The 52,770-nt window shown below is 61.0% G+C and carries 46 protein-coding genes; 31 read left to right on the forward strand and 15 right to left on the reverse strand.

Translation table 11 applies throughout. The features are described from left to right. A partial coding sequence (locus M1B35_RS25250) for a glycosyl transferase family protein (protein ID WP_268263412.1) occupies positions 1-856 on the forward strand: 856 nt, incomplete at its 5' end. An 89-nt stretch (positions 857-945) separates the two neighbouring features. Next, a complete protein-coding gene (locus M1B35_RS25255) occupies positions 946-1,944 on the forward strand; it encodes a glutathione S-transferase family protein (RefSeq protein WP_268263413.1) in 999 nt (332 codons plus the stop codon). Positions 1,945-2,010: 66 nt separating this feature from the next. Here the strand turns inward: M1B35_RS25255 and cysG are convergent, their stop codons facing one another. From cysG to ftsK, 6 genes are all read right to left on the reverse strand, one after another. Next, on the reverse strand, positions 2,011-3,405 hold the full coding sequence (cysG, locus tag M1B35_RS25260) for a siroheme synthase CysG (protein ID WP_123335559.1): 1,395 nt from the start codon (positions 3,403-3,405) through the stop codon (positions 2,011-2,013). Continuing rightward, positions 3,406-4,686: a serine--tRNA ligase gene (gene serS / locus M1B35_RS25265; protein ID WP_123335557.1), complete on the reverse strand. Its 1,281-nt coding sequence runs from the start codon at positions 4,684-4,686 to the stop codon at positions 3,406-3,408. It lies immediately after the preceding gene. 16 nt (positions 4,687-4,702) lie between these two features. Further along, positions 4,703-5,077, reverse strand: a complete 375-nt coding sequence (gene crcB, locus M1B35_RS25270; RefSeq protein WP_123335555.1) for a fluoride efflux transporter CrcB — start codon at positions 5,075-5,077, stop codon at positions 4,703-4,705. Further along, positions 5,074-6,399 carry a replication-associated recombination protein A gene (locus M1B35_RS25275; RefSeq protein WP_268263414.1) on the reverse strand — a complete coding sequence of 442 codons (1,326 nt, stop codon included), beginning with the start codon at positions 6,397-6,399 and terminating at the stop codon, positions 5,074-5,076. Before M1B35_RS25275 ends, crcB begins: the two co-directional genes overlap by 4 nt. A gap of 34 nt (positions 6,400-6,433) precedes the next feature. Next, positions 6,434-7,057 (reverse strand): outer membrane lipoprotein periplasmic chaperone LolA, encoded by a 624-nt coding sequence (gene lolA / locus M1B35_RS25280; protein WP_123335551.1) that lies wholly within the window; start codon positions 7,055-7,057, stop codon positions 6,434-6,436. A 68-nt stretch (positions 7,058-7,125) separates the two neighbouring features. Beyond that, positions 7,126-9,534, reverse strand: coding sequence for a DNA translocase FtsK (ftsK, locus tag M1B35_RS25285; RefSeq protein ID WP_268263415.1), 2,409 nt, complete (start codon positions 9,532-9,534; stop codon positions 7,126-7,128). 297 nt (positions 9,535-9,831) lie between these two features. On the opposite strand from ftsK, the gene trxB reads away from it, so the two are divergent. The 4 genes from trxB to infA all read left to right on the forward strand — a co-directional run bounded on the left by trxB (position 9,832) and on the right by infA (position 12,618). Then, positions 9,832-10,782 carry a thioredoxin-disulfide reductase gene (gene trxB, locus M1B35_RS25290; protein WP_268263416.1) on the forward strand — a complete coding sequence of 317 codons (951 nt, stop codon included), beginning with the start codon at positions 9,832-9,834 and terminating at the stop codon, positions 10,780-10,782. A 71-nt stretch (positions 10,783-10,853) separates the two neighbouring features. Next, complete coding sequence (aat, locus tag M1B35_RS25295; protein WP_123335545.1) at positions 10,854-11,534, forward strand: leucyl/phenylalanyl-tRNA--protein transferase; 681 nt, start codon at positions 10,854-10,856, stop codon at positions 11,532-11,534. A 57-nt stretch (positions 11,535-11,591) separates the two neighbouring features. Continuing rightward, positions 11,592-12,299: an arginyltransferase gene (locus M1B35_RS25300; protein WP_123335543.1), complete on the forward strand. Its 708-nt coding sequence runs from the start codon at positions 11,592-11,594 to the stop codon at positions 12,297-12,299. 100 nt (positions 12,300-12,399) lie between these two features. After that, positions 12,400-12,618, forward strand: a complete 219-nt coding sequence (infA, locus tag M1B35_RS25305) for a translation initiation factor IF-1 (protein WP_002553999.1) — start codon at positions 12,400-12,402, stop codon at positions 12,616-12,618. 120 nt (positions 12,619-12,738) lie between these two features. Here infA and clpA read toward each other — a convergent pair whose 3' ends face one another. Further along, positions 12,739-15,009: an ATP-dependent Clp protease ATP-binding subunit ClpA gene (gene clpA / locus M1B35_RS25310; protein ID WP_123335541.1), complete on the reverse strand. Its 2,271-nt coding sequence runs from the start codon at positions 15,007-15,009 to the stop codon at positions 12,739-12,741. Between the two features lie 29 nt (positions 15,010-15,038). Continuing rightward, positions 15,039-15,401, reverse strand: a complete 363-nt coding sequence (clpS, locus tag M1B35_RS25315; RefSeq protein ID WP_011062173.1) for an ATP-dependent Clp protease adapter ClpS — start codon at positions 15,399-15,401, stop codon at positions 15,039-15,041. A 225-nt stretch (positions 15,402-15,626) separates the two neighbouring features. On the opposite strand from clpS, the gene cspD reads away from it, so the two are divergent. After that, positions 15,627-15,884 carry a cold shock domain-containing protein CspD gene (gene cspD, locus M1B35_RS25320; protein WP_123335539.1) on the forward strand — a complete coding sequence of 86 codons (258 nt, stop codon included), beginning with the start codon at positions 15,627-15,629 and terminating at the stop codon, positions 15,882-15,884. A gap of 78 nt (positions 15,885-15,962) precedes the next feature. Here the strand turns inward: cspD and icd are convergent, their stop codons facing one another. Next, positions 15,963-17,219, reverse strand: a complete 1,257-nt coding sequence (icd, locus tag M1B35_RS25325; RefSeq protein WP_011062175.1) for an NADP-dependent isocitrate dehydrogenase — start codon at positions 17,217-17,219, stop codon at positions 15,963-15,965. 493 nt (positions 17,220-17,712) lie between these two features. On the opposite strand from icd, the gene M1B35_RS25330 reads away from it, so the two are divergent. The 23 genes from M1B35_RS25330 to M1B35_RS25440 all read left to right on the forward strand — a co-directional run bounded on the left by M1B35_RS25330 (position 17,713) and on the right by M1B35_RS25440 (position 44,410). Beyond that, on the forward strand, positions 17,713-19,938 hold the full coding sequence (locus M1B35_RS25330) for an NADP-dependent isocitrate dehydrogenase (RefSeq protein WP_123335537.1): 2,226 nt from the start codon (positions 17,713-17,715) through the stop codon (positions 19,936-19,938). Between the two features lie 140 nt (positions 19,939-20,078). Further along, positions 20,079-20,525 (forward strand): NUDIX hydrolase, encoded by a 447-nt coding sequence (locus M1B35_RS25335; protein ID WP_123335535.1) that lies wholly within the window; start codon positions 20,079-20,081, stop codon positions 20,523-20,525. Between the two features lie 71 nt (positions 20,526-20,596). Continuing rightward, on the forward strand, positions 20,597-21,718 hold the full coding sequence (gene mnmA, locus M1B35_RS25340) for a tRNA 2-thiouridine(34) synthase MnmA (protein ID WP_268263417.1): 1,122 nt from the start codon (positions 20,597-20,599) through the stop codon (positions 21,716-21,718). After that, on the forward strand, positions 21,715-22,338 hold the full coding sequence (gene hflD, locus M1B35_RS25345) for a high frequency lysogenization protein HflD (protein WP_123335531.1): 624 nt from the start codon (positions 21,715-21,717) through the stop codon (positions 22,336-22,338). Before mnmA ends, hflD begins: the two co-directional genes overlap by 4 nt. A 126-nt stretch (positions 22,339-22,464) precedes the next feature. Beyond that, entirely contained in the window at positions 22,465-23,835 is a 1,371-nt protein-coding gene (gene purB / locus M1B35_RS25350) for an adenylosuccinate lyase (RefSeq protein ID WP_123335529.1), read from the forward strand. Positions 23,836-23,918: 83 nt separating this feature from the next. Further along, on the forward strand, positions 23,919-25,085 hold the full coding sequence (locus M1B35_RS25355; RefSeq protein WP_123335527.1) for a ribosomal protein uL16 3-hydroxylase: 1,167 nt from the start codon (positions 23,919-23,921) through the stop codon (positions 25,083-25,085). Continuing rightward, positions 25,078-25,503, forward strand: a complete 426-nt coding sequence (locus M1B35_RS25360) for a GNAT family N-acetyltransferase (protein ID WP_123335525.1) — start codon at positions 25,078-25,080, stop codon at positions 25,501-25,503. Before M1B35_RS25355 ends, M1B35_RS25360 begins: the two co-directional genes overlap by 8 nt. A gap of 220 nt (positions 25,504-25,723) precedes the next feature. Further along, positions 25,724-26,479, forward strand: a complete 756-nt coding sequence (locus M1B35_RS25365; RefSeq protein WP_268263418.1) for a secretin N-terminal domain-containing protein — start codon at positions 25,724-25,726, stop codon at positions 26,477-26,479. Positions 26,480-26,993: 514 nt separating this feature from the next. After that, positions 26,994-28,319, forward strand: a complete 1,326-nt coding sequence (gene aceA / locus M1B35_RS25370) for an isocitrate lyase (RefSeq protein ID WP_123335521.1) — start codon at positions 26,994-26,996, stop codon at positions 28,317-28,319. 585 nt (positions 28,320-28,904) lie between these two features. Continuing rightward, the gene (locus tag M1B35_RS25375; protein WP_011062185.1) at positions 28,905-29,318 is read left to right on the forward strand and encodes an NADH-quinone oxidoreductase subunit A; all 414 of its coding nucleotides are present in this window, start codon (positions 28,905-28,907) and stop codon (positions 29,316-29,318) included. Between the two features lie 10 nt (positions 29,319-29,328). Further along, positions 29,329-30,003, forward strand: a complete 675-nt coding sequence (locus tag M1B35_RS25380) for a NuoB/complex I 20 kDa subunit family protein (protein ID WP_123335519.1) — start codon at positions 29,329-29,331, stop codon at positions 30,001-30,003. 73 nt (positions 30,004-30,076) lie between these two features. Next, positions 30,077-31,861 carry an NADH-quinone oxidoreductase subunit C/D gene (nuoC, locus tag M1B35_RS25385; RefSeq protein WP_123335517.1) on the forward strand — a complete coding sequence of 595 codons (1,785 nt, stop codon included), beginning with the start codon at positions 30,077-30,079 and terminating at the stop codon, positions 31,859-31,861. Positions 31,862-31,863: 2 nt separating this feature from the next. Beyond that, entirely contained in the window at positions 31,864-32,361 is a 498-nt protein-coding gene (nuoE, locus tag M1B35_RS25390) for an NADH-quinone oxidoreductase subunit NuoE (protein WP_268263419.1), read from the forward strand. Then, positions 32,358-33,713, forward strand: a complete 1,356-nt coding sequence (gene nuoF / locus M1B35_RS25395; protein WP_123335513.1) for an NADH-quinone oxidoreductase subunit NuoF — start codon at positions 32,358-32,360, stop codon at positions 33,711-33,713. The genes nuoE and nuoF overlap by 4 nt, the downstream gene beginning before the upstream one ends. Positions 33,714-33,848: 135 nt before the next feature. Beyond that, positions 33,849-36,563, forward strand: coding sequence for an NADH-quinone oxidoreductase subunit NuoG (gene nuoG, locus M1B35_RS25400; protein ID WP_123335511.1), 2,715 nt, complete (start codon positions 33,849-33,851; stop codon positions 36,561-36,563). Further along, complete coding sequence (nuoH, locus tag M1B35_RS25405; protein ID WP_123335509.1) at positions 36,560-37,567, forward strand: NADH-quinone oxidoreductase subunit NuoH; 1,008 nt, start codon at positions 36,560-36,562, stop codon at positions 37,565-37,567. The genes nuoG and nuoH overlap by 4 nt, the downstream gene beginning before the upstream one ends. An 11-nt stretch (positions 37,568-37,578) precedes the next feature. Beyond that, entirely contained in the window at positions 37,579-38,127 is a 549-nt protein-coding gene (nuoI, locus tag M1B35_RS25410) for an NADH-quinone oxidoreductase subunit NuoI (protein ID WP_007920177.1), read from the forward strand. A 9-nt stretch (positions 38,128-38,136) separates the two neighbouring features. After that, entirely contained in the window at positions 38,137-38,637 is a 501-nt protein-coding gene (nuoJ, locus tag M1B35_RS25415) for an NADH-quinone oxidoreductase subunit J (protein ID WP_123335507.1), read from the forward strand. Between the two features lie 4 nt (positions 38,638-38,641). Next, positions 38,642-38,950 (forward strand): NADH-quinone oxidoreductase subunit NuoK, encoded by a 309-nt coding sequence (gene nuoK, locus M1B35_RS25420; protein WP_044463936.1) that lies wholly within the window; start codon positions 38,642-38,644, stop codon positions 38,948-38,950. Beyond that, positions 38,947-40,800 (forward strand): NADH-quinone oxidoreductase subunit L, encoded by a 1,854-nt coding sequence (gene nuoL, locus M1B35_RS25425; protein ID WP_268263420.1) that lies wholly within the window; start codon positions 38,947-38,949, stop codon positions 40,798-40,800. The genes nuoK and nuoL overlap by 4 nt, the downstream gene beginning before the upstream one ends. Before the next feature lie 39 nt (positions 40,801-40,839). Continuing rightward, positions 40,840-42,372, forward strand: coding sequence for an NADH-quinone oxidoreductase subunit M (gene nuoM, locus M1B35_RS25430; RefSeq protein ID WP_123335504.1), 1,533 nt, complete (start codon positions 40,840-40,842; stop codon positions 42,370-42,372). A gap of 7 nt (positions 42,373-42,379) precedes the next feature. Further along, a complete protein-coding gene (gene nuoN, locus M1B35_RS25435) occupies positions 42,380-43,843 on the forward strand; it encodes an NADH-quinone oxidoreductase subunit NuoN (RefSeq protein WP_123335502.1) in 1,464 nt (487 codons plus the stop codon). A 252-nt stretch (positions 43,844-44,095) separates the two neighbouring features. After that, positions 44,096-44,410, forward strand: a complete 315-nt coding sequence (locus M1B35_RS25440) for a helix-turn-helix domain-containing protein (RefSeq protein ID WP_268263421.1) — start codon at positions 44,096-44,098, stop codon at positions 44,408-44,410. 72 nt (positions 44,411-44,482) lie between these two features. Here the strand turns inward: M1B35_RS25440 and M1B35_RS25445 are convergent, their stop codons facing one another. Genes M1B35_RS25445 through M1B35_RS25470 form a run of 6 tightly spaced genes read right to left on the reverse strand, consistent with a single transcriptional unit; the run spans position 44,483 to position 50,423 of the window. Beyond that, entirely contained in the window at positions 44,483-46,225 is a 1,743-nt protein-coding gene (locus tag M1B35_RS25445) for an ABC transporter substrate-binding protein (RefSeq protein ID WP_123335498.1), read from the reverse strand. Positions 46,226-46,277: 52 nt separating this feature from the next. Next, entirely contained in the window at positions 46,278-46,550 is a 273-nt protein-coding gene (locus tag M1B35_RS25450; protein ID WP_123335496.1) for a DUF2160 domain-containing protein, read from the reverse strand. Positions 46,551-46,560: 10 nt separating this feature from the next. Further along, positions 46,561-47,361, reverse strand: a complete 801-nt coding sequence (locus tag M1B35_RS25455; RefSeq protein WP_123335494.1) for a carbohydrate ABC transporter permease — start codon at positions 47,359-47,361, stop codon at positions 46,561-46,563. A 7-nt stretch (positions 47,362-47,368) separates the two neighbouring features. Then, positions 47,369-48,235 carry a carbohydrate ABC transporter permease gene (locus M1B35_RS25460; protein ID WP_123335492.1) on the reverse strand — a complete coding sequence of 289 codons (867 nt, stop codon included), beginning with the start codon at positions 48,233-48,235 and terminating at the stop codon, positions 47,369-47,371. Next, positions 48,232-49,329: an ABC transporter ATP-binding protein gene (locus M1B35_RS25465; RefSeq protein WP_268263422.1), complete on the reverse strand. Its 1,098-nt coding sequence runs from the start codon at positions 49,327-49,329 to the stop codon at positions 48,232-48,234. The genes M1B35_RS25460 and M1B35_RS25465 overlap by 4 nt, the downstream gene beginning before the upstream one ends. Next, on the reverse strand, positions 49,329-50,423 hold the full coding sequence (locus M1B35_RS25470) for an ABC transporter ATP-binding protein (protein ID WP_123335489.1): 1,095 nt from the start codon (positions 50,421-50,423) through the stop codon (positions 49,329-49,331). Before M1B35_RS25470 ends, M1B35_RS25465 begins: the two co-directional genes overlap by 1 nt. A 287-nt stretch (positions 50,424-50,710) precedes the next feature. Between M1B35_RS25470 and M1B35_RS25475 the strand changes: the two genes are divergently transcribed. After that, the gene (locus M1B35_RS25475) at positions 50,711-52,561 is read left to right on the forward strand and encodes a sigma-54-dependent Fis family transcriptional regulator (RefSeq protein ID WP_268263423.1); all 1,851 of its coding nucleotides are present in this window, start codon (positions 50,711-50,713) and stop codon (positions 52,559-52,561) included. Positions 52,562-52,770 lie beyond the last annotated feature (209 nt).

Below are 52,770 nucleotides of genomic sequence, written 5' to 3' on the forward strand. Positions count from 1 at the left end.
AAAAGTCGAGGACACCCAACTCGGCGCTTTCCTTATGTTGTTGCGGCACAAGGAAGAAAGCCCGGAGGAACTGGCCGGTTTCACCGAAGCCTTGCGCGAGCGCCTGCACGCCCCGGCGATTGCCCTGGACCTGGACTGGCCAACCTACGCCGGCAAGAAACGCCACCTGCCCTGGTACCTGCTGGCGGCCAAATGCCTGGCGCAAAACGGCGTACGCATCCTGCTGCACGGCGGCGGCGCCCACACCGCCGGGCGTTTGTACACCGAGCAACTGTTGGAACCCCTGGGGATTCCCTTGTGCCACAACTGGGCTTCGGTGAGCCAGGCCCTGGATCAGGGCAACCTGGCCTTTATTCCCCTCGGCGCCTGGGCCCCGCAGTTGCAGCGCATGATCGACCTGCGCAACACCTTGGGCCTGCGTTCGCCGATTCACTCCCTGGCGCGAATTCTCAACCCGCTGGGCGCGCGCTGCGGTCTGCAAAGCATCTTCCACCCCGGCTACCAGGGCGTGCACCGCGATGCCAGCGGCCTGCTGGGGGACAACGTGATCGTGATCAAAGGCGACGGCGGCGAAATCGAAATCAACCCGGACAGCCTCAGCCATCTGTACGGCAGCACCGGCGGCGTCAGTTGGGATGAAGAGTGGCCGGCCCTGTCGGCGCAGCGCCATGTGAAGCCAGCCAGCCTCGACCCAGCCCAACTGATTGCGGTCTGGCGTGGCGAGGTGGTGGACAGCTACCCGCAACTGGCGCTGATCGCCACCATGGCCCTAGCCTTGCGCGGCTTGGGCACGCCCCGGGAGCAAGCGTTCGAGTTGGCCCAGCAATATTGGGACAGCCGAAACCGATCGATTTAATCGATCATAAAGCCCCAGGCTTTGCGCTTTTTGTTCGAACTCATCGGAATAGACTGCACTCCAACGCAAAATAGCTGAGGAGTTTTCCCATGGGTCTGCTGATCGAAGGGCGCTGGCATGACCAGTGGTATGAAAGCAAAGATGGCTCGTTCCAACGTGAGCAAGCGCAGCGCCGCCACTGGGTCACCGCCGACGGTGCGCCAGGGCCCAGCGGCACTGGCGGCTTTGCAGCCGAAGCCGGTCGTTACCACCTCTACGTCTCCCTGGCCTGCCCCTGGGCCCATCGCACCCTGATCCTGCGCAAGCTCAAAGGCCTTGAAGGCCTGATCGACGTGTCCGTGGTCAGTTGGCTGATGCTGGAAAACGGCTGGACCTTCGATCGCGACTTCGGCTCCAGCGGCGATGCCCTCGACCACCTGAACTTTATGCACCAGCGCTACACCGCCGATACCGCCGACTACACCGGCCGCGTCACCGTGCCAGTGCTCTGGGACAAACAGCAGCAACGGATTGTCAGCAACGAATCGGCGGAGATCATCCGCATGTTCAACAGCGCCTTCGACGGCCTGACCGGCAATACCCTGGACTTCTACCCGCCAGCCTTGCGCAGCCAGATCGACGCCCTCAACGAGCGCATCTACCCGGCCGTCAACAATGGCGTGTACCGCGCCGGTTTCGCCACGTCACAGCAGGCCTATGAAACGGCGTTTGACGATGTGTTCGCAGAGCTGGATTGGCTGGAGCAGCGCTTGGGAGAAAACCGCTACCTGGCGGGCGACTACCTGACCGAGGCGGATATCCGCCTGTTCACCACCCTGATTCGGTTCGACGCGGTGTATTACAGCCACTTCAAGTGCAACCTGCGGCGCATTGCCGACTACCCGAACCTGTCGAACTGGCTGCGGGAGCTGTACCAATGGCCGGGAATCGCCGAGACCGTGGACTTCACCCATATCAAGGGGCACTACTACGCCAGCCATCGCACCATCAACCCCACCGGGATTGTGCCGAAGGGGCCGCAGCAGGATTTCAACGCAGCCCATGACCGGCAGCGCTTGAGTGGCCGTGGGGTGTGGCAGGGGAAATAAGGACGCTTTCGCCAGCGAGCCGGCACCTACACAGATCGTGTGGGGGCTGGCTCGCTGGCGAAGCTTTCAGACGCTGGACTGGGCGCCTTCGAACCAGGCCAACTTCTCGCGAAGCTGCACCACTTCACCGACGATCACCAGGGTCGGCGCATGCACTTCATGCTCCGCCACCAGTTGCGGCAGGTTCGCCAAGGTGCCAGTGAACACCCGCTGATTGGCGGTGGTGCCTTGCTGGATCAGGGCCGCCGGGGTATCGGCCGAGCGACCGTGCTGGATCAACGACTCACAGATGGTCGGCAAACCCACCAACCCCATGTAGAACACCAGGGTTTGCGAAGGCGCGACTAGGTCGCTCCACGGCAGGTTGGTGCTGCCATCCTTGAGGTGGCCGGTGACAAAACGCACGGACTGGGCGTAATCCCGGTGGGTCAACGGAATGCCGGCATACGCCGAGCAGCCGCTGGCCGCGGTAATGCCCGGCACCACCTGGAAAGGAATGCCGTGGGCCGCCAGTTCTTCGATCTCTTCCCCGCCCCGCCCAAAGATAAACGGATCGCCGCCCTTGAGGCGCACCACCCGCTTGCCTTGCTTGGCCAGGGTCACCAATTGCTGGTTGATCTGGTCCTGGGGCACGGCGTGGTCGGCGCGACGCTTGCCGACGTAGACCCGCTCGGCATCGCGGCGGCACAGCTCAAGAATCGCCGGTGCGACCAAACGGTCGTACAACACCACGTCCGCTTGCTGCATCAGGCGCAAGGCGCGGAAGGTCAGCAGGTCCGGATCACCCGGGCCCGCCCCCACCAGATAAACCTCGCCCGGTGCGTGGGACGCCTTGCCTTCGATCTTGGCGATCAGCAGGCGCTCGGCCTCGGAACCCTGACCGGCCAGTTGGCGGTCGGCAATCGGCCCCTGGAACACGTCCTCCCAAAACGCCCGGCGCTGCTGGACATCCGGAAACAGCCCTTTGACCTGCGCCCGAAAACGCGCGGCCAAACCGGCCAGTTGGCCGTAGGTGGACGGAATCCAGGTTTCCAGCTTGGCCCGGATCAGGCGCGCCAGCACCGGCGCATCGCCGCCGCTGGAGACCGCAATGACCAGCGGTGAGCGGTCGACAATGGCTGGGAAGATCACGCTGCACAGGGCGGGCGCGTCCACCACATTGACCGGCACGCAACGCCGATGGGCATCGGCAGACACTTGAGCATTGAGCGGCTCATCGTCGGTGGCGGCGATGATCAGGGTGCAGCCGTCCAGGTCCGACTCAAGATAGCCGCGCAGCAGGGATTCGCCGCCACTGGCGACGATCAGTTCCTGCAATTGCACTTCGATCTCGGGCGCAACGACCCGCAGTTGCGCACCGGCGTCGGCCAGCAGGCGGGATTTGCGCAAGGCAATCTCCCCCCCACCAACCACCAACACACGGCTGCCGCGGAGGTTGTGAAACAGCGGCAGAAATTCCATTTAGCCGATGACCTCGATGCCGCCCATGTAAGGCTTGAGCACGTCCGGCACACGGATCGAACCGTCGGCCTGCTGGTAGTTTTCCAGCACCGCGACCAGGGTCCGGCCTACGGCCAGGCCGGAGCCGTTGAGGGTGTGGACCAGCTCCGGCTTGCCGGTTTCCGGGTTGCGGAAACGCGCTTGCATACGACGGGCCTGGAAGTCGCCGCAGTTGGAGCACGAAGAGATTTCGCGGTATTTGTCCTGGCTTGGCACCCAGACTTCGAGGTCGTAGGTCTTGACCGCGCTGAAGCCCATGTCGCCGGTGCACAGTGCCAGCACGCGATACGGCAGTTGCAGCAGTTGCAGGACTTTCTCGGCGTTGGCCGTCAGGCCTTCCAAGGCTTCCATGGAGGTCGAGGGCTCGACCACCTGGACCATCTCGACCTTGTCGAACTGGTGCTGGCGGATCATGCCGCGGGTGTCGCGGCCCGACGCACCGGCTTCACTGCGGAAGCACGGGGTGTGAGCGACGAACTTCAACGGCAGTTGCTTCGGATCGAGGATCTCGCCCGAGACAATGTTGGTCAGCGACACTTCGGCGGTCGGGATCAGGTACAGATCGGCTTCGCCTTCGCGCGTGATCTTGAACAGGTCTTCTTCGAACTTCGGCAGCTGGCTGGTGCCCACCAGGGCCGGGGCCTGGACCAGGTAAGGCGTGTAGGCCTCTTCGTAGCCGTGCTCGCTGGTGTGCAAGTTGATCATGAACTGCGCCAGGGCGCGGTGCAGACGGGCGATCGGCCCGCGCAGCAGGGCGAAACGGGCGCCGGACAGCTTGGCGGCGGTTTCAAAGTCCAACCAGCCAAACTTCTCGCCCAGGGCGACGTGGTCCTGGATCGGGAAATCGAAGGCAGTCGGGGTACCCCAACGGCGCACTTCGACGTTGCCGTCTTCATCAGCGCCCACGGGCACCGATTCATGAGGCAGGTTGGGAATGCCGAAGAGGATCGAATCCAGGTCGGACTGGATGCTTTCCAGCTCAGCCTTGCCGGAAGTCAGCTCGTTGCCCATGCGCTCGACATCAGCCATCAGCGGCGCGATGTCTTCGCCGCGCTGCTTGGCCTGACCGATGGATTTGGAGCGCGCGTTACGTTCAGCCTGCAGTTGTTCGGTGCGGGTCTGCACGGTCTTGCGCTGTTCTTCCAGCGCTTCGATGCGTGCCACATCCAGGACAAAGCCACGGGATGCCAGGCGATCCGCTACGTCCTGAAGGTTGCTACGTAACAGTTTGGAATCGAGCATGTCGGTCTCTCGTTTATCAAAGTTTGGTCAAGGTCAGGCCGGCCCAGGTCGCGAGCAGCCCGCCGAATACACTGATGGCCGCATAGCCGAGGGCCAGCGGCACCTGCCCGCTTTCCAGCAGACGCAGGGTATCCAGGGAAAAGGATGAAAAAGTCGTCAGGCCGCCGAGGAAGCCCACCATCAACCCGGCACGCACCTCGATGGGCACTTCCGGGCGCAGCAAAAACAGGCCGTACAACACACCGATCAGCAAGCAGCCGACGATATTAACGGCCAGCGTCGCGGTATAGAAGTGCCGCGGCCAATTGGCGCTGATCCAATTGCCGGTGGCAAAGCGCAACAGGGTGCCGGCGACGCCGCCCGCCGAGACGGCGAGAATCAATGGAATCACGGTTTTCTCCGTTGGCGGGGGCTTGAGCGATCCAGGGCGGCGAGGTGGTTGAGCTTTTCACCGATCTTCAATTCCAGGCCACGGGGCACCGGCTGGTAGAAAGGTTGCGGCTCAAGTTCTTCGGGAAAATAGTCTTCACCGGCGGCGTAGGCATCCGGCTCATCGTGGGCGTAGCGGTATTCGTCGCCATAGCCCAACTGCTTCATCAGCTTGGTCGGGGCATTGCGCAGGTGCAGCGGCACTTCCAGGGAACCATGCTCGGCGGCGCTGCGCATGGCGGCCTTGAAGCCCATGTACACGGCGTTGCTTTTCGGCGCACAGGCCAGGTAGGTGATGGCCTGGGCCACCGCCAGCTCGCCTTCCGGGCTGCCAAGGCGCTCCTGCACATCCCAAGCTGCAAGGCACAGGCTCAGGGCACGAGGGTCGGCGTTGCCGATGTCTTCGCTGGCCATGCGCACCACGCGCCGGGCCAGGTACAGCGGGTCGCAGCCGCCATCGAGCATGCGTGCGAACCAGTACAGGGCGCCGTCAGGGTTGGAGCCGCGAACCGATTTGTGCAATGCGGAAATCTGGTCGTAGAAGGCTTCACCGCCCTTGTCGAAACGCCGACGGGTGTCGCCCAACAAGCTTTGCAGCAGGTCGACGCCCATCTCGCTGCCGTCTTCGGCCAGGTCCGAGGCGTTTTCCAGCAGGTTGAGCAGGCGCCGGCCATCGCCATCCGCCGCCGACAGCAGCATCTGGAAGCCTTCGTCGCTGAGGCTCAACTGGCGCTGACCCAGGCCACGCTCTTCGGTAAGCGCGCGCTGCACCAGGGTCTTGAGCGCCGCCTCGTCGAGGCTCTTGAGCACATAGACCCGCGCCCGGGAGAGCAACGCGTTGTTCAGCTCGAAAGACGGGTTCTCGGTGGTGGCGCCGATAAAGATCAGGGTGCCGTCTTCCACATACGGCAGGAAGGCATCTTGCTGGGACTTGTTGAAGCGGTGCACTTCATCGACGAAAAGGATAGTCCGACGGCCGTATTGACCGGCCTGCTGCTTGGCGATTTCCACCGCCTGACGGATTTCCTTGACCCCGGCCAGCACCGCCGAAACCGTTTCGAAGTGCGCATCCGAGACTTCCGCCAACAGCCGGGCCAGGGTGGTCTTGCCCACCCCAGGCGGGCCCCAGAAGATCATCGAATGCAGGGCGCCCTGCTCCAGGGCTTCGCGCAAAGGCTTGCCCCGGGCCAACAGGTGCTGCTGACCGACGTACTCGTCCAAGTTGGCCGCACGCAAGCGGGCGGCCAGGGGTTGAGCGATCGGGGCACTACGAAACAGGTCCATGGCGTACCTTTGCAACCTCGTGTGTTTCGGCTGGTTACTCTTGAATCACGTCGGCACCCTTAGGGATGTCGAACTTGAACTTGGACGCCGGGATCGGCTCGTTGGCCTTGACCCCAGTGAACAGGATGTTGGTGCGCTGGCCGACGCTGTCGATCAACTGCATGTCGTTGACCATGCCATTGCGGAACGACAGGCGCAGGCTGTCGAACAGGGTGTCCTTGGTCTTCGGCTTGAGGGTGAAGTCGATCACGCCGCCGGCTTCCTTGGCGCTGATGTCGAAGCTTTCGCTGATTTTCGACACGTCACCGGACAGCAGCAAGGCCGGGGTCTGGGTCAGACGCTGGTCGAGCTTCTTGATGGTCACTTGTTCCAGGTCCGGGTCCCACAGAGAGACTTTCTGACCATCGGACACCATCAGTTGCTCTTGCGGCGCGTCGGTGTGCCAGTAGAACAGGCCAGGACGCTGCAGGGACATCTCACCGGCGGTTTCCTGCAACTGGGTGCCGCTGCCATCGAGGGTCAGCTGGGAGAAGCGCGCCGTCAGGGTCTGGGATTTTTCCAGCAATTGGGTCAGACGCGCCACGTCCTTCGGATCGGCGTGGGCCGACAAGGTGGTAATGGCCAGTACCGGCAGCAGCAACATGCGGATAAGACGCATGGGAGTCCTCATCAATGTCGTGGGAATACAGGCGGCGCGTCATTGCGCCACCCGGGTCGTCTCTGTGATCAGTCGCGGGAGGGGCCAGGGGCCAGGACTTCCCGGGAACCGTTGGTGTTCATGGCGGTGACCACACCCGCCATTTCCATGGCTTCAATCATGCGTGCGGCACGGTTGTAGCCAATTTTCAGCTTGCGTTGCACCGCCGAAATGGAGGCCCGGCGGCTTTCCAGGACGAACTGCACGGCTTCGTCGTAGAGCGCGTCGGTCTCGGCATCATCGCCGTCACCGCCGCCGCTGCCACCGTCAAAACCGCTGCCCGCCTCTTCGACACCGTTGAGGATGTCGTCGTTGTATTCCGGGGCGCCCCGCAGTTTCCAGGCCTCCACCACACGGTGCACTTCGTCGTCGGAAACAAACGCACCGTGGACTCGAATCGGCAAGCTGGTGCCCGGTGGCATGTAGAGCATGTCACCGTGGCCCAGCAGTTGCTCGGCGCCACCCTGGTCGATGATGGTCCGCGAGTCGATCTTGCTGGATACCTGGAACGCCATGCGGGTCGGGATGTTGGCCTTGATCAGACCGGTGATCACGTCCACCGAAGGGCGCTGGGTCGCGAGGATCAAGTGGATACCGGCGGCACGGGCCTTCTGGGCGATACGGGCAATCAGTTCTTCAACCTTCTTGCCGACGATCATCATCATGTCGGCGAATTCGTCCACCACCACCACGATGGTCGGCAGCTTGGTCAGCAGCGGCGCTTCGTCGTGGATACTCTCGCGGTTGTACAGTGGGTCGGTGAGCGGTGTGCCGGCCTCCTCGGCCTCCTTGACCTTGTGGTTGAAGCCGGACAGGTTACGCACGCCCATCTTCGCCATCAGCTTATAGCGCCGCTCCATCTCGGCCACGCTCCAGCGCAAGGCATTGGCGGCGTCTTTCATGTCGGTCACCACCGGGCACAGCAGGTGCGGGATGCCTTCGTAGATCGACAGCTCGAGCATTTTCGGGTCGATCATGATCAGTTTGGCGTCGTCCGGCCCGGACTTGAACAGAATCGACAGGATCATCGCGTTGACCCCCACCGACTTACCAGAACCGGTGGTACCGGCCACCAGCAGGTGCGGCATCTTCGCCAGGTCGGTGATCACCGGCCGGCCGCCGATGTCGTGGCCCAGGGCCAGGGTCACCGGCGATTTGAAGTTATCGTACTCAGGCGTCGACAACACTTCGGAGAAGCGCACGATCTGTCGGTCTTCGTTGGGGATCTCGATGCCCACGGTGGTCTTGCCGGGAATCACTTCCACTACGCGCACGCTGGTCACGGCCAGGGAGCGGGCCAAGTCCTTGGCCAGGTTGGCGATACGACTGACCTTCACGCCGGCGGCCGGCTGGATCTCGTAACGGGTAATCACCGGGCCGGGGTGGATCGAGTCCACGGACACTTCGACGCCGAATTCCTTGAGCTTGATTTCCAACAAGTGGCCAACGGCCGCCAAGGATTCGGGGGAGTAATTCAGTTGTTTCTTTTCTGCCGGGTCGAGGATCGAAATCGGCGGCAAGGTGCCTTCTACCGCGCTGTCGATAAACAGCGGCACTTGCTTCTCTTTCTGCACACGCTTGCTCGGCTCCGGCGCTTTCGGCGGCGCAGGGGCAATCACCGGCGGCACCTGCTTCTCACGCTCGGACATGTGCTTGCTCAGGGCCTGCTCGCGCTCGATCAAGCGCTCCTTGACCTTGGCCTGCTCGCGCTTGTCGGTCACGGTCGGGGCCACCACTTCGTCGACCCGGGCATCCACTTCGCGCAATTGCGCCACCAGCTGTTTACGTTCGACGCGAGCGGCCCACCAACGGTTGGCGGCGCCCTGGAACAGTTCAAACAGGTCAAGGGTGATCTTGCCAGTGATGTCCATCACCTTGAACCACGACAGGTCCGTGAACACCGTCAGGCCGAACAGGAACAGGGCAATGAACATCAGGGTGCTGCCCTGGATGTTCAGGGCATTTTTTGCCAGATCGCCCAGGCTCTCGCCCAAGGCACCGCCAGCGCCGGCCGGCAAACCGGTGGCCGCGTGAAAATGAATGTGCGCCAGCGCCGCACCCGACAGCACCAGGAACACCAGGCCGATCAGGCGCCAGGAGAACAGCCAGCCGCTCCACTGCCAAGGCTCGTGGCGCTGGCGGAAAATCTGATAAGTCTTGATCGCCAGCAACAGTGGAAAGATATAGGCGAAATAACCCAACACCATAAACAGGATATCGGCGCTGTAAGAACCGGCAGGACCGCCGAAGTTCTGTACATCTTCAATCTTGCTGTTATGGCTCCAGCCCGGATCGTCCTTGCCATAGGTCAACAATGCCATCATCAAGAACAGGCACAGGGCTCCAATGGCAATCAGTGCACCTTCCTTGAGTCGGTAGTGCAATTGCTGACGCCAGGCGGGAACTACTGGTTTAGGTGCTGCGGTGGATTTCTTCAAAACGCGTCTTTTCCTGCGCCTGGGGCGCGTCCAACTGTTGATTGACTACACAATACTGCTCAAGCCGAGCAGGTAAATAAAGTTGACCGGCATAACTGGGGCTACTTTTAACACTCTGCCCCTTGATCCTGAAATAGTGCAATTCTGAATATGCTGGATACATATCTGGATTGTACGGATCCGTCCTGGCTATGCCACGCCGTGATATCACGCGGACAGCATCGCCAAAGGCTGGTTACGCAGTCCGCAATTTGAGCATGCATTCTCTTTTGTGACAAAGGCTTATGAGGTGTTTTTATGAACCAAACGAAGCATTCTCGCGTGATTATCCTGGGCTCCGGCCCTGCCGGTTACAGCGCCGCCGTGTATGCCGCCCGCGCCAACCTCAAACCGACGGTGATCACCGGCTTGCAGGCCGGCGGCCAGTTGACCACCACCACCGAAGTCGATAACTGGCCGGGGGATGTGGAAGGCCTGACCGGCCCGGCGCTGATGGAGCGCATGCAAAAGCATGCCGAGCGCTTCGACACCGAGATCGTCTACGACCACATCCATACCGCGGAGTTGCAGCAGCGGCCGTTTATCCTCAAGGGTGACAGCGGCGTCTACAGCTGCGACGCGCTGATCATCGCCACGGGCGCTTCAGCCCAGTACCTGGGCCTGCCGTCCGAAGAGGCGTTTGCCGGCAAGGGCGTCTCGGCCTGCGCCACCTGCGACGGCTTCTTTTATCGCAACCAGGTGGTCGCAGTGGTCGGCGGCGGCAACACCGCCGTGGAGGAAGCCCTGTACCTGTCGAACATCGCCAAGGAAGTGCACCTGGTGCATCGCCGCGACAAACTGCGCTCGGAGAAAATCCTCCAGGACAAACTCTTCGAAAAGGCCGCCAACGGCAATATCCGCCTGCACTGGAACCAGAACCTGGACGAAGTGCTGGGGGATGCCAGCGGCGTAACCGGCGCGCGCCTGCGTGACAGCCTCAGCGGCGAAACCCGGGAGCTGGCGCTGGCCGGCGTATTTATCGCCATCGGCCACAAACCCAACACCGAGCTGTTCCAGGGCCAACTGGAGATGCGCGACGGCTACCTGCTGGTCAAGGGTGGCAGTGAGGGCAATGCCACCGCCACTGGGATCGAGGGGGTGTTTGCGGCGGGCGATGTGGCTGACCACGTCTATCGCCAGGCCATTACTTCAGCGGGTGCCGGTTGCATGGCGGCCCTGGACGCAGAGAAATTCCTCGACGACCACTGACCCGCCGTCCTACGCTAGCGGCGGGCTGCGAATGCCCGCCACTGCCCTCCCCTTCCGCAAGTCTGAATACCATGCTGACCTGGTTACAACGCAACACCCTGGATTTTCCACCTCTGGAAAAAGCCCTGCGCGACCCCAACGGTTTGCTGGCCGCCGGTGGCGACCTGTCCGCCGATCGCCTGATCCAGGCGTATCGCCACGGCTGCTTCCCCTGGTTCTCCGAAGGCCAGCCGATTCTCTGGTGGTCGCCGGACCCGCGCACGGTCCTGTTTCCAGACGAGCTGCACGTCTCTCGCAGCCTCGGCAAGTTGCTGCGCCAAGAACGCTACCAAGTGACCTTCGACCAGGATTTTGCCGCCGTCATTCACGCTTGCGCGCAACCCCGGGCCTACGCCGACGGCACTTGGATCACCGAAGCCATGCAGCAGGCCTACCTGCAACTGCATCAACGCGGCTACGCCCATTCGGTGGAAGTCTGGGACCAGGGCCAGTTGGTCGGCGGCCTTTATGGCTTGGCGATGGGCCAGCTGTTTTTCGGCGAATCGATGTTCAGCCGTGCCGACAACGCCTCCAAGGTCGGCTTTGCCACCCTGGTCAAGCATTTGCGGGATTGGGGCTTTGCCTTGATCGACTGCCAGATGCCCACCGAGCACCTGCACAGCCTCGGTGCCCGCGCCATTGCCCGCGAGGAATTCGCCGGCTACCTGAAACGCCACCTGGATCAGCCCAGCCGCGCCATATGGGTTTCCTGAGCGGTTTTCACAGCGGTGGCTTACACTTAATTCAACGCTTATTCCGAGGGTTGCCTCATGACCGAGTTGGCGCGCTTGAAGTTTTATGCCACTCAACCCCACTCCTGCAGCTACCTGCCCGACGAACAGGCGACTACCCTGTTCCTCGACCCCAGCCAGCCCATGGATGTGCACGTCTATGCAGACCTGTCGGAAATGGGATTTCGTCGCAGTGGCGATCATCTTTACCGGCCTCACTGCCAAAACTGCAACGCGTGCGTCCCGGCACGCATTCCGGTGGCGCAGTTCCTGCCCAACCGACAGCAGAAACGTATTCTCAAGCGTAATGCCGACCTGACGGTGGCGCCGGTCAAGCCAGTATTCAGCGAAGAGTATTTCGACCTCTATCAACGCTATATCGAACAGCGCCATGCCGATGGCGACATGTTCCCCCCGAGTCGCGATCAGTTTTCGACTTTTCTGGTGCGCGACCTGCCGTTTTCCCGTTTCTATGAGTTTCGCCTGGAAGGTCGCCTACTGGCGGTGGCCGTGACCGACCAACTGCCCAACGGGCTCTCTGCGGTCTACACCTTCTATGAACCCGACGAAGAGCGTCGCAGCCTTGGGCGTTATGCCATCTTGTGGCAAATCGGCGAAACCTTGCGAATGGGCCTGGACGCGGTGTACCTCGGCTATTGGATCAAGAACTGCAAAAAAATGAATTACAAAACCCAATATCGCCCCATAGAGCTGCTGATTAATCAACGCTGGGTGATCCTCAACTAGAAGGTCTTGGCTTAAACCCCATTTTTCGGGCACAATGCACGCCGCTTTTGCCTGGCGCAGTTGCACCGGGCCATTCATTGGACACCGAGGGCTTTACTGCATGTCGAAAGAAGACAGCTTCGAAATGGAAGGCACTGTCGTCGACACCCTGCCCAACACCATGTTTCGTGTGGAGTTGGAAAATGGGCACGTCGTAACCGCGCATATCTCCGGCAAGATGCGCAAGAACTACATTCGTATTCTTACCGGTGACAAAGTGCGCGTCGAGCTGACGCCCTATGACTTGAGCAAAGGGCGCATCACTTACCGCGCCCGCTAAGCAAGTCAATACAAGACGCCCGGTTATGCCGGGCGTTTTTGTGTGCGTCGAAAAAACCCACGGGCCAGATAGCACAAAGGCACCTTGCGGTGCCTTTGGCTGTGTTGCTTCAAATGGCTATCAGGCCATTTCCGCCGTGGTTTCGAAGTCGAAGGTCAGCTCGCCGTCCTTGATGTCGATGTGAACCACACCGCCATGGTCGGCCAACTCGCCAAACAGAATTTCCTCCGCCAGCGGACGCTTGATCTTGTCTTGAATCAAGCGAGCCATCGGCCGCGCACCCATTGCCGCGTCGTAACCGCCTTGCGCCAACCAGCTGCGAGCAGCATCGGTGACTTCCAACTGCACGCGCTTGTCTTCCAGCTGCGCCTGCAGTTCGGTAAGGAACTTGTCCACCACGCTTTTGATGACCTCATGGCTGAGGCGACCAAACTGGATAATGGTGTCCAGACGGTTGCGGAATTCCGGCGTGAAGCTCTTCTTGATCACTTCCATTGCATCGGAAGAGTGATCCTGATGAGTGAAGCCAATGGAAGCCCGGGCAGCCGTTTCGGCGCCGGCGTTGGTGGTCATGATGACGATGACGTTGCGGAAGTCCGCCTTGCGCCCGTTGTTATCGGTCAGGGTACCGTGGTCCATCACCTGCAACAGCAGGTTGAAGACTTCCGGATGGGCCTTCTCGATTTCATCGAGCAGCAACACGCAATGCGGCTGCTTGGTGATGGCCTCGGTCAACAGACCGCCCTGGTCGAAACCGACATAGCCGGGAGGGGCACCGATCAAACGGGAAACTGTATGGCGCTCCATGTACTCGGACATGTCGAAACGCACCAACTCGATCCCCAGCGCCTTGGCCAGTTGCCGCGCCGCTTCGGTCTTGCCGACGCCAGTTGGACCGGCGAACAAGAAGGAACCGACCGGTTTGTCCGGCGACTTGAGCCCGGCACGGGACAGTTTGATCGCTGTGGACAGCGAATCGATCGCCGCGTCCTGACCAAACACTGTCAACTTCAGGTCACGCTCGAGGTTACGCAGCAATTCCTTGTCGGAACTGGTGACGTGCTTTGGGGGAATCCGGGCGATTTTCGCCACGATGTCTTCCACCTGAGCCACTTCGATGCGCTTCACACGCTTCTCGGCCGGCTGCAGACGCTGATAGGCGCCCGCCTCGTCGATAACGTCGATGGCCTTGTCCGGCATATGTCGATCATTGATATAGCGCGAGGCCAGCTCCGCTGCGGCGCGAAGGGCTTCATCGCTGTACTCGATGCCGTGATGCGCTTCAAAGCGCCCCTTCAGGCCCCGCAGGATGCCGATGGTGTCTTCCACCGAAGGCTCGGACACATCGACCTTCTGGAAGCGCCGAGCCAAGGCCCGATCCTTCTCGAAGATGCCGCGGAATTCCTGGAAGGTGGTCGAGCCGATGCAACGGATATCACCCGAAGACAGCAGTGGCTTGAGCAGATTCGAGGCGTCCATCACCCCACCGGATGCCGCACCCGCACCGATAATGGTGTGTATTTCGTCGATGAACAGAATTGCCTGAGGACGTTTTTTCAGCTCGCCGAGCAACGCTTTGAAGCGCTTCTCGAAGTCACCGCGGTATTTGGTCCCCGCCAGCAACGCGCCGAGGTCCAGGGAGTAGACCACGCTGTTGACCAGCAGATCAGGCACCTGGTTATCGACAATGCGCTTGGCCAGGCCTTCGGCGATGGCGGTTTTACCGACGCCCGCCTCACCCACCAGCAGCGGGTTGTTCTTGCGTCGACGGGCAAGAATCTGCGCAACGCGCTCAACTTCCAGCTCACGCCCTACCAACGGATCGATACGACCCTGGCGCGCGAGTTCATTGAGGTTGCTGGCATAAGCGTCCAGAGGATTACTCGAAGAAGAAGACTCACCACCCTCTTCATCCTGCATCTCTTGTTCACCTTCAGAATGATCGCCATGCCCCGGCACCTTGGAGATGCCATGGGCGATGTAGTTGACCACGTCGATACGGGCAACGCTCTGCTGTTTCAGCAGGAACACTGCCTGACTCTCTTGCTCACTGAAAATGGCTACCAGCACATTGGCGCCAGTCACTTCCCGTTTGCCCGAGCTCTGCACATGAAAGACAGCACGTTGCAGTACACGCTGGAAACCCAGGGTTGGCTGAGTTTCACGGTCCTCGTCATGGACTGGGATCAGTGGCGTGGTGGAGTCGATGAACTCCTGCAGATCGTGCTTGAGTTTGTCGAGGTTTGCTCCGCAGGCACGTAGAACAGTGGCGGCGGCCTCATTATCCAAAAGAGCCAACAAAAGGTGCTCGACGGTCATGAACTCATGACGTTTCGAACGGGCCTCCTTGAAGGCGAGATTTAGGGTGACTTCGAGCTCGCGGTTTAACATAGCTTCACCTCATACCCAAGTGGTCGGCGTTAACCGTCCTTCTCGATTTCACAGAGTAGCGGATGCTGGCTTTCCCTGGCGTACTGATTGACCTGCATGGCCTTGGTCTCGGCGATGTCGCGGGTAAACAATCCACATACTGCACGTCCTTCTGTATGGACGGCCAGCATGACCTTGGTTGCCAGCTCGCGATTCAGGTTAAAAAACATCTCGAGCACTTCGACGACGAAATCCATCGGCGTGTAGTCATCGTTGAATAAAACCACCTTGTACATCGGCGGCGCCTGTAACGCAGGCTTAGCTTCCTGTACAGCCAAGCCAGCGGAATCGTCGTCGTGCAAGTCCGGGCGATCCTGATTGAATGTTAGTCGAATCTGGCTGATTGCATGCATGGAAAGAAAGGTTCGTTAGTTGAGCAAATACAGTGGTGGGGGCGCCCTGGGAGGATTTCAACTCCGACCGCCGGGTCACCTTGACTATCGGCAAAACGGTGTTACAACCAATAGAGCCCACATTGGGTAATAAAGGTCCACAGCGTCAACCTTATTTATCGGGTTTGGCTGCGGATGAACTGGATGATACTCCAGTGATGGAGTCTGTTGCAGAGGGATATGAGTATGGCAAGCGGCAAGGTCAAGTGGTTCAACAATGCCAAGGGCTACGGTTTCATTAATGAGGAAGGCAAGAGCGATGACCTCTTCGCCCACTACTCGGCCATCGAAATGGATGGTTATAAAACCCTGAAAGCCGGCCAGGCCGTGAGCTTCGAGATCATCCAAGGCCCCAAAGGCTTGCACGCCGTAAAAATCAGCGCCCTGGTGGTTCCCGGCGACATCGCTGCCACCGACACTCAGGCAGAAAGCGTTCTCAGCTGATTTTTTTCCACATCCAGTCATAAAAAAACCGGCCGACTCAAGGGATTGAGTGGCGGTTTCATTTCAGCGTGGGTCAGCTCACATGTGCGAGATCAAAGCGTCACCGAATGCGGACGACGACAGCAGCGTCGCACCATCCATCAGGCGCTCGAAGTCATAGGTCACGGTCTTGGCCGAGATAGCGCCGTTCGTGCCCTTGATGATCAGGTCAGCGGCTTCGGTCCACCCCATGTGCCGCAGCATCATTTCCGCAGAGAGAATCAGCGAGCCCGGGTTCACCTGGTCTTTGCCCGCGTATTTCGGCGCGGTGCCGTGGGTGGCCTCGAACATGGCCACGGTGTCGGACAGGTTGGCACCTGGTGCGATACCAATGCCCCCCACTTCCGCCGCCAGGGCGTCGGACAGGTAGTCACCGTTGAGGTTGAGAGTCGCGATCACATCGTATTCGGCCGGGCGCAGCAGGATCTGCTGGAGCATGGCGTCGGCGATGGCGTCCTTGACGATGACATTCTTGCCGGTTTTCGGGTTCTTGAACTGCATCCACGGGCCACCGTCGAGCAGGGTCGCCCCGAACTCCTCGGCCGCCACTTCATAGGCCCACTCTTTGAAGGCACCTTCGGTGAACTTCATGATGTTGCCTTTGTGCACGATGGTCAGCGAGTCACGGTCGTTATCCACGACATACTGCAACGCCTTGCGCGCCAGACGCTTGGTGCCCTGCAGGGAAACCGGCTTGACGCCGATGCCGCAGTTTTCGTCGAAACGGATCTTGGTGACGCCCATTTCTTCTTTAAGGAACTTGATGACCTTGGTGGCTTCTGCCGAACCGGCCTTCCACTCGATGCCGGCGTAAATGTCTTCGGAGTTTTCACGGAAGATGGTCATGTCGACGTCGCCAGGCTTCTTCACCGGGCTGGGCACGCCTTCGAACCAGCGCACCGGGCGCAGGCACACATACAGGTCCAGCTGTTGACGCAACGCCACGTTCAAGGAGCGAATGCCGCCACCCACCGGCGTGGTCAGCGGGCCTTTGATGGAAACCACGTAATCCTTGACTGCGTCCAGGGTTTCCTGAGGCAGCCAGGTGTCCTGATCGTACACTTGAGTCGCTTTTTCCCCGGCATACACTTCCATCCAGGAAATCTTGCGCTCGCCCCCGTAGGCTTTCTTAACAGCAGCATCGACGACCTTGATCATGACCGGGCTGATATCGACGCCAATGCCATCGCCTTCGATGAACGGGATAATCGGGTTGTTAGGAACATTGAGAGAATGGTCTGCGTTGACGGTGATTTTGTCGCCGACGGCTGGAACCTGAATCTTCTTGTATCCCATGCTGAACTCCGTTGTGTGGGTTGAACATCTGGCTGCGTTCGAGCGTAACCCAGTTGAATCTGCACGGGAACCTCAGGATCCCGTCATATGCGCTGAAAGCCGCACCAATCGTGGCCTACAAGTCTGAATGCAAAGGGAAAAGCGCCAAATTCAAGCATCCGCCGCGACTCTACGCCCCTGCCCTGCCTGCGACCTTTAGACCAATGGACGACTTCGCTTGCTTATGAAGCATCGGCGTTTTGCTAGCTACCTATGTATAATGCCGCCGCTGACCACAGAGTCACGACGGCTGACCTGTCTATTACGAGACTTTCCGCCCGAAAAAGCCGGGTTGTTATCGCAGCCCACCCGCTTGACGCTCGACTGATGCACCCAACATCACCGCGAAGAAATCTCGACATTCGGCTCATGGATGACCTTTGAACGAACGCGCTTACCCGGCGCACCTCGAGTTTCTGCGCACGCTATAGCAAAGAAGAGAGTTAATCCGAATATGCCCACCCGCTCGAAGATCATCTATACCTTCACCGACGAAGCTCCCGCCCTCGCCACCTATTCGCTGCTACCTATCGTAGAGGCCTTCACCGCTTCCGCTGATATCGCCGTGGAAACCCGGGACATCTCTTTGGCTGGCCGTATCCTCGCCAGCTTCCCCGAGCAGCTGGGCGCCAAAGCGGTGCCGGACCACCTCGCCGAACTGGGCGAATTGGCCGTCACTCCGGAAGCCAACATCATCAAGCTGCCTAACATCAGCGCCTCGACCCCGCAGCTGCAAGCCGCGATCAAGGAACTGCAGGCCCAGGGCTACGCCCTGCCGGACTACCCGGAAACCGTAACCACCGACGCGGAAAAAGAAACCCGTGCACGTTACGACAAGGTCAAGGGCAGCGCCGTGAACCCGGTCCTGCGTGAAGGCAACTCCGACCGTCGCGCTCCGCTGTCGGTGAAGAACTACGCACGCAAGCACCCGCACAAAATGGGCGCCTGGGCCAAAGACTCCAAGTCCCACATTGCTCACATGAGCAACGGCGACTTCTACGGCAGCGAAAAAGCCGCCCTGATCGAAGCCGCAGACAGCGTTAAAATCGAGCTGATCGCTCAAGACGGCACCGCCACCGTCCTGAAAGAAAAGACCACCGTGCAAGCCGGTGAGATCCTCGATTGCGCCGTGATGAGCAAAAAGGCCCTGCGTGCCTTCATCGCCGCCGAAATCGACGACGCCAAAAAACAAGGCGTACTGCTGTCGGTGCACTTGAAAGCCACCATGATGAAGGTCTCCGACCCGATCATGTTCGGCCAGATCGTTGCCGAGTTCTATCAGGACGCCCTGACCAAGCACGCTGACGTGCTCAAGGAAATCGGCTTCAACCTGAACAACGGTATTGGCGATCTGTACGCCCGTATCAAGGCCCTGCCGGCTGAACAGCAGGCGCAGATCGAAGCGGACATCCAGGCTGTTTACGCAGCCCGCCCATCCCTGGCGATGGTCAACTCCGATAAAGGCATCACCAACCTGCACGTGCCGAGCGACGTTATCGTCGACGCCTCGATGCCGGCCATGATCCGTGACTCCGGCAAGATGTGGGGCACCGATGGCCAGTTGCACGACACCAAGGCGGTGATCCCGGACCGCTGCTACGCCACCATCTACCAGGCGGTGATCGAAGATTGCAAAGCCAATGGCGCTTTCGACCCGACCACCATGGGCAGCGTGCCAAACGTTGGCCTGATGGCGAAAAAAGCCGAAGAGTACGGTTCCCACGACAAGACGTTCCAGATCAAGGCTGACGGCGTGGTCCGCGTCACCGACGGCAAGGGCAACCTGCTGCTGGAACAGAACGTCGAAGCCGGCGACATCTTCCGCATGTGCCAGACCAAAGACGCGCCGATCCAGGACTGGGTCAAACTGGCCGTCAACCGTGCTCGCGCCAGCAACACCCCAGCGATCTTCTGGCTGGACCCAATGCGCGCCCACGACGGCGTGATGATCGAAAAAGTTCAGGCTTACCTGAAGGATCACGACACCGCTGGCCTGGACATCCGCGTCATGTCCCCGGTTGAAGCCATGAACTTCACCCTGGCCCGCACCCGCGAAGGCAAGGACACCATCTCGGTGACCGGCAACGTGCTGCGTGACTACCTGACCGACCTGTTCCCGATCATGGAACTGGGCACCAGCGCCAAGATGCTGTCCATCGTGCCGTTGATGAACGGCGGTGGCCTGTTCGAAACCGGCGCCGGCGGTTCGGCGCCGAAACACGTACAACAGCTGCTGGAAGAAAACTTCCTGCGCTGGGACTCCCTGGGTGAGTTCCTGGCCCTGGCCGCTTCCCTGGAGCACCTGGGTCACACCTACAACAACCCGAAAGCCTTGGTTCTGGCCAAGACTCTGGACCAGGCCACTGGTCAGTTCCTCGACAACAACAAGTCGCCTTCGCGCAAAGTCGGCAACATCGACAACCGCGGCAGCCACTTCTACCTGGCGCTGTACTGGGCACAAGCCCTGGCAGCCCAGACCGAGGACACTGCCCTGCAAGCGCAGTTCAGCACCCTGGCCAAGACCCTGACCGAGAACGAAGCAACCATCGTTGCCGAGCTCAACGCCGTTCAAGGCAAGCCTGTGGACATCGGCGGCTACTACAGCGCCAAGCCTGAACTGGTGAGCAAGGCCATGCGTCCGAGCGCTACCCTCAACGCAGCCATCGCTGCGCTGGTGTAAGCAGGACCGTCCCACACAAACCCCCGGCCATGTGCCGGGGTTTGTGCTTCTAGACACCGCAGGAGCTGGCTTGCCGGTGAAAAAATCGGCGCTCGCTTCGCCGGCAAACCGGATCCTGCACTTAATAAAGGAATGCCTTTATGGAATGGCAACCCCATATCACCGTCGCCACCGTTGTCGAAGACCAGGGTCGCTTCCTGTTCGTCGAGGAGTATCAGGGCGAACAGGCTGTACTCAACCAACCCGCCGGGCACCTGGATGCCGATGAGAGCCTGCTGCAGGCTGCCATCCGCGAAACCCTGGAAGAAACCGGCTGGGACGTGGAGTTGACCGGCGTTGTCGGCATCTACCTCTACACAGCACCCAGCAACGGCGTGACCTACCAACGCGTGTGTTTTGCCGCCAAGCCTCTGCGCCACCACCCCGACTATCAGTTGGACCACGGGATCATCGGCCCACGCTGGCTGAGCCGTGACGAGCTGCTGGCACAGCGCGCCAACTGGCGCAGCGAGCTGATCCTGCAATGCCTGGACGACTACCTCGATGGCCAATTACACAGCCTGGCGCTGATCCGCCCGTCGCTTTAACCGCAGTTTTCGCCTTGCAGGCCGCAGCCTGTTAGAATCGCGTCCTTTTTCAAGACACCCATTGAATTCCTATGCGTGATCCAGCCCCTTCTGACACCCAAAAGAAGCGCGTCATCGTCGGCATGTCCGGCGGCGTGGATTCTTCCGTTTCCGCCCTCCTGCTGATGGAGCAGGGTTACCAGGTGGAAGGCCTGTTCATGAAGAACTGGGAGGAAGACGACGGAACGGAATACTGCACCGCCATGGACGACTTGGCCGACGCCCAGGCCGTGTGCGACAAGATCGGCATCAAGCTGCACACCGCTAACTTCGCGGCTGAATACTGGGACAACGTGTTCGAGCACTTCTTGGCCGAATACAAGGCCGGTCGCACGCCGAACCCGGACATCCTCTGCAACCGCGAAATCAAGTTCAAGGCATTCCTCGACTACGCCCTGATGCTCGGCGCCGACCTGATCGCCACCGGCCACTACGTGCGCCGCCGCGACATCGATGGCCGCACCGAACTGCTCAAGGGCCTGGACCCGAACAAGGACCAGAGCTACTTCCTGCACGCCGTAGGTGGCGAACAGATCGCCAAGACCCTGTTCCCGGTGGGCGAGCTGGAAAAAACAGAAGTCCGCGCCATCGCCGAGAAACACGACCTGGCCACGGCGAAGAAGAAAGACTCCACCGGCATCTGCTTTATCGGCGAGCGTCGCTTCAGCGACTTCCTCAAGCAGTACCTGCCGGCCCAGCCCGGCGAAATCAAGACCACCGAAGGTGAAATCATCGGCCGCCACCATGGCCTGATGTACCACACCATCGGCCAGCGCCAGGGCCTGGGCATCGGCGGCTTGAAAGACGCCAGTGACGAGCCGTGGTACGTGCTGATCAAAGACCTGGAGCACAACGAGCTGATCGTCGGCCAGGGCAACGATCATCCTTGGCTGTTCTCCCGCGCCCTGTTGGCGTCCGAGATTTATTGGGTCAACCCCATCGATTTGAGCCAGCCACGGCGGCTGACGGCAAAAGTGCGCTATCGCCAGAACGACCAGCCCTGCACCCTGGAGAAGACTGCCACTGGCTACCGCGCCACCTTCGACGACCCACAACGCGCAGTGACGCCCGGCCAGTCCGTGGTGTTCTACGACGGCGAAGTCTGCCTCGGCGGCGGCGTGATCGAAGTGGCCGAACCCTGGAGCAGCAAATGAGCCCGACTCAGGAGCAACTGACGGCCCTGGGCGGTGTATTCCTGGCCGCGGTACTGGTGGACAAGATCGCCAAGACCGGTCAAGTCACTGAGGCCGGCCTGAGCTGCATGCTCGGCAGCCTGCTGATCCGCGACCCGAAAGACACCCTGGAAGTCTACGGCGGCGACGACATCAACCTGCGCGAAGGTTATCGCGCCTTGATCGGCGCCCTGGAGCGCGACCCCAGCACCCTGCAACGCGAACCCCTGCGTTACGCGCTGTCGATGCTGGGCCTGGAGCGTCAACTGGCCAAGCGTGAAGACTTGCTGGAGACCATCGGCAAGCGTCTGCCGCAGATCCAGTCCCAGGTGGAGCACTTCGGTCCCGCCCACGAAAACGTGATCGCCGCGTGTGGCGGACTGTATCAGGACACCCTGAGCACCCTGCGCCAGCGCATCCAGGTGCACGGCGACATGCGCAACCTGCAGCAGCCGAGCAATGCCTCGAAGATCCGCGCCCTGCTCCTGGCCGGCATTCGTTCCGCCCGGTTGTGGCGGCAATTGGGCGGCCATCGCTGGCAGCTGGTAATCAGCCGACGCAAATTGTTGAAAGAGCTCTACCCATTGATGCGCAGCAGCTGAGCCGCGCCCGAAAGACTTTTTGTAGTCAGTAACGCGTAAGACGCTGGTCAGTTGGCAACGGACCGGCGGATATTTTCATGTATGATACGCGCCCCATTTCGTTGCCCGACTGTCCGAGAACACCCCATGCAGCTCTCTTCGCTCACTGCGGTTTCCCCTGTTGACGGCCGCTACGCCGGCAAAACCCAGGCCCTGCGCCCTATTTTCAGCGAATACGGCCTGATCCGTGCTCGCGTTCTGGTTGAAGTGCGCTGGCTCCAGCGCCTGGCCGCCCACAGCGCCATCAGCGAAGTTCCGGCGTTCTCCGCCGAAGCCAACGCCGTGCTCAATACCCTGGCGGAAAACTTCTCCCTGGAGCACGCCGAGCGTGTGAAAGAGATCGAGCGCACCACCAACCACGACGTCAAAGCCATTGAGTACCTGCTCAAGGAACAGGCTGCCAAGCTGCCTGAGCTGGCCAACGTCAGTGAGTTCATCCACTTCGCCTGCACCAGCGAGGACATCAACAACCTGTCCCACGCCCTGATGCTGCGTGAAGGCCGCGATGACGTGATGCTGCCGCTGATGCGCCAGACCGCCGAAGCCATCCGTGAGCTGGCGATCCGCTTCGCCGACGTGCCGATGCTCTCGCGCACCCACGGCCAACCGGCCTCGCCAACCACCCTGGGCAAAGAACTGGCCAACGTGGTGTACCGCCTGGAGCGCCAGATCGCTCAAGTGGCTGCCGTCCCGCTGCTGGGCAAGATCAACGGCGCCGTGGGCAACTACAACGCTCACCTGTCGGCCTACCCGGAAATCGACTGGGAAGCCAACGCCCGCGCCTTTATCGAAGACGAGCTGGGCCTGGGCTTCAACCCCTACACCACCCAGATCGAACCCCACGACTACATCGCCGAGCTGTTTGACGCGATCGCTCGCTTCAACACCATCCTGATCGACTTTGATCGCGATATCTGGGGCTACATTTCCCTGGGCTATTTCAAGCAGCGCACCATTGCCGGCGAAATCGGCTCGTCGACCATGCCGCACAAGGTCAACCCGATCGACTTCGAAAACTCCGAAGGCAACCTGGGTATCGCCAACGCCCTGTTCCAGCACCTGGCGAGCAAACTGCCGATCTCCCGCTGGCAGCGCGACCTGACCGACTCCACCGTGTTGCGCAACCTGGGCGTCGGTTTCGCCCACAGCGTCATCGCCTATGAAGCCAGCCTCAAAGGCATCAGCAAGCTGGAGCTCAACGCTCAGAAGATCGCCGACGACCTGGACGCCTGTTGGGAAGTCCTGGCCGAGCCGATCCAGACCGTGATGCGCCGCTACAACATCGAAAACCCTTACGAAAAACTGAAAGAACTGACCCGTGGCAAAGGCATCAGCCCAGAAGCCCTGCAGACTTTCATCGACGGCCTGGAAATGCCAGAAGCCGCCAAGGCTGAACTGAAAAAGCTGACCCCGGCCAGCTACATCGGCAATGCCGTGGCACAAGCCAAGCGCATCTGACCGACTGCAAGCCCCTGAGACGCCCGGCCGCGCCGGGCGTTTTTATTTCTGTCTGAAAAATGCAATTTTTCAATAGGTTACACATGAATCCTGATACTCCTCTGCAACTTCTGGGCGGCATCACCGCACGGGAATTCCTGCGCGACTACTGGCAGAAGAAACCCCTGCTGATCCGCCAGGCCCTGCCTGACTTCGAAAGCCCGATCGATGCCGACGAACTGGCCGGCCTGGCCCTGGAAGAAGAAGTCGAATCGCGCCTGATCATCGAAAACGGCGAGCGCCCCTGGGAGCTGCGTCGCGGCCCCTTCGCCGAAGACGAATTCAGCAAGCTGCCGGAGCGCGACTGGACCCTGCTGGTACAAGCGGTCGACCAATTCGTACCGGAAGTGGCCGAACTGCTGGAGCACTTCCGCTTCCTGCCGAGCTGGCGCATCGATGACGTGATGATCAGCTTCGCCGCCCCGGGTGGCAGCGTGGGCCCGCACTTCGACAATTACGATGTGTTCCTGCTTCAGGGCCACGGCAAGCGCAACTGGAAAATCGGCCAGATGTGCGACTCCGAGAGCCCGCTGCTGGCCCATGCCGACCTGCGCATCCTCGCCGAATTCGAAGAGACCGCGGAATGGGTCCTGGAACCCGGCGACATGCTTTACCTCCCGCCGCGCCTGGCCCATTGCGGTGTGGCCGTCGATGACTGCATGACCTACTCGGTGGGTTTCCGCGCCCCAAGCGCCGCCGAAGTGCTGACCCACTTCACCGACTTCCTCAGCCAATTCCTGCCTGACGAAGATCGCTACACCGACGCCGACGCGCAGCCGGTCAGCGACCCGCACCAGATCCAGCACGACGCCCTCGATCGCCTCAAGGGCCTGCTGGCCGAGCACATGAGCGACGAACGCCTGCTGCTGACCTGGTTCGGCCAGTTCATGACCGAACCGCGTTACCCGGAACTGGTGGTCGGCCCGGAACTGGAAGAAGAAGACCTGCTGGGCAGCCTGGAGCAAGGCGCGGTGCTGATCCGCAACCCAAGCGCGCGCCTGGCCTGGTCTGAAGTGGACGACGACCTGCTGCTGTTCGCCAGCGGCCAGAGCCGTTTGCTGCCGGGCAACCTGCGCGAACTGCTGAAGATGATTTGCGCCGCCGACGCCCTGCACATCGACAACCTCGGCCCATGGCTGGCGGATGACGACAGCCGTGGCCTGCTATGCGAACTGATCAAGCAAGGAAGCCTGGGGTTTGCCGATGAATAAGATTCGCGTACGTGTCGCAGACTGGCAAAAGGACAACGCCGAGATCCGGCGCATTCGTGAAGCGGTGTTCATCGCCGAGCAATCCGTTCCACCCGAGCTTGAATGGGACGCCGATGACAACAGCGCGGTGCATTTCCTCGCGTTCGAAGGCGACTTTCCGATCGGTACCGCGCGCCTGCTGACCGACGGCCATATCGGCCGGGTTTCAGTGCTCAAGGACTGGCGCGGGCTGAAGGTCGGCGACGCCCTGATGCACGCGGTGATCGGCGAAGCCCAGGAACGCGGGCTCAAGCAACAGATGCTCAGCGCCCAGGTCCAGGCCACCCCGTTCTACGAGCGCCTGGGCTTTCGCATTGTCAGCGAAGAATTCCTTGAAGCCGGGATTCCTCACGTCGACATGGTTCGCGCAGACGACTAGGCAGCCATTGCGTGCAGCCTCATCCCACAGGATGTACGCCGCCCGCACAGGCGCTTGAGCAACCTCCAAAAACGCCCCGCCCTCCCCAATCCGGCACGCTAAGCTGGACCCCAGGAGGCCGGGGCGTTTTGCCATCTGCGATTCAACTTGCCCCCGCCAGCGCCGACAAACTGTCAAACTCCAGGCTGTACGCGCCCCCTTTCCTGTGGAGATAACGGAAATGTCCCTACGCACCCTGCTCACAACGCTGCTTCTGACCTTCAGCTTTTCGGTCATGGCCGCCACCGAGATCGTGCCCCTGAACAACCGCACCAGCGCCGACCTGCTCCCCGTGGCGCAGAACTTTATCGGCAAGGACGGCAAGGTCAGCGCCTACGGCAACCAACTGATCGTCAACGCCGAACCCGAAAAAATCAACGAACTGCGGGCGTTTCTCGCCCAGCTGGACACCGCTGCCAAGCGCTTGCTGATCACCGTGGACACCAACGAAAACAACGTCCAGGACAGCCAGGGTTATTCAATCAATGGCGCACCGCAGGCCCGCATCATCAGCCGCAGCACGGAAAGCCGCGACGGCGGGATTCAACAGATCCAGGCCAGTGAAGGCGTGCCGGCACTGATCCAGGTCGGGCAAAGCGTACCGCTGACCACCACCCAGCCCGATGCGTATGGCCGCCCGCAGAACCAGACCCAGTACCGCAACGTCACCCAGGGCTTCTACGTCACCGCCAGCGTCACCGGCGAGACCGTGCACTTGAGTATCAGCACCAATCGTGACCGAATGAGCCAGGAACGTCCCGATGTAGTGAACGTACAAAGTACCGACACAACGGTCAGCGGACGCCTGGGCGAGTGGATTACCCTGGCCGGCGTCAACCGCCAGACACTGGCCGACAAACAGGGCCTGGGCCGCAGCTACTCGACTCAAGGCCGGGATGACATGACCTTGCGGGTCAAGGTCGACGCCTTGGACTAAAGCACCAAAAACTGACTGATTAGTCGTCTTAGACTAAAGATGTAGTGCCTTAAAAAAAGCACTACAAAACGTTTGACGAGCCAAAAAACCGAAGGCATGATGGCCTCGCTCCCGCTAATCAGGGGCCCTGGCAAGGGCCTTCGGATCGCCGCTCTAACCTACCCACCTGAGCCGATTCGTGCCTGTACCGCCCACAAGGTGTGTTTGACGAGATTGCGACTGGAACGAAGTTGTCCCGAGGGACGGAAGCGTAATTAGGTAGATCGGCAACACACTGATGGATCGTATAAAGGCCCACGACGCCCGAATACGCCCGACAGCTGGCCTTCACCTGCTCACTTTCCCCTCGAGCCCATCGTTCACCCGTCGCCATCCCCGCCAAACCCGACTTGAGCGCCTAAGCTTCTGGTCAGCGAGCAGCCCTACACGCCCACTTCTGTGATGCGTGAATGGCGATCCGGAATTTTCCGCCCAAGAACGACTTTTTACACAAGACGCGACGAGGTTTATCTCCATGGCACTGACACGCGAACAGCAAATTGCAGCCCTTGAAAAAGACTGGGCTGAAAACCCGCGCTGGAAAGGCGTGACTCGTACCTACTCCGCTGCCGACGTGGTCCGTCTGCGTGGCTCTGTGCAACCTGAGCACACCCTGGCACGCATGGGCGCCGAGAAACTCTGGAACCTGGTCACCCAAGGGGCCAAGCCGTCCTTCCGTCCTGAGAAAGATTTCGTCAACTGCATGGGCGCCCTGACCGGCGGCCAGGCTGTGCAACAGGTCAAAGCCGGTATCCAGGCGATCTACCTGTCCGGCTGGCAAGTGGCTGCGGATAACAACTCCGCAGAATCCATGTACCCCGACCAATCGCTGTACCCGGTGGATTCGGTTCCAACCGTGGTCAAGCGCATCAACAACTCGTTCCGCCGCGCCGACCAGATCCAGTGGAAAGCCGGCAAGAACCCGGGCGACGACGGCTACATCGACTACTTCGCGCCGATCGTAGCTGACGCTGAAGCCGGTTTCGGCGGCGTGCTGAACGCCTACGAGCTGATGAAAAGCATGATCGAAGCAGGCGCCGCCGGCGTGCACTTCGAAGACCAACTGGCTTCGGTGAAAAAATGCGGCCACATGGGCGGCAAAGTACTGGTTCCAACCCAGGAAGCCGTGCAGAAGCTCACCGCTGCCCGCCTGGCCGCCGACGTTGCCGGTACGCCGACCATCATCCTGGCGCGTACCGATGCCAACGCCGCAGACCTGCTGACCTCTGACTGCGACCCGTACGATCAGCCTTTCGTCACTGGCCAACGTACTCAGGAAGGCTTCTATAAAGTCCGCGCCGGCCTGGACCAAGCCATCGCTCGCGGCCTGGCCTACGCGCCCTATGCCGACCTGATCTGGTGCGAAACCGCCAAGCCGGACCTGGACGAAGCCCGTCGTTTCGCTGAAGCGATCAAAAAGGAGTACCCGGACCAACTGCTGTCGTACAACTGCTCGCCTTCCTTCAACTGGAAGAAAAACCTGGACGACGCGACCATCGCCAAGTTCCAGCGCGAACTGTCCGCCATGGGCTACAAGCACCAGTTCATCACCCTGGCCGGCATTCACAACATGTGGCACAGCATGTTCAACCTGGCGCACGACTACGCCCGCAACGACATGACCGCCTACGTGAAGCTGCAAGAGCAGGAGTTCGCCGACGCCGCCAAGGGCTACACCTTCGTGGCTCACCAACAGGAAGTGGGCACCGGCTACTTCGATGACATGACCACCGTGATCCAGGGCGGTTCGTCCTCGGTAACCGCCCTGACCGGCTCCACTGAAGAAGAACAGTTCCACTGATTGAGCTGCAAGGCTTGAACAAACAGCCACAGCCGACCCGCTAGACACTAACGGCTGTGCTGAACACCTGACGCCCCGACTGGTTCGGGGCGTTTTTTTTTGCCCGGTAGAAGCCAGCTCGTCGCGATTGCCCTCGCCGCCCTACCCTTTGCCGGCCAAACACCCCCGACCCAACCGACAAAATATTGATCCAGGGCGGTGTTACCGGTGGCGAAACAGGTTAAAAGGTGCACCCCTGCTACTTGCAGTAACAGGCATATAAACAGCAACTTTCCGAGGGTGGGATGGAAAACAGTTTAAAAAGCATTCCAAATAATACTGATTATCATTTAGCCCTAATAACAGTCGTTACATGAACAACAAAACATAATTAACAAAACCCCCGCTAATGCCCGCAGGGCGCGGCTTGTGGCCCTTCAAAGGTGACCTATGTCGTTATTCCAATAAACAATTTCGCTTTAGAAATTTTACTTGCCCGATGTTTAGCCATAAAATCACCGCGATTCATTGCGCTGCGACATATCGTCACTGCTTTATCTCTTTATCAAGCTCAGAGACCCTTGCTCTCTGTTAAGGATTACCAGCATGCCCGAAGCGACAGGACTCATGGCCCACAACTGGGGCTTTGCCATTTTCCTTCTGGGTGTTGTCGGCCTCTGCGCCTTCATGCTCGGTGTCTCCAGCCTCCTCGGGTCAAAAGCCTGGGGCCGCAGCAAAAACGAACCGTTCGAGTCCGGCATGCTACCTACAGGTGGCGCCCGCTTGCGGCTCTCAGCCAAATTCTATCTGGTCGCGATGCTCTTCGTGATCTTCGATATCGAAGCCCTCTTTCTCTTTGCCTGGTCTGTGTCCGTCCGCGAAAGCGGCTGGACCGGATTCGTCGAAGCTCTCGTTTTCATAGCAATTCTGTTGGCAGGTCTTGTCTACCTTTGGCGGGTGGGGGCTCTTGATTGGGCTCCGGAAGGTCGTCGTAAGCGGCAGGCGAAGCTAAAACAATGAGGCTTTGGCGATGCAATACAATCTCACCAGGATCGACCCCGATGCTCCTAACGATCAGTACCCGATCGGCGAACGGGAAACCGTTTCCGATCCGTTAGAGGATCAGGTTCACAAGAACATCTTCATGGGCAAGCTGGAAGACGTGCTGAGTGGCGCGGTCAACTGGGGGCGTAAAAACTCCCTGTGGCCGTACAACTTCGGCCTGTCCTGCTGCTACGTGGAAATGACCACCGCCTTTACGGCGCCCCACGACATCGCGCGCTTTGGCGCCGAGGTGATCCGGGCATCGCCGCGTCAGGCGGATTTCATGGTTATTGCCGGAACCTGCTTCATCAAGATGGCGCCGATCATTCAGCGTCTCTACGAGCAAATGCTCGAGCCGAAGTGGGTTATCTCCATGGGTTCGTGCGCCAACTCCGGTGGCATGTACGACATCTACTCCGTTGTTCAGGGGGTGGACAAGTTCCTGCCCGTGGACGTCTACGTGCCTGGCTGCCCACCGCGCCCTGAAGCTTTCCTGCAAGGCTTGATGCTCTTGCAAGAGTCGATTGGCAAGGAGCGTCGTCCACTTTCCTGGGTCGTTGGCGATCAAGGCGTATACCGCGCCGAGATGCCTTCGCAAAAGGAACAGCGCCGCGAACAGCGTATTCAGGTCACCAACCTGCGCAGCCCCGACGAAGTCTGATCCAGATCTGCTCTTAAGAAAGAAACGAGAAGCTGGCTTCATTCTTTACGTTGACCGAAAGCGATAAAAAACCATGACTACAGGCAGTGCTCTGTACATCCCGCCTTATAAGGCTGACGACCAGGATGTGGTCGTCGAACTCAATAACCGTTTTGGCCCTGAGGCGTTCACCGCCCAGGCCACCCGCACCGGCATGCCGGTGCTGTGGGTTACCCGCTCCAAACTCGTTGAAGTCCTGACCTTCCTGCGCAACCTGCCCAAGCCGTACGTCATGCTCTATGACCTGCATGGCGTGGACGAGCGTCTGCGTACCAAGCGCCAGGGTCTGCCGAGCGGCGCCGATTTCACCGTGTTCTATCACCTGCTGTCGATCGAACGTAACAGCGACGTGATGATCAAGGTCGCCCTGTCCGAAAGCGACCTCAGCGTACCGACCGTGACCGGTATCTGGCCGAACGCCAACTGGTACGAGCGTGAAGTCTGGGACATGTTCGGCATTGATTTCCCGGGCCACCCGCACCTGTCGCGCATCATGATGCCGCCGACCTGGGAAGGTCACCCGCTGCGCAAGGACTTCCCGGCCCGCGCCACCGAATTCGACCCGTTCAGCCTGAGCCTGGCCAAGCAGCAACTGGAAGAGGAAGCCGCACGCTTCCGTCCGGAAGACTGGGGCATGAAGCGTTCCGGGGCCAACGAGGACTACATGTTCCTCAACCTCGGCCCGAACCACCCTTCGGCTCACGGTGCCTTCCGCATCATCCTGCAACTGGACGGTGAAGAGATCGTCGACTGTGTTCCGGACATCGGCTACCACCACCGTGGTGCCGAGAAGATGGCCGAACGTCAGTCCTGGCACAGCTTCATCCCCTACACCGACCGTATCGACTACCTCGGCGGGGTGATGAACAACCTGCCGTACGTGCTCTCGGTCGAGAAGCTGGCCGGCATCAAGGTCCCAGAGAAGGTCGACGTCATCCGCATCATGATGGCCGAGTTCTTCCGCATCACCAGCCACCTGCTGTTCCTGGGCACCTACATCCAGGACGTGGGCGCGATGACCCCGGTGTTCTTCACCTTCACCGACCGCCAGAAGGCCTACACGGTGATCGAAGCCATCACCGGTTTCCGTCTGCACCCGGCCTGGTACCGCATCGGTGGTGTTGCCCACGACCTGCCTCGCGGCTGGGAAAAGCTGGTCAAGGACTTCGTCGAATGGTTGCCCAAGCGCTTGGACGAATACACCAAGGCCGCCCTGCAGAACAGCATCCTCAAAGGCCGGACCATCGGTGTCGCCGCCTACAACACCAAGGAAGCCCTGGAATGGGGCGTCACCGGTGCAGGCCTGCGTTCCACCGGCTGCGATTTCGACCTGCGTAAAGCGCGCCCTTACTCCGGCTACGAGAACTTCGAATTCGAAGTACCGCTGGCGGCCAATGGCGATGCCTACGACCGTTGCATGGTTCGCGTCGAAGAAATGCGCCAGAGCATCAAGATCATCGACCAGTGCATGCGCAACATGCCGGAAGGCCCGTACAAGGCGGATCACCCGCTGACCACGCCGCCGCCGAAAGAGCGCACCCTGCAGCACATCGAGACCTTGATCACGCACTTCCTGCAAGTTTCGTGGGGCCCGGTCATGCCGGCCAACGAATCCTTCCAGATGATCGAAGCGACCAAGGGCATCAACAGTTATTACCTGACGAGCGATGGCGGCACCATGAGCTACCGCACCCGGATTCGTACCCCAAGCTACCCGCACCTGCAGCAGATCCCTTCGGTGATCCGCGGCAGCATGGTCGCGGACTTGATCGCGTACCTGGGTAGTATCGACTTCGTTATGGCCGACGTGGACCGCTAAGCATGAACAGCACGCTTATCCAGACAGACCGTTTCGCCCTGAGCGAAACCGAGCGCTCGGCCATCGAGCACGAGCTGCATCACTACGAAGACCCGCGCGCGGCGTCTATCGAAGCCCTGAAGATCGTCCAGAAGGAACGTGGCTGGGTGCCGGATGGCGCGGTCTACGCCATCGGCGAAATCCTCGGCATCCCGGCCAGCGACGTAGAAGGCGTGGCGACGTTCTATAGCCAGATCTTCCGTCAGCCGGTCGGCCGACACATCATCCGTGTCTGCGACAGCATGGTCTGCTACATCGGTGGCCATGAATCGGTGGTCAGCGAGATCCAGAGCAAGCTGGGCATCGGCCTGGGCCAAACCACTGCCGACGGCCGCTTCACCCTGCTGCCGGTGTGCTGCCTGGGCAACTGCGACAAGGCCCCGGCGCTGATGATCGACGACGACACTTTCGGTGACATACAGCCTGCTGGCGTCGCCAAACTGTTGGAGGGCTACGTATGACCCTGACATCCTTCGGCCCTGCCAACCGCATCCAGCGCAGCGCAGAAACCCATCCCCTGACCTGGCGTCTGCGTGACGACGGCGAGCCGATCTGGCTCGACGAATACCAGGCCAAGAATGGCTACGCGGCAGCGCGCAAGGCCTTCGCCGACCTCTCCCAGGACGACATCGTCCAGACCGTCAAGGACGCCGGCCTCAAGGGTCGCGGCGGTGCCGGCTTCCCCACTGGGGTGAAGTGGGGCCTGATGCCCAAAGACGAATCCATGAACATCCGCTACCTGCTGTGCAATGCGGATGAAATGGAACCCAATACCTGGAAGGACCGCATGCTGATGGAGCAACAGCCCCATCTGCTGATCGAAGGCATGCTGATCAGTGCCCGCGCACTGAAAACCTACCGTGGCTACATCTTCCTGCGTGGCGAATACACCACCGCCGCCAAGCACCTCAACCGTGCCGTGGAAGAAGCCAAGGCCGCGGGCCTGCTGGGCAAGAACATCCTGGGCAGCGGCTTCGATTTCGAGCTGTTCGTCCACACCGGCGCCGGGCGTTACATCTGCGGTGAAGAAACCGCACTGATCAACTCCCTGGAAGGCCGTCGCGCCAACCCACGTTCCAAGCCGCCCTTCCCTGCCGCCGTGGGCGTGTGGGGCAAGCCGACGTGCGTGAACAACGTCGAGACCCTGTGCAACGTGCCAGCGATCATCGGCGACGGCGTGGAGTGGTACAAATCCCTGGCCCGCGAAGGCAGTGAAGACCACGGCACCAAGCTGATGGGCTTCTCCGGCAAAGTGAAGAACCCCGGCCTGTGGGAACTGCCGTTCGGCGTGACCGCGCGCGAGCTGTTCGAAGACTACGCCGGCGGCATGCGCGACGGCTTCAAGCTCAAGTGCTGGCAGCCAGGCGGCGCCGGTACCGGTTTCCTGTTGCCTGAACACCTGGACGCACAAATGTACGCCGGCGGCATCGCCAAAGTCGGCACCCGTATGGGTACCGGCCTGGCCATGGCGGTGGACGACAGCGTCAACATGGTGTCCCTGCTGCGCAACATGGAGCAGTTCTTCGCCCGTGAGTCCTGTGGTTTCTGCACCCCGTGCCGCGACGGTCTGCCGTGGAGCGTCAAGCTCCTGATGGCCATCGAGAAAGGCGAAGGCCAGCCCGGTGACATCGAGACCCTGCTGGGCCTGGTGGGTTTCCTCGGCCCGGGCAAGACCTTCTGTGCTCACGCACCGGGTGCCGTGGAGCCGTTGGGCAGTGCCATCAAATACTTCCGTCCAGAGTTCGAAGCCGGCATCGCGCCTACCAGCGCCGCCGTCCCGCCTCTGGCCCGACCGATCGTAGTCGGCGCGTAACGCTTAAAAGGGCGAAGGGTCCGTGCCCCTCGCCCGCCGTGCGATGACGCCGTGAACGGCTGTGTTGATTCGCATGCATAACAAGATTCCATTAGCCACGCCCGCTGACACCGGGCCAACGAAGACCTTTGAACCATGGCCACTATCCACGTAGACGGCAAAGCGCTCGAAGTCGATGGGGCAGACAACCTGTTACAGGCATGTCTGTCACTAGGCCTCGACATCCCTTATTTCTGCTGGCACCCCGCTTTAGGTAGCGTCGGTGCCTGTCGCCAGTGCGCGGTCAAGCAGTACACCGACGAGAACGACACCCGTGGTCGTATCGTCATGTCCTGCATGACGCCGGCCACCGACAACACCTGGATCTCCATCGACGATGAAGAATCTAAGGCCTTCCGCGCCAGTGTTGTTGAATGGCTGATGACCAACCACCCCCACGACTGCCCGGTCTGTGAGGAAGGCGGTCACTGCCACCTGCAAGACATGACGGTGATGACCGGCCACAACGAGCGCCGTTATCGCTTCACCAAGCGTACCCACCAGAACCAGGACCTCGGCCCGTTCATTTCCCACGAAATGAACCGCTGCATTGCCTGCTATCGCTGCGTGCGTTTCTACAAGGACTACGCCGGCGGCACCGACCTCGGCGTATTCGGCGCACACGACAACGTGTACTTCGGTCGCGTTGAAGACGGCGTGCTGGAAAGCGAGTTCTCCGGCAACCTCACCGAGGTCTGCCCGACCGGTGTGTTCACCGACAAGACTCACTCCGAGCGCTACAACCGCAAATGGGACATGCAGTTCTCGCCGAGCATCTGCCATGGCTGCTCCAGCGGTTGCAACATCTCCCCGGGCGAACGTTACGGCGAGCTGCGCCGCATCGAGAACCGTTACAACGGTTCGGTCAACCAGTACTTCCTGTGCGACCGTGGCCGTTTCGGCTATGGCTACGTCAACCGCGAAGACCGCCCACGTCAGCCACTGCTGGCCGATGGCGCCAAGCTGAGCCTGGACGACGCGCTGGATAAAGCCGCCGACCTGCTGCGCGGTCGCAACATCGTCGGTATCGGTTCGCCACGCGCCAGCCTGGAAAGCAACTTCGCGTTGCGTGAACTGGTCGGCGCCGAGCACTTCTACTCCGGTATCGAAGCCTCCGAGCTGGAGCGCATCCGCCTGGTCCTGCAAGTGCTGAACGACAGCCCGCTGCCAGTACCGAACATGCGCGACATCGAAGACCACGACGCGATTTTCGTCCTCGGTGAAGACCTGACCCAAACCGCCGCCCGCGTGGCCCTGGCCCTGCGCCAGTCGGTCAAGGGCAAGGCTGAAGAAATGGCCGACGCCATGCGCGTCCAGCCTTGGCTCGACGCCGCGGTGAAGAACATCGGCCAGCACGCGCTGAACCCGCTGTTTATCGCCAGCCTGGCTGAAACCAAGCTCGACGACGTGGCCGAGGAATGCGTGCATGCAGCCCCCGACGACCTGGCGCGTATCGGTTTCGCCGTGGCCCACGCCCTCGACGCCAGCGCCCCGGCCGTTGAAGGCCTGGACAGCGAGGCCCTGGAGCTGGCCAAACGCATCGCCGACGCCCTGCTGGCGGCCAAGCGCCCACTGATCATTGCCGGTACCTCCCTGGGTTCCAAGGCGCTGATCGAAGCCGCTGCCAACATCGCCAAGGCCCTGAAGCTGCGCGAAAAAGCCGGCTCCATCAGCCTGATTGTGCCGGAGGCCAACAGCCTCGGCCTGGCCATGCTCGGTGGCGAGTCGGTGGATGCCGCCCTGCAAGCGGTGATCGACGGCCAAGCCGATGCGCTGGTGGTCCTGGAAAACGACCTCTACACCCGCACCGATTCGGCCAAGGTGGATGCAGCGCTGAACGCGGCGAAAGTCGTGATCGTCGCCGACCACCAGAAAACCGCCACCAGCGACCGCGCCCACCTGGTCCTGCCAGCAGCCAGCTTCGCCGAAGGCGACGGTACCCTGGTCAGCCAGGAAGGCCGTGCGCAGCGCTTCTTCCAGGTCTTCGATCCGAAGTACATGGACGCCAGCATCCTGGTCCACGAAGGCTGGCGCTGGCTGCATGCCCTGCGCGCCACGCTGCTGAACCAGCCGATCGACTGGACCCAGCTCGACCACGTGACGGCTGCCGTCGCTTCCAGCGCACCGCAACTGGCCCGTATCGTCGACGCCGCACCGTCCGCAGCATTCCGTATCAAGGGCATGAAGCTGGCCCGTGAGCCGCTGCGTTACTCCGGCCGTACAGCCATGCGCGCCAACATCAGCGTGCACGAACCGCGTACCCCGCAAGACACCGACACCGCGTTCGCCTTCTCCATGGAAGGTTACTCGGGCTCCGCCGAACCCCGTCAGCAAGTGCCGTTCGCCTGGTCGCCAGGTTGGAACTCGCCGCAGGCGTGGAACAAGTTCCAGGACGAAGTCGGCGGTCATCTGCGTGCCGGTGACCCGGGCACCCGCCTGATCGAAACCCAGGGCGACCGGCTCAACTGGTTCGCCACTGCGCCACGCGCCTTCTCCCCGGCGCAAGGCACTTGGCAAGCGGTGCCGTTCTACCACCTGTTCGGCAGCGAAGAGAACTCTTCCAAAGCCGCTCCGGTCCAGGAACGCATCCCGGCGCCTTACGTCGCCCTGGCCAAGTCCGAAGCCGATCGCCTGGGTGTCAACGAGGGCGCCCTGCTCGCGGTGAATGTCGCTGGCCAGACCTTGCGTCTGCCACTGCGCATCAACGAAGAGCTGGGTGCTGGCCTGGTGGGCCTGCCTGCTGGCCTGGCGGGTATTCCACCGGCGATCTTTGGCAAATCCGTTGACGGTCTGCAGGAGGCAGCGCAATGACCTGGTTCACCCCTGAAGTGATCGACGTGATCCTGACGGTCATCAAAGCCATCGTCATCCTGCTGGCCGTTGTGGTCTGCGGTGCGCTGTTGAGCTTTGTCGAACGTCGCCTGCTGGGCTGGTGGCAGGACCGTTACGGTCCGAACCGCGTTGGCCCGTTTGGCATGTTCCAGATCGCCGCCGACATGCTGAAGATGTTCTTCAAGGAAGACTGGACCCCGCCGTTTGCCGACAAGGTGATCTTCACCCTGGCACCGGTCGTGGCCATGAGCGCCTTGCTGATCGCCTTCGCCATCATCCCGATCACCCCGACCTGGGGTGTCGCGGACCTGAACATCGGCCTGCTGTTCTTCTTCGCCATGGCCGGCTTGTCGGTCTACGCGGTGCTGTTCGCCGGCTGGTCGAGTAACAACAAGTTCGCCCTCCTGGGCGCCCTGCGGGCTTCGGCCCAGACCGTGTCCTATGAAGTGTTCATGGGCCTGGCGCTGATGGGCATCGTGATTCAGGTCGGCTCCTTCAACATGCGCGACATCGTCGAGTACCAGGCGCAGAACCTGTGGTTCATCATTCCGCAGTTCTTCGGCTTCTGTACCTTCTTCATCGCTGGCGTGGCCGTGACTCACCGTCACCCCTTCGACCAGCCGGAAGCGGAACAGGAACTGGCCGACGGTTACCACATTGAATATGCCGGCATGAAATGGGGCATGTTCTTCGTCGGTGAGTACATCGGCATCATCTTGATCTCGGCATTGCTGGTCACCCTGTTCTTCGGTGGCTGGCACGGTCCGTTCGGCATCCTGCCGCAACTGTCCTTCGTCTGGTTCGCCCTGAAGACCGCGTTCTTCATCATGCTGTTCATCCTGCTGCGCGCTTCTATCCCGCGTCCGCGTTATGACCAGGTGATGGATTTCAGCTGGAAATTCTGCCTGCCGCTGACCCTGATCAATTTGCTGGTGACCGCTGCGATCGTGTTGTTGAACACGCCAGCGGGCGCGGTTCAGTGAGGATTTGACCCATGTTCAAATATATTGGCGACATCGTTAAGGGTACCGGTACCCAGTTGCGCAGCCTGGTGATGGTTTTCGGCCATGGCTTCCGCAAACGCGACACCCTGCAATACCCCGAAGAGGCGGTGTACCTGCCGCCGCGCTACCGCGGCCGCATCGTGCTCACCCGCGACCCCGACGGCGAAGAACGCTGCGTAGCCTGCAACCTGTGCGCCGTGGCATGCCCGGTGGGTTGCATCTCGCTGCAGAAAGCTGAAACCGAAGACGGTCGCTGGTACCCGGACTTCTTCCGCATCAACTTCTCGCGCTGCATTTTCTGCGGCCTCTGCGAGGAAGCTTGCCCGACCACCGCGATCCAGCTGACACCGGATTTCGAGATGGCCGAGTTCAAACGTCAGGACCTGGTTTACGAGAAAGAAGATCTGCTGATCTCCGGTCCCGGAAAGAACCCTGATTACAACTTCTATCGTGTTGCAGGTATGGCCATTGCCGGTAAGCCAAAAGGCTCCGCGCAAAACGAAGCCGAGCCGATCAACGTGAAGAGCTTGCTGCCTTAAGGAAGAACGATGGAATTCGCTTTCTATTTCGCGTCAGGTGTCGCCGTTGTGTCCACGCTCCGCGTGGTCACCAACACCAACCCTGTGCACGCCCTGCTCTACCTGATCATTTCGTTGATCGCCGTGGCCATGACCTTCTTCTGCCTCGGCGCACCGTTCGCCGGGGCCCTGGAAGTGATCGCCTACGCCGGCGCCATCATGGTGCTGTTCGTGTTCGTGGTGATGATGCTCAACCTCGGCCCGGCCGCGGTGCAGCAAGAGCGTATCTGGCTCAAGCCCGGCATCTGGGTCGGCCCGGTGATTCTCGCCGCGCTGCTGCTGGCTGAACTGCTGTACGTATTGTTCAGCCACCAGAGCGGTGCCGGTATCGGTCAAACCACTGTCAGCGCCAAGGAAGTGGGCATCAGCCTGTTCGGTCCTTACCTGCTGGTGGTCGAACTCGCCTCGATGCTGCTGCTCGCCGCAGCCGTCACGGCGTTCCATTTGGGCCGCAACGAGGCGAAGGAGTAATACCATGCCTGCTATCCCTCTCGAACATGGTCTGGCCGTTGCCGGCATCCTGTTCTGCCTCGGTCTGGTCGGCCTGATGGTCCGCCGTAACATCCTCTTCGTGTTGATGAGCCTGGAAGTGATGATGAACGCCTCGGCATTGGCCTTCATCGTCGCTGGCGCCCGCTGGGCGCAGCCGGATGGACAAGTGATGTTCATCCTGGTGATCAGCCTGGCAGCCGCCGAGGCCAGTATTGGCCTGGCGATCCTGTTGCAGCTGTATCGCCGCTTCCACACTCTCGATATCGATGCAGCCAGCGAGATGCGCGGATGAACCTTCTCTTTCTGACTTTCGTATTCCCCCTGATCGGTTTCCTGCTGCTGTCGTTCTCCCGTGGACGCCTCTCGGAAAACCTTGCAGCCCTGATCGGTGTCGGCTCCATTGGCCTCTCGGCCATCGTCACCGCCTACGTGATCTGGCAATTCAACGTCGCGCCGCCCGAGGGTGGTCACTACACCCAAGTGCTGTGGCAGTGGATGTCGGTGGACGGTTTCGCACCGAACTTCGCCCTCTACCTGGATGGCCTGTCCGTGACCATGCTCGGCGTGGTCGTCGGTGTGGGCTTCCTGATCCACCTGTTCGCGTCCTGGTACATGCGCGGTGAAGACGGTTACTCGCGCTTCTTCGCCTACACCAACCTGTTTATCGCCAGCATGCTGTTCCTGATCCTCGGCGATAACCTGTTGTTCCTGTACTTCGGTTGGGAAGGCGTGGGCCTGTGCAGCTACCTGTTGATCGGTTTCTACTACAGCAACCGCAACAACGGTAACGCCGCCCTCAAGGCCTTTATCGTCACCCGTATCGGCGACGTGTTCATGGCCATCGGCCTGTTCATCCTGTTCCAACAAGTGGGCACGCTGAACGTCCAGGAACTGCTGGTGCTGGCACCGCAGAAGTTCCAGGCCGGCGACTTCTGGATCACCTTGGCGACCCTGATGCTGCTGGGCGGCGCTGTCGGTAAATCGGCGCAACTGCCGCTGCAAACCTGGCTGGCAGACGCAATGGCCGGTCCAACCCCTGTGTCGGCACTGATCCACGCCGCCACCATGGTGACCGCCGGTGTCTACCTGATCGCCCGTACCCACGGCCTGTTCACCCTGGCGCCGGACATCCTGCACCTGGTGGGCGTGGTTGGCGGCGTGACCCTGGTCCTGGCCGGCTTTGCTGCTCTGGTGCAGACCGACATCAAGCGTATCCTCGCCTACTCGACCATGAGCCAGATCGGCTACATGTTCCTGGCCCTGGGCGTTGGCGCCTGGGACGGCGCAATCTTCCACCTGATGACCCACGCCTTCTTCAAGGCCCTGCTGTTCCTCGCGTCCGGTGCGGTGATCGTTGCCTGCCACCACGAGCAGAACATCTTCAAGATGGGCGGCCTGTGGAAGAAACTGCCGTTGGCCTACGCCAGCTTCATCGTCGGCGGTGCGGCCCTGGCGGCCCTGCCTCTGGTGACTGCGGGCTTCTACTCCAAGGACGAGATCCTCTGGGAAGCCTTCGCCAGCGGTAACCACGGTCTGCTGTATGCCGGCCTGGTCGGCGCGTTCATGACGTCGCTGTACACCTTCCGCCTGATCTTCATCACCTTCCACGGTGAAGCCAAGACTGACGCCCACGCCGGCCACGGGATTTCCCACTGGCTGCCACTGGGTGTGCTGATCATTCTGTCGACCGCGATCGGCGCCATGATCACCCCGCCGCTGCACGGCGTCCTGCCGCAAAGCGTGGGTCATGCCGGTGGTGACGCCAAGCACAGCCTGGAAATCGCCTCGGGCGCCATTGCCCTGGCCGGTATCCTGCTGGCGGCCCTGCTGTTCCTCGGCAAGCGTCGCTTCGTGACCGCGGTCGCCAACAGCGGCATCGGGCGCTTCCTTTCGGCCTGGTGGTTCGCTGCCTGGGGCTTCGACTGGATCTACGACAAACTGTTCGTCAAGCCATACCTGGCGATCAGCCATGTACTGCGCAAAGACCCGCTCGATCAGACCATCGGTTTGATCCCGCGCATGGCCAAAGGGGGTCACAACGCCCTGAGCCGTACCGAGACCGGTCAACTGCGTTGGTATGCCGCCTCGATGGCTGCTGGTGCCGTGCTGGTTATCGGCGCCATCGTGCTGGTAGCGGTCTGATATGAACCTTGCGAACTTGCGAAAGGAATTGAGCCCGTCATGATTCTGCCTTGGCTAATCCTGATCCCCTTCATCGGCGGCCTGCTGTGCTGGCTGGGTGAGCGCTTCGGCGCCACCCTCCCCCGCTGGATTGCGCTGTTGACCATGTCCCTGGAACTCGCCCTCGGCCTCTGGCTGTGGGCCCATGGCAACTATTCATTTGCTCCGGCGCCCGGCGCCGATCCCACTTGGGCCATCGAGTTCAAGCATGTCTGGATCGAACGCTTCGGCATCAACGTGCACCTGGCGCTGGACGGCCTGTCGCTGTTGATGATCCTGCTGACCGGCCTGCTGGGTATCCTCTCGGTACTCTGCTCCTGGAAAGAGATTCAGCGTCACGTGGGCTTCTTCCACCTGAACCTGATGTGGATCCTGGGCGGTGTCGTCGGCGTGTTCCTCGCCCTCGACCTGTTCATGTTCTTCTTCTTCTGGGAAATGATGCTGGTGCCGATGTACTTCCTCATCGCGCTCTGGGGTCACAGTTCGTCGGACGGCAAGAAAACCCGGATCTACGCCGCGACCAAGTTCTTCATCTTCACTCAGGCTTCCGGCCTGATCATGCTGGTGGCGATCCTCGGTCTGGTACTGGTCAACTTCAACAACACCGGCGTGATTACCTTCAACTACGCCGACCTGTTGAAGACCAAGATGTCGATGACCACCGAGTACATCCTGATGCTCGGCTTCTTCATCGCCTTCGCGGTCAAGCTGCCGGTGGTGCCGTTCCACTCCTGGCTGCCTGATGCTCACGCCCAGGCACCGACCGCCGGTTCCGTGGACCTGGCGGGCATCCTGCTGAAGACCGCGGCCTATGGCCTGCTGCGCTTTGCCCTGCCGTTGTTCCCCAACGCCTCGGCCGAGTTCGCACCGATCGCCATGACCCTGGGCCTGATCGGGATTTTCTACGGTGCCTTCCTGGCGTTCGCCCAGACCGACATCAAGCGCCTGATCGCCTTCTCCAGCGTTTCCCACATGGGCTTCGTGCTGATCGGTATCTACTCCGGCAGCCAGCAAGCCCTGCAGGGCGCGGTGATCCAGATGCTGGCCCACGGTGTTTCGGCCGCCGCGCTGTTTATCCTCAGCGGCCAGTTGTACGAGCGCACTCACACCCGCGACATGCGTGAAATGGGCGGCCTGTGGTCGCGTATCGCCTACTTGCCGGCCATCAGCCTGTTCTTCGCAGCCGCGTCCCTGGGCTTGCCGGGCACCGGTAACTTCGTGGGCGAGTTCCTGATCCTGATCGGTACCTTCGTCAGCGCACCATGGATCACCGCGATTGCCACCTCCGGCCTGGTGTTCGGTTCGGTCTACTCGCTGATCATGATCCACCGTGCCTACTTCGGCCCGTCCAAATCGGACGCGGTGCTGCACGGCATGGATGCTCGCGAACTGATCATGGTGCTGGGACTGGCGGTGCTGCTGATCTACATCGGCGTGTACCCGCAACCGTTCCTCGATACCTCTGCCGCTACGATGCATGGCGTGCAGCAATGGCTCAGCACCGCCTTCACTCAACTCGCTTCGGCCCGGTAAGAGCGCTATGGAATTCACGATTCAACACTTTATCGCCCTCGCGCCGCTGTTGATCACCAGCCTCACCGTTGTCGTGGTGATGCTGGCGATCGCCTGGCGTCGCAATCACTCCCAGACCTTCCTGCTGTCCGTGGCCGGCCTCAACCTGGCGTTGCTGTCGATCTTCCCAGCCTTGAAAGTCGCGCCCCTGGCCGTGACGCCACTGCTGCAAATCGACCAGTTCGCCTGCCTGTACATGGCACTGATCCTGGTGGCCACCCTGGCCTGCGTCACCCTCGCCCACGCCTACCTGGGCGACGGTGGCACCGGCTACCCGGGCAACCGTGAAGAGCTGTACCTGCTGATCCTGCTGGCCGCCGCTGGCGGTCTGGTTCTGGTCAGTGCCCAGCACCTGGCGGGCCTGTTCATTGGCCTGGAACTGCTCTCGGTCCCGGTCTACGGCCTGGTGGCGTATGCCTTCTTCAACAAGCGCTCCCTGGAAGCCGGCATCAAGTACATGGTGCTGTCGGCGGCGGGTTCAGGCTTCCTGTTGTTCGGCATGGCCCTGCTTTATGCAGAAGCCGGCAGCCTGAGCTTCAGCGGCATCGGCCAGGCCCTGGCGGCCACCGGCCTGCCAAGCCCACTGGCCCAACTGGGCCTGGGCATGATGCTGATCGGCCTGGCGTTCAAGCTGTCCCTGGTACCGTTCCACCTCTGGACCCCGGACGTCTACGAAGGGGCCCCGGCTCCGGTTGCAGCCTTCCTGGCCACCGCCAGCAAGGTGGCAGTGTTTGCGGTGCTGGTGCGTCTGTTCCAGCTGTCGCCAGTGGCCAACACCGGCGTGCTGAGCAACGTGCTGACCGTGATCGCGATTGCCTCGATCCTGTTCGGTAACCTGTTGGCCCTGACCCAAAGCAACCTCAAGCGTCTGCTGGGTTACTCGTCCATCGCCCACTTCGGCTACCTGTTGATCGCCCTGATCGCCAGCAAGGGCCTGGCGATGGAAGCCATCGGTGTGTACCTGGTCACCTACGTGATCACCAGCCTCGGCGCTTTCGGCGTGATCACCCTGATGTCCTCGCCGTACAAAGGCCGTGACGCCGACGCCCTGTACGAGTACCGCGGCCTGTTCTGGCGTCGTCCGTACCTGACCGCCGTGCTGACCGTGATGATGCTGTCCCTGGCCGGCATTCCGCTGACGGCGGGCTTTATCGGCAAGTTCTACATCATCGCTACCGGTGTCGAAGCGCACCAATGGTGGCTGGTAGGTTCCCTGGTACTGGGCAGCGCCATCGGCGTCTTCTACTACCTGCGCGTGATGGTCACCCTGTACCTGATCGAGCCGAACCTGCGTCGCGTCGATGCTGAACTGCACTGGGAGCAAAAGGCAGGTGGCGTGATGCTGCTGGCCATTGCCCTGCTGGCGTTCTTCCTCGGCGTCTACCCGCAACCGCTGCTGACCCTGGTCCAGCACGCGGGCCTGGCGGGCTGATCGCCACGCTCCACGGTTCAAACAGAACGGCACCTTCGGGTGCCGTTTTGCATTTCAGGGTTCCGACTGCCCGCCCTCCCCTTCTTTCCCACCATTTACAGAAACGCCCTTCAACGTTTAAAGACGCGCCTGACATCTAGCCCCAGGCACAAGCCTTAAGGTAGTGGGCAGGCCAACTAGTCGACCTGTCGCTTTCTCAGAGAAAGCTGTTCAAGCACAAGCTGGAAACTGAACCAGAGGCCAGAACCCGCCATGAAACGTGACATTTTCTCCGAACTGTTGGAAGGCGTGGACGCCCTAGCTGATGAGCGCCAAGGCAAGATCACCCTGCGCACCCATCATATAAAGCTACCCAAATTGCCCCCCATCACCGCAGAAGAAGTGCTCGCCGTACGCCAGCAACTGAACCTGTCCCGATCGGTGTTTGCCATGTACCTGCGCACCAATACCCGGACCCTGGAAAACTGGGAGCAGGGACGGGCCAGGCCCAATGCCCAGGCCACCACCCTGATTCGCCTGGTGGAGCGCTTTCCCGATACGGTCGAGCGTCTGGCGGCGCTGGCCTGAAACCCGGCTATTTCGCCCCTGGCAAAAAAAACGGCACCCGAGGGTGCCGTTGCAGGGGGTCACAAAGGACAATTATTTACGCGCCGCCTCCCACGACTTGAGCAGTTCGTTGTAGCTGACGGTCTCGCCCTTGGGCTTCTCGTTGGCCAGTTTCGGTTTAGGCGCACCCGGTTGGTCGAACCAGTACTGGGCATCCCGTTCCGGGTTCATCTTCGGCGCACACACCGCCTGGGCCTTGGAGCGCTCAAGCCGCGTCATGATCGCGTCCTGATCCTTGGCCAGGCCGTCGAGGGCCTGTTGCGGAGTTTTCTCGCCACTGGCGGCTTCCGAGATGTGGCTCCACCACAGCTGAGCCAGGCGCGGATAGTCCGGTACGTTGGTCCCGGTCGGGGTCCATTGCACCCGGGCCGGGCTGCGGTAGAACTCCACCAGGCCACCGAGCTTCGGCGCCAGGTCGGTCATGGCCTGGGAGTTGATGTCCGACTCGCGAATCGGTGTCAGGCCGACGATGGTTTTCTTCAGCGAAACGGTTTTCGAGGTCACGAACTGGGCATACAGCCAGGCCGCCAGTTTCTGTTTCTCCGGCGTGGACTTCATAAAGGTCCAGGAGCCCACGTCCTGATACCCCAGCTTCATGCCCTCTTCCCAGTACGGTCCACGTGGTGACGGCGCCATCCGCCATTTTGGCGTGCCATCGGCGTTCATCACCGCGAGGCCCGGCTTGGTCATGTCGGCAGTGAAAGCGGTGTACCAGAAGATCTGCTGAGCGATATTGCCCTGGGACGGCACCGGCCCGGATTCGGAGAAGGTCATGCCCGCCGCTTCCGGGGGGGCATAGGCCTTCATCCAATCCACGTATTTCTGTGTGGCGAAGACCGCCGCCGGGCCGTTGGTGTCGCCGCCTCGGGTGACGCTGGAACCCACCGGGTGGCAGTCCTCCACACGAATCCCCCACTCGTCCACCGGCAAGCCGTTGGGCAGCCCCTTGTCGCCGCCGCCGGCCATGGAGAACCAGGCATCGGTGAAACGCCAACCCAGGGACGGGTCTTTCTTGCCGTAGTCCATGTGCCCATAGACCCGCTTGCCGTCGATTTCCTTGACGTCTTCGGTGAAGAATTTGGCGATGTCTTCATAGGCCGACCAGTTCACTGGCACGCCCAACTCGTAGCCGTACTTCTCCTTGAACTTGGCTTTCAAGTCGGCCCGCTCGAACCAGTCGGCGCGGAACCAGTAGAGGTTGGCGAACTGCTGGTCAGGAAGCTGATAGATCTTGCCGTCTGGCGCCGTGGTGAAGGAGATGCCGATGAAGTCCTTGAGGTCCAGGGTCGGCGAGGTGTAGGCCTTGCCCTCATTGGCCATCAGGTCGGTGATGGATTCTGTCTTGCCATAGCGAAAGTGTGTACCGATCAGGTCTGAATCGTTGACCCAGCCGTCGTAGATGTTCTTGTCGGACTGCATCTGGGTTTGCAGCTTCTCCACCACGTCGCCTTCCTGCAGCAAGTCGTGGGTCAGCTTGATCCCGGTGATTTCGCTGAACGCCTTGGCCAGCACCTTGGACTCGTACTCGTGAGTGGTCAGGGTTTCCGAGACCACGTTGATCTTCATCCCGCGGAACGGCTCCGAGGCCTTGATAAACCACTTCAGCTCTTCCAACTGCTGGGCTTCAGTGAGGGTAGACGGCTTGAATTCGCTGCCAATCCACTTCTTCGCCGCGTCCTCATAGGCATCGGCCCAGGCCGCAGCACTCAACCCGCTGAGCGCCAGCATGGCTGCCAATGAAACGCTATGTCGCAGCTTATTGTTTTTGTCGAACATAGAGACCTCCTGGTTAGATTTCGGAGCGGGATCGCCAAGCAAGGGTGCCCGGCTAACCCCAACGCATCACCACCAACAGCCACACCAGGGACAGCGCGGACGCCACCCAAATGCTCCAGTCGGTCACGCCTATCACCATCAGGTGCAGGTAGGCGCTGCCGAGAAGACCGATAAACAGCCGATCGCCACGGGTAGTGACAATCGGCAGAAAGCCGCGCCGAGGAATGCTCGGCGAACGCAATTCCCAGCTGGTCATGCCCACCAGCAACAGGGCGATGGCACCAAAGAAGGCTGCCGTGGGGGTGGTCCAGGCCATCCATTCCATCATCGATTCCTCAGACCCGGCCCAGGGCAAAGCCCTTGGCCACATGGTTACGGACAAACCAGATCACCAGCATGCCCGGCAAGATGGTTAGCACCCCCGCCGCCGCCAACACGCCCCAGTCGATCCCCGAGGCGGACACCGTGCGCGTCATCACCGCAGCAATGGGTTTGGCGTTGACCGACGTCAGGGTCCGCGCCAGCAGCAGCTCGACCCAGGAAAACATGAAGCAGAAAAACGCCGTAACACCGATGCCCGAGCCAATCAGCGGGACGAAGATCTTCACGAAGAACTTGGGAAAACTGTAGCCGTCGATGTAGGCCGTCTCGTCGATTTCCTTCGGCACCCCGGACATGAAGCCTTCAAGGATCCATACCGCCAGCGGCACGTTGAACAGGCAGTGGGCCAGGGCCACGGCGATGTGGGTATCGAACAGGCCGATGGAGGAATACAGCTGGAAGAACGGCAGCAGGAACACCGCGGGCGGCGCCATGCGATTGGTCAGCAGCCAGAAGAACAGGTGCTTGTCGCCGAGAAAGCGGTAGCGCGAGAACGCATACGCTGCCGGCAACGCCACGCTCAGGGAGATCACCGTGTTCAAGCTCACGTAGTACAGCGAGTTGAGGTAACCGGTGTACCAACTGGGGTCGGTGAAGATCACCTTGTAGTTGTGCCAGGTGAAGTCCTGGGGCCACAGGGTCAGGCCGCCAAGGATCTCGGTGTTGCTCTTGAACGACATGTTCAGCAACCAGTAGATCGGCACCAGCAGGAACAGGATGTAGATCAGCAGCGGAATCAGCTTTCTCTTGCTCATGGCGACCTCAGCGGCTGGCGTCGGAGTGAGTCATGGCGGTGTAGAAAAGCCAGGACACCAACAGGATGATCAGGAAGTACACCAGGGAAAACGCCGCCGCCGGGCCCAGGTCGAATTGCCCGACCGCCATCTGGGTCAGGGTCTGGCTGAGGAAGGTGGTGGCATTGCCTGGCCCGCCGCCGGTCAGTACAAAAGGCTCGGTGTAGATCATGAAACTGTCCATGAAGCGCAGCATCACAGCGATCAGCAGCACGCTCTTCATCTTCGGCAGCTGGATATGCCGAAACACTGCCCAGCTCGAGGCCCGGTCGATGCGTGCGGCCTGGTAGTACACGTCCGGAATGGCCCGTAACCCCGAGTAGCACAGCAGCGCCACCAGCGAGGTCCAGTGCCAGACGTCCATCACCAGCACCGTGACCCAGGCGTCCATGGTGTTGGCCGCGTAGTTGTAGCTGATGCCCATGGCATTCAGGGTCGAGCCCAGCAGCCCGATGTCGGCACGGCCGAAGATCTGCCAGATGGTGCCCACCACGTTCCACGGAATCAGCAGCGGGATCGCCAGAATGATCAGCACCAGGGACGACCAGCGCCCCTTGCTGGGCATGGTCAGGGCGATGGCGATGCCCAAGGGAATCTCGATCAGCAGCACGCAGGCGGAGTAGATGAACTGGCGCAGCAGCGAATCGTGCAGGCGCGGGTCCAGCAGCACCTGCCGATACCAGTCGGCACCGACGAAATAGCGGCTCGACTGATCGAAAATGTCCTGCACCGAATAGTTGACCACGGTCATCATCGGGATCACCGCACTGAAGGCCACCAGCAGGAACACCGGTAATACCAGCCACCAGGCCTTATTGTTCTGCACCTTGTTCATGGCTGCACCTCCAGCAGGTAGTCATCGGCATAGACCATCAGCCATTGGGCCGGAAAGCTGATGCAGGCCTGGCCCTGGGGCACTGGCTTGTCTTCCGTCAGGCGCACTTTCAGCAGGGCGCCATCAAGCCTCAAGGTCATGATCTTGTAGGTGCCCAGGTCTTCGACGTGCACCACCTCGGCCTGCAGCCCGTCCTCATAAGGTTCATCCCAGACATGGACAAACTCGGGGCGAATGCCGACTTTCAGGCTGCTGTAATCGGTCTCGGCGATGCGCCGCTGCAGCGCCTCGGACAACGGCACATGGGTGCCGGCAAAGCGCACGCCCCCGGCTTCGGCGCGCACCTCGATCAGGTTCATTCCCGGGCTGCCGATGAAATAGCCGACAAAGGTGTGGCTCGGGCGCTCGAACAACTCCCGCGGCGTACCGAACTGGACGATCTGCCCGCCGTACATCACCGCAATCTTGTCGGCGAAGGTCGAGGCTTCGAGCTGGTCGTGGGTGACGTAGACCATGGTGATGTTGAACTGCTCATGGATCTGCTTGAGCTTGCGCCGCAGTTTCCATTTCAGGTGCGGGTCGATCACCGTCAGCGGTTCGTCGAACAGGATCGCCGATACGTCGTCGCGCACCAGCCCGCGGCCCATGGAAACCTTTTGCTTCTCGTCGGCGCTGAGATTGCGCGCCTTCTTGTTCAGCAGGGCCTGCAAATCCAGGACTTCGGCAATCTCCTGCACCTTGCTGTGAATCTTCGCTTCGGCCATGCCCTGGTTACGCAGGGGAAAGGCCAGGTTGTCGAACACCGTCATGGTGTCGTAGACCACCGGAAACTGAAAAACCTGGGCGATGTTGCGCTTCTCCGGGGTCAGGTCATTGACCACCCGGGTGTCGAACAGCACCTGGCCTTCCGACGGGCTGAGCAACCCGGAGATGATATTGAGCAGGGTCGACTTGCCGCAGCCAGACGGCCCGAGCAAGGCATAGGCGCCGCCCTGCTCCCACACATGGTTCATCTCGCGGATCGCGTAGTCCTCGGGCGCGGCCGGGTGACGGCTGTAGCTGTGGGCGAGGTTTTGCAAACGAATTTCAGCCATCAGGCAACCCTCGCGACACGCCGTCCCGGGGCCTGGACCAAACGGCCCTGGGCATCGAAGACAAACAGTTTGTGGGTGGGGATGTAGATGCGGATCGGCGCGTCGACGTCGTATTCGTGGACGCCGGGAAGGTGCAGCACCAACAGGAAATGCTCGTTGCGTACGTGGAGGAAGGTTTCCGAGCCGCTGATTTCCGCCACCTCGACGGTCACCGCCAGTTCCAGGTCGTCGTCGTTGCTGGGCACCAGCGAGATATGGCTCGGGCGCACACCGAAGCGGAACTCACCCTCGCCAATCGGCCGCAGGTCCACGTTCAGCGGGAAGTGCACGAAATTGGCGAAGCTCACTTCATTGCCGGCAATGCGCCCGGGCATCAGGTTGATCGGCGGCTCGGAAAACAGCTCGGCAGCCAGCATGGTCTGCGGCTGGTGATAGACCTCGGCGCTCTTGCCGCTCTGCACCACGCGGCCCTCATGAAGGATGGTGGTAGTGCCGCCCAGGGCCAGGGCTTCATTGGGTTCGGTGGTGGCGTAGACGGCGATGGTGTGGCGCGCCTCGAACAGCTCGCGCATCTCCTGGCGCAGCTCTTCGCGCAGCTTGTAGTCGAGGTTGACCAGGGGCTCGTCGAACAGGATCAGCTCGGCGTCCTTGACCAGGGCCCGGGCCATGGCCGTGCGCTGCTGCTGGCCGCCGGACAGTTCCAACGGATGGCGTTGCAGGAATTTCTCGATACGCAGCATCTGCGCGGTTTCCAGCACCTTGCTCTGGATCAGCTCGGCCGACACCCCGGCCTGGCGCAGCGGCGAGGCGATGTTCTCGAACACGGTCATGGTCGGGTAGTTGATGAACTGCTGGTAGACCATGGACACGTTGCGCAGGCGCACCGGGCGCTGGGTGACGTCCACCCCGTTCATCAGGATGCGCCCGCTGTCGGGCTTGTCCAGGCCGGCCATCAGCCGCATCAGGCTGGTCTTGCCGGACAGGGTGCGCCCCAGCAGGACATTGAAGGACCCGGGTTCAAAACGCAGCGACGCATCATCGATCCAGGTCTGGCCCTCGACGACGCGACTGACGTGCTCCAGTGTTAATGACATGGCTCGGCCTTTTTATTATTGGAGTCAAGCGACCGGGACAGCAGAGCGAGTTTCGTGCCAGTCCCCATGCTCCCTGCCAAGCCATTGATGTGCATCGGATTAGGAGAAAATCGCCCATGGGCAATTTTCAGTGCTGAACACAAATGAACAGTTTCGACTGAACAATTGAACAGCCACTCGGTTGACAATGAACAATTGTGAACAACACTGAATGGACGCTTGGGCACCGCCCTCCTTGCCGGCGTACGCCCCATAACAACAAAAAAGCGTTTCAGAGGCTGACCGCCATGAGCTCCCCCGCCCCGAATCTGCCCCACGACACCATCATCAAGGACTCCTGGAACCGATGCCGGGCGTTCGGCCTCGACCATCAGAGCGCCCCGGCCTTCGACCCGCTGCCGGCCCAGGGCATCGCCCAATTGCTGGACAGCCAGCAATCGCTGGTGCACACCACCCACCAGGAAGTGCTGCCCTATTACGAGAACATCCTCAGCAACTCCAACTGCCTGATCATGCTCGCCGACCACCAGGGCCAGGTGTTGACGTCCTGGGGCACCCAGCGCTTTATCGACCCGGCCCTGAGTCGCGGCTTCAAGGCCGGGGCCAACTGGCAGGAACACTGCACCGGCACCAACGCCATCGGCACCGCCCTGGCCTGTGCCCAGGCGGTGCACATCGAACACGATGAACACTTCCTCAAGGCCAACCGTTTCATGACCGGTTCGGCGGCACCGATCTTCGACGCCGAGCGCAAGCTGATCGCCGTGCTGGATGTGTCCAGCGACAGTTACCTGCCGCCCTCCCACACCCTGGGCATGGTCAAAATGATGAGCCAGACGGTGGAGAACCGGCTGATCCTCAATCTGTTCCAAGGGCGGCATTTCCAACTGACCTTCAACACCGGGCTGAACAACCTGGACAGCCAATGGGCCGGCCTGCTGATTTTCGATGACAGCGGCCAGGTGCTCTCCGCCAACCGCCGCGCCGACAATCTGCTGGGCCTCAGCCTGTCCCGGGTCGGCATCGAACAGCTGTTCCAGGTCTCGCTGTCTGAACTGCTCAACCAGCCCGAGGGCTTGCCTTTTGCCCTGCAGGCCTCCGGGCGCAATCGCTTCCACTGCCTGCTTAAGCGGCCGTTGCTGGCGCCGACCCAGACGAGGGTAGCGGCCGCAGCCGCCAGCCCGACGGCCACGCCCGGCCACGAAGCCATCAGCCTCGGCACCCTGCACTTTGGCGACAGCCGGGTGGAAAAGGCCGTGCGCCAGGCTGAACGCCTGCTGGAGAAGGACATTCCGCTGCTGATCCACGGCGAAACCGGGGTCGGCAAAGAGATCTTCGTCACCGCCCTGCACCAGGCCAGTTCGCGCAGCAAACGGCCGCTGGTCGCGGTGAACTGTGCGGCGATCCCCGCCGAGCTGGTGGAGTCGGAACTGTTTGGCTATGAAAAAGGCGCCTTCACCGGTGCCAACCAAAAGGGCAGCATCGGCCTGATCCGCAGCGCCGACCAAGGCACGCTGTTCCTCGACGAGATTGGCGATATGCCCCTGCCGACCCAGGCACGGCTGCTGCGGGTGCTGCAAGAGCGCTGTGTACAACCGGTGGGCAGCAGCGAACTGTTCCCGGTGGACCTGCGCATCATCTCCGCCACCAACCGCGCCCTGCGCGAACAGGTGCAACTGGGGCGTTTCAGGGAAGACCTGTACTACCGCATCGGCGGCCTGACCCTGGAACTGCCACCCCTGCGCGAACGCAGCGACAAGCAGGCGCTGTTCAAGCGGATCTGGGAGCAACACCGCGAGCCCAGCCAATGGGCAGGCTTGAGCCGCGATGTGCTGGAGCTGTTCGAACGCCACCCCTGGCCCGGCAACCTGCGCCAGGTCAGCAGCGTGATCCAGGTGGCCCTGGCCATGGCCGAGGACCAGCCGGTGCGGGCCGAACATCTGCCGGATGATTTTTTTGTCGACCTGGAGATGCAGCCCGTCACCACCCCGCTCCCCACCAGCCGCATGGACCTGGACGACATGGCCGACCTGCAGCGCCAGCTGCAGGCCGTGGGCGGCAACATCTCCCATCTGGCCCGACGCCTGGGCGTCAGCCGCAACACCCTCTACAAGCGGTTACGGCAAGTGGACAACTGATGCACCCAAACCCCGCATCCGCTGTAGGAGCTGGCTTGCCAGCGATGGCGCCAACGGGCCTTGCGTCATGTTCACAGGCCCCATCGCCGGCGAGCCGGCTCCTACAGGGTGGGTGTGAATCGTGATCTGGTGTAGGAGCTGGCTTGCCAGCGATGGCGCCAACAAGCCTTGCGCCATATTCACAGACCCCATCGCCGGCGAGCCGGCTC

The organism is Pseudomonas morbosilactucae, assembly GCF_023241665.1.
GTDB lineage: Bacteria > Pseudomonadota > Gammaproteobacteria > Pseudomonadales > Pseudomonadaceae > Aquipseudomonas > Aquipseudomonas morbosilactucae.

Coding starts and splice junctions, on each gene's coding strand:
- nuoJ (WP_123335507.1), top strand. CDS start 38,137: ATGGAATTCGCTTTCTATTTCGCGTCAGGTGTCGCCGTTGTGTCCACG.
- nuoL (WP_268263420.1), top strand. CDS start 38,947: ATGAACCTTCTCTTTCTGACTTTCGTATTCCCCCTGATCGGTTTCCTG.
- M1B35_RS25335 (WP_123335535.1), top strand. CDS start 20,079: ATGGAATGGCAACCCCATATCACCGTCGCCACCGTTGTCGAAGACCAG.
- M1B35_RS25440 (WP_268263421.1), top strand. CDS start 44,096: ATGAAACGTGACATTTTCTCCGAACTGTTGGAAGGCGTGGACGCCCTA.
- purB (WP_123335529.1), top strand. CDS start 22,465: ATGCAGCTCTCTTCGCTCACTGCGGTTTCCCCTGTTGACGGCCGCTAC.
- nuoK (WP_044463936.1), top strand. CDS start 38,642: ATGCCTGCTATCCCTCTCGAACATGGTCTGGCCGTTGCCGGCATCCTG.
- M1B35_RS25355 (WP_123335527.1), top strand. CDS start 23,919: ATGAATCCTGATACTCCTCTGCAACTTCTGGGCGGCATCACCGCACGG.
- M1B35_RS25360 (WP_123335525.1), top strand. CDS start 25,078: ATGAATAAGATTCGCGTACGTGTCGCAGACTGGCAAAAGGACAACGCC.
- M1B35_RS25470 (WP_123335489.1), bottom strand. CDS start 50,423: ATGTCATTAACACTGGAGCACGTCAGTCGCGTCGTCGAGGGCCAGACC.
- nuoH (WP_123335509.1), top strand. CDS start 36,560: ATGACCTGGTTCACCCCTGAAGTGATCGACGTGATCCTGACGGTCATC.
- serS (WP_123335557.1), bottom strand. CDS start 4,686: ATGCTCGATTCCAAACTGTTACGTAGCAACCTTCAGGACGTAGCGGAT.
- nuoG (WP_123335511.1), top strand. CDS start 33,849: ATGGCCACTATCCACGTAGACGGCAAAGCGCTCGAAGTCGATGGGGCA.
- mnmA (WP_268263417.1), top strand. CDS start 20,597: ATGCGTGATCCAGCCCCTTCTGACACCCAAAAGAAGCGCGTCATCGTC.
- nuoM (WP_123335504.1), top strand. CDS start 40,840: ATGATTCTGCCTTGGCTAATCCTGATCCCCTTCATCGGCGGCCTGCTG.
- M1B35_RS25465 (WP_268263422.1), bottom strand. CDS start 49,329: ATGGCTGAAATTCGTTTGCAAAACCTCGCCCACAGCTACAGCCGTCAC.
- M1B35_RS25455 (WP_123335494.1), bottom strand. CDS start 47,361: ATGAGCAAGAGAAAGCTGATTCCGCTGCTGATCTACATCCTGTTCCTG.
- M1B35_RS25330 (WP_123335537.1), top strand. CDS start 17,713: ATGCCCACCCGCTCGAAGATCATCTATACCTTCACCGACGAAGCTCCC.
- nuoE (WP_268263419.1), top strand. CDS start 31,864: ATGAACAGCACGCTTATCCAGACAGACCGTTTCGCCCTGAGCGAAACC.
- nuoN (WP_123335502.1), top strand. CDS start 42,380: ATGGAATTCACGATTCAACACTTTATCGCCCTCGCGCCGCTGTTGATC.
- M1B35_RS25275 (WP_268263414.1), bottom strand. CDS start 6,399: ATGGACCTGTTTCGTAGTGCCCCGATCGCTCAACCCCTGGCCGCCCGC.
- M1B35_RS25365 (WP_268263418.1), top strand. CDS start 25,724: ATGTCCCTACGCACCCTGCTCACAACGCTGCTTCTGACCTTCAGCTTT.
- M1B35_RS25255 (WP_268263413.1), top strand. CDS start 946: ATGGGTCTGCTGATCGAAGGGCGCTGGCATGACCAGTGGTATGAAAGC.
- clpA (WP_123335541.1), bottom strand. CDS start 15,009: ATGTTAAACCGCGAGCTCGAAGTCACCCTAAATCTCGCCTTCAAGGAG.
- nuoC (WP_123335517.1), top strand. CDS start 30,077: ATGACTACAGGCAGTGCTCTGTACATCCCGCCTTATAAGGCTGACGAC.
- nuoI (WP_007920177.1), top strand. CDS start 37,579: ATGTTCAAATATATTGGCGACATCGTTAAGGGTACCGGTACCCAGTTG.
- M1B35_RS25445 (WP_123335498.1), bottom strand. CDS start 46,225: ATGTTCGACAAAAACAATAAGCTGCGACATAGCGTTTCATTGGCAGCC.
- M1B35_RS25375 (WP_011062185.1), top strand. CDS start 28,905: ATGCCCGAAGCGACAGGACTCATGGCCCACAACTGGGGCTTTGCCATT.
- cysG (WP_123335559.1), bottom strand. CDS start 3,405: ATGGAATTTCTGCCGCTGTTTCACAACCTCCGCGGCAGCCGTGTGTTG.
- aceA (WP_123335521.1), top strand. CDS start 26,994: ATGGCACTGACACGCGAACAGCAAATTGCAGCCCTTGAAAAAGACTGG.
- aat (WP_123335545.1), top strand. CDS start 10,854: ATGCTGACCTGGTTACAACGCAACACCCTGGATTTTCCACCTCTGGAA.
- icd (WP_011062175.1), bottom strand. CDS start 17,219: ATGGGATACAAGAAGATTCAGGTTCCAGCCGTCGGCGACAAAATCACC.
- clpS (WP_011062173.1), bottom strand. CDS start 15,401: ATGCATGCAATCAGCCAGATTCGACTAACATTCAATCAGGATCGCCCG.
- lolA (WP_123335551.1), bottom strand. CDS start 7,057: ATGCGTCTTATCCGCATGTTGCTGCTGCCGGTACTGGCCATTACCACC.
- M1B35_RS25475 (WP_268263423.1), top strand. CDS start 50,711: ATGAGCTCCCCCGCCCCGAATCTGCCCCACGACACCATCATCAAGGAC.
- M1B35_RS25300 (WP_123335543.1), top strand. CDS start 11,592: ATGACCGAGTTGGCGCGCTTGAAGTTTTATGCCACTCAACCCCACTCC.
- infA (WP_002553999.1), top strand. CDS start 12,400: ATGTCGAAAGAAGACAGCTTCGAAATGGAAGGCACTGTCGTCGACACC.
- hflD (WP_123335531.1), top strand. CDS start 21,715: ATGAGCCCGACTCAGGAGCAACTGACGGCCCTGGGCGGTGTATTCCTG.
- M1B35_RS25450 (WP_123335496.1), bottom strand. CDS start 46,550: ATGGAATGGATGGCCTGGACCACCCCCACGGCAGCCTTCTTTGGTGCC.
- cspD (WP_123335539.1), top strand. CDS start 15,627: ATGGCAAGCGGCAAGGTCAAGTGGTTCAACAATGCCAAGGGCTACGGT.
- trxB (WP_268263416.1), top strand. CDS start 9,832: ATGAACCAAACGAAGCATTCTCGCGTGATTATCCTGGGCTCCGGCCCT.
- M1B35_RS25380 (WP_123335519.1), top strand. CDS start 29,329: ATGCAATACAATCTCACCAGGATCGACCCCGATGCTCCTAACGATCAG.
- nuoF (WP_123335513.1), top strand. CDS start 32,358: ATGACCCTGACATCCTTCGGCCCTGCCAACCGCATCCAGCGCAGCGCA.
- M1B35_RS25460 (WP_123335492.1), bottom strand. CDS start 48,235: ATGAACAAGGTGCAGAACAATAAGGCCTGGTGGCTGGTATTACCGGTG.